At 67.7% G+C, this 53453-nt stretch carries 62 protein-coding genes (1 of these 62 only partly in view); 26 read left to right on the top strand and 36 right to left on the bottom strand.

Annotation, left to right across the window (positions count from 1 at the left end; translation table 11 throughout):
- From RT456_RS11250 to RT456_RS11240, 3 genes are all read left to right on the top strand, one after another.
- Positions 1-44: the 3' end of a YbjQ family protein gene (locus RT456_RS11250; protein ID WP_313346487.1), read on the top strand. The gene continues 337 nt to the left of window position 1, outside the view; the window shows 44 of its 381 coding nt (coding positions 338-381); its start codon lies off the left edge, out of view; the stop codon is at positions 42-44.
- Positions 45-133: 89 nt separating this feature from the next.
- The gene (locus RT456_RS11245) at positions 134-1015 is read left to right on the top strand and encodes an SDR family NAD(P)-dependent oxidoreductase (protein ID WP_313346485.1); all 882 of its coding nucleotides are present in this window, start codon (positions 134-136) and stop codon (positions 1013-1015) included.
- 47 nt (positions 1016-1062) lie between these two features.
- Positions 1063-1944 (top strand): LysR family transcriptional regulator, encoded by an 882-nt coding sequence (locus tag RT456_RS11240; RefSeq protein WP_313346483.1) that lies wholly within the window; start codon positions 1063-1065, stop codon positions 1942-1944.
- Here RT456_RS11240 and RT456_RS11235 read toward each other — a convergent pair whose 3' ends face one another.
- The 3 genes from RT456_RS11235 to RT456_RS11225 are packed head-to-tail and all read right to left on the bottom strand — an operon-like array spanning position 1945 to position 5404.
- The gene (locus tag RT456_RS11235; RefSeq protein ID WP_313346481.1) at positions 1945-2127 is read right to left on the bottom strand and encodes a hypothetical protein; all 183 of its coding nucleotides are present in this window, start codon (positions 2125-2127) and stop codon (positions 1945-1947) included.
- Complete coding sequence (locus RT456_RS11230) at positions 2124-3260, bottom strand: PepSY-associated TM helix domain-containing protein (protein ID WP_313346479.1); 1137 nt, start codon at positions 3258-3260, stop codon at positions 2124-2126. Before RT456_RS11230 ends, RT456_RS11235 begins: the two co-directional genes overlap by 4 nt.
- A gap of 53 nt (positions 3261-3313) precedes the next feature.
- Positions 3314-5404, bottom strand: a complete 2091-nt coding sequence (locus RT456_RS11225; RefSeq protein ID WP_313346476.1) for a TonB-dependent siderophore receptor — start codon at positions 5402-5404, stop codon at positions 3314-3316.
- 178 nt (positions 5405-5582) lie between these two features.
- Here RT456_RS11225 and RT456_RS11220 point away from each other — a divergent pair, with 178 nt between their 5' ends.
- The 3 genes from RT456_RS11220 (at position 5583) to RT456_RS11210 (ending at position 8857) form a co-directional block, all read left to right on the top strand.
- Positions 5583-5801, top strand: coding sequence for a hypothetical protein (locus RT456_RS11220; RefSeq protein WP_313346473.1), 219 nt, complete (start codon positions 5583-5585; stop codon positions 5799-5801).
- Positions 5802-5951: 150 nt separating this feature from the next.
- A complete protein-coding gene (locus tag RT456_RS11215; RefSeq protein ID WP_313346563.1) occupies positions 5952-6929 on the top strand; it encodes a DUF4105 domain-containing protein in 978 nt (325 codons plus the stop codon).
- Entirely contained in the window at positions 6926-8857 is a 1932-nt protein-coding gene (locus tag RT456_RS11210; protein ID WP_313346470.1) for an alpha/beta fold hydrolase, read from the top strand. Before RT456_RS11215 ends, RT456_RS11210 begins: the two co-directional genes overlap by 4 nt.
- Positions 8858-9060: 203 nt before the next feature.
- Here the strand turns inward: RT456_RS11210 and RT456_RS11205 are convergent, their stop codons facing one another.
- On the bottom strand, positions 9061-10434 hold the full coding sequence (locus RT456_RS11205; RefSeq protein ID WP_313346467.1) for an MFS transporter: 1374 nt from the start codon (positions 10432-10434) through the stop codon (positions 9061-9063).
- An 89-nt stretch (positions 10435-10523) separates the two neighbouring features.
- Here RT456_RS11205 and soxR point away from each other — a divergent pair, with 89 nt between their 5' ends.
- Positions 10524-10958, top strand: coding sequence for a redox-sensitive transcriptional activator SoxR (gene soxR, locus RT456_RS11200; RefSeq protein WP_313346464.1), 435 nt, complete (start codon positions 10524-10526; stop codon positions 10956-10958).
- Between the two features lie 60 nt (positions 10959-11018).
- Here soxR and proC read toward each other — a convergent pair whose 3' ends face one another.
- Together proC and RT456_RS11190 are read right to left on the bottom strand one after the other, a co-directional pair.
- Positions 11019-11840, bottom strand: coding sequence for a pyrroline-5-carboxylate reductase (proC, locus tag RT456_RS11195; protein WP_313346461.1), 822 nt, complete (start codon positions 11838-11840; stop codon positions 11019-11021).
- Between the two features lie 87 nt (positions 11841-11927).
- Complete coding sequence (locus tag RT456_RS11190) at positions 11928-12599, bottom strand: YggS family pyridoxal phosphate-dependent enzyme (RefSeq protein WP_313346458.1); 672 nt, start codon at positions 12597-12599, stop codon at positions 11928-11930.
- 102 nt (positions 12600-12701) lie between these two features.
- Here RT456_RS11190 and RT456_RS11185 point away from each other — a divergent pair, with 102 nt between their 5' ends.
- From RT456_RS11185 to RT456_RS11160, 6 genes are all read left to right on the top strand, one after another.
- Positions 12702-13739 carry a type IV pilus twitching motility protein PilT gene (locus RT456_RS11185; RefSeq protein WP_070208322.1) on the top strand — a complete coding sequence of 346 codons (1038 nt, stop codon included), beginning with the start codon at positions 12702-12704 and terminating at the stop codon, positions 13737-13739.
- 73 nt (positions 13740-13812) lie between these two features.
- Positions 13813-14955: a PilT/PilU family type 4a pilus ATPase gene (locus RT456_RS11180; RefSeq protein WP_313346455.1), complete on the top strand. Its 1143-nt coding sequence runs from the start codon at positions 13813-13815 to the stop codon at positions 14953-14955.
- Positions 14956-15070: 115 nt separating this feature from the next.
- Positions 15071-15730 carry an RDD family protein gene (locus RT456_RS11175; RefSeq protein ID WP_313346452.1) on the top strand — a complete coding sequence of 220 codons (660 nt, stop codon included), beginning with the start codon at positions 15071-15073 and terminating at the stop codon, positions 15728-15730.
- A 199-nt stretch (positions 15731-15929) separates the two neighbouring features.
- Entirely contained in the window at positions 15930-16913 is a 984-nt protein-coding gene (locus RT456_RS11170) for an aldo/keto reductase (protein ID WP_313346449.1), read from the top strand.
- 129 nt (positions 16914-17042) lie between these two features.
- Positions 17043-17258: a DUF4287 domain-containing protein gene (locus RT456_RS11165; protein WP_313346446.1), complete on the top strand. Its 216-nt coding sequence runs from the start codon at positions 17043-17045 to the stop codon at positions 17256-17258.
- A gap of 143 nt (positions 17259-17401) precedes the next feature.
- Positions 17402-18109 carry a YitT family protein gene (locus RT456_RS11160; RefSeq protein WP_313346443.1) on the top strand — a complete coding sequence of 236 codons (708 nt, stop codon included), beginning with the start codon at positions 17402-17404 and terminating at the stop codon, positions 18107-18109.
- A 123-nt stretch (positions 18110-18232) separates the two neighbouring features.
- On the opposite strand, the gene RT456_RS11155 is transcribed toward RT456_RS11160, so the two are convergent.
- Positions 18233-18769 carry a DNA-3-methyladenine glycosylase I gene (locus RT456_RS11155; RefSeq protein WP_313346440.1) on the bottom strand — a complete coding sequence of 179 codons (537 nt, stop codon included), beginning with the start codon at positions 18767-18769 and terminating at the stop codon, positions 18233-18235.
- The gene (locus tag RT456_RS11150; RefSeq protein WP_313346437.1) at positions 18766-20565 is read right to left on the bottom strand and encodes a DUF4153 domain-containing protein; all 1800 of its coding nucleotides are present in this window, start codon (positions 20563-20565) and stop codon (positions 18766-18768) included. The genes RT456_RS11155 and RT456_RS11150 overlap by 4 nt, the downstream gene beginning before the upstream one ends.
- Before the next feature lie 80 nt (positions 20566-20645).
- On the opposite strand from RT456_RS11150, the gene RT456_RS11145 reads away from it, so the two are divergent.
- From RT456_RS11145 to RT456_RS11135, 3 genes are read left to right on the top strand one after another with little or no spacing between them, the layout of a single operon-like run.
- Positions 20646-21212 carry a YqgE/AlgH family protein gene (locus RT456_RS11145; RefSeq protein WP_313346434.1) on the top strand — a complete coding sequence of 189 codons (567 nt, stop codon included), beginning with the start codon at positions 20646-20648 and terminating at the stop codon, positions 21210-21212.
- Entirely contained in the window at positions 21205-21672 is a 468-nt protein-coding gene (ruvX, locus tag RT456_RS11140) for a Holliday junction resolvase RuvX (protein WP_068849771.1), read from the top strand. Before RT456_RS11145 ends, ruvX begins: the two co-directional genes overlap by 8 nt.
- A 15-nt stretch (positions 21673-21687) precedes the next feature.
- The gene (locus RT456_RS11135) at positions 21688-22638 is read left to right on the top strand and encodes an aspartate carbamoyltransferase catalytic subunit (protein WP_313346431.1); all 951 of its coding nucleotides are present in this window, start codon (positions 21688-21690) and stop codon (positions 22636-22638) included.
- 181 nt (positions 22639-22819) lie between these two features.
- Here RT456_RS11135 and RT456_RS11130 read toward each other — a convergent pair whose 3' ends face one another.
- The 17 genes from RT456_RS11130 to RT456_RS11050 all read right to left on the bottom strand — a co-directional run bounded on the left by RT456_RS11130 (position 22820) and on the right by RT456_RS11050 (position 36411).
- Positions 22820-23239, bottom strand: a complete 420-nt coding sequence (locus RT456_RS11130; protein ID WP_313346429.1) for a transposase — start codon at positions 23237-23239, stop codon at positions 22820-22822.
- Between the two features lie 359 nt (positions 23240-23598).
- Positions 23599-24402, bottom strand: a complete 804-nt coding sequence (locus tag RT456_RS11125; RefSeq protein WP_313346426.1) for a prolyl oligopeptidase family serine peptidase — start codon at positions 24400-24402, stop codon at positions 23599-23601.
- A 67-nt stretch (positions 24403-24469) separates the two neighbouring features.
- Positions 24470-24736, bottom strand: coding sequence for a hypothetical protein (locus tag RT456_RS11120; protein WP_313346425.1), 267 nt, complete (start codon positions 24734-24736; stop codon positions 24470-24472).
- A gap of 15 nt (positions 24737-24751) precedes the next feature.
- Positions 24752-26113 carry a magnesium transporter gene (gene mgtE / locus RT456_RS11115; RefSeq protein ID WP_313346422.1) on the bottom strand — a complete coding sequence of 454 codons (1362 nt, stop codon included), beginning with the start codon at positions 26111-26113 and terminating at the stop codon, positions 24752-24754.
- A gap of 167 nt (positions 26114-26280) precedes the next feature.
- Positions 26281-28050, bottom strand: a complete 1770-nt coding sequence (ptsP, locus tag RT456_RS11110; protein WP_313346419.1) for a phosphoenolpyruvate--protein phosphotransferase — start codon at positions 28048-28050, stop codon at positions 26281-26283.
- A 2-nt stretch (positions 28051-28052) separates the two neighbouring features.
- A complete protein-coding gene (locus RT456_RS11105) occupies positions 28053-28322 on the bottom strand; it encodes an HPr family phosphocarrier protein (RefSeq protein WP_313346416.1) in 270 nt (89 codons plus the stop codon).
- Positions 28315-28707: a PTS fructose IIA subunit family protein gene (locus RT456_RS11100; RefSeq protein ID WP_313346413.1), complete on the bottom strand. Its 393-nt coding sequence runs from the start codon at positions 28705-28707 to the stop codon at positions 28315-28317. The genes RT456_RS11105 and RT456_RS11100 overlap by 8 nt, the downstream gene beginning before the upstream one ends.
- 33 nt (positions 28708-28740) lie before the next feature.
- The gene (rapZ, locus tag RT456_RS11095) at positions 28741-29631 is read right to left on the bottom strand and encodes an RNase adapter RapZ (protein WP_313346410.1); all 891 of its coding nucleotides are present in this window, start codon (positions 29629-29631) and stop codon (positions 28741-28743) included.
- A complete protein-coding gene (hprK, locus tag RT456_RS11090; protein WP_313346407.1) occupies positions 29628-30578 on the bottom strand; it encodes an HPr(Ser) kinase/phosphatase in 951 nt (316 codons plus the stop codon). The genes rapZ and hprK overlap by 4 nt, the downstream gene beginning before the upstream one ends.
- On the bottom strand, positions 30575-31027 hold the full coding sequence (locus RT456_RS11085; protein ID WP_313346404.1) for a PTS sugar transporter subunit IIA: 453 nt from the start codon (positions 31025-31027) through the stop codon (positions 30575-30577). The genes hprK and RT456_RS11085 overlap by 4 nt, the downstream gene beginning before the upstream one ends.
- Positions 31028-31048: 21 nt before the next feature.
- Positions 31049-31372, bottom strand: coding sequence for a ribosome-associated translation inhibitor RaiA (raiA, locus tag RT456_RS11080; protein WP_313346401.1), 324 nt, complete (start codon positions 31370-31372; stop codon positions 31049-31051).
- Between the two features lie 57 nt (positions 31373-31429).
- Entirely contained in the window at positions 31430-32872 is a 1443-nt protein-coding gene (locus RT456_RS11075; RefSeq protein ID WP_313346399.1) for an RNA polymerase factor sigma-54, read from the bottom strand.
- A 41-nt stretch (positions 32873-32913) separates the two neighbouring features.
- On the bottom strand, positions 32914-33633 hold the full coding sequence (gene lptB / locus RT456_RS11070; RefSeq protein WP_313346396.1) for an LPS export ABC transporter ATP-binding protein: 720 nt from the start codon (positions 33631-33633) through the stop codon (positions 32914-32916).
- Positions 33633-34196, bottom strand: a complete 564-nt coding sequence (lptA, locus tag RT456_RS11065) for a lipopolysaccharide transport periplasmic protein LptA (RefSeq protein ID WP_313346393.1) — start codon at positions 34194-34196, stop codon at positions 33633-33635. Before lptA ends, lptB begins: the two co-directional genes overlap by 1 nt.
- A gap of 65 nt (positions 34197-34261) precedes the next feature.
- Positions 34262-34822: an LPS export ABC transporter periplasmic protein LptC gene (gene lptC, locus RT456_RS11060; protein WP_313346390.1), complete on the bottom strand. Its 561-nt coding sequence runs from the start codon at positions 34820-34822 to the stop codon at positions 34262-34264.
- Positions 34819-35367 (bottom strand): HAD hydrolase family protein, encoded by a 549-nt coding sequence (locus tag RT456_RS11055; protein WP_313346388.1) that lies wholly within the window; start codon positions 35365-35367, stop codon positions 34819-34821. Before RT456_RS11055 ends, lptC begins: the two co-directional genes overlap by 4 nt.
- A gap of 42 nt (positions 35368-35409) precedes the next feature.
- Positions 35410-36411, bottom strand: a complete 1002-nt coding sequence (locus RT456_RS11050; protein WP_313346385.1) for a KpsF/GutQ family sugar-phosphate isomerase — start codon at positions 36409-36411, stop codon at positions 35410-35412.
- Between the two features lie 53 nt (positions 36412-36464).
- Here RT456_RS11050 and RT456_RS11045 point away from each other — a divergent pair, with 53 nt between their 5' ends.
- Genes RT456_RS11045 through RT456_RS11035 form a run of 3 tightly spaced genes read left to right on the top strand, consistent with a single transcriptional unit; the run spans position 36465 to position 38309 of the window.
- On the top strand, positions 36465-36695 hold the full coding sequence (locus RT456_RS11045) for a BolA family protein (RefSeq protein WP_313246431.1): 231 nt from the start codon (positions 36465-36467) through the stop codon (positions 36693-36695).
- A 34-nt stretch (positions 36696-36729) separates the two neighbouring features.
- Positions 36730-38001: a UDP-N-acetylglucosamine 1-carboxyvinyltransferase gene (gene murA / locus RT456_RS11040; RefSeq protein ID WP_313346382.1), complete on the top strand. Its 1272-nt coding sequence runs from the start codon at positions 36730-36732 to the stop codon at positions 37999-38001.
- The gene (locus RT456_RS11035) at positions 37998-38309 is read left to right on the top strand and encodes an EF-hand domain-containing protein (RefSeq protein WP_313346381.1); all 312 of its coding nucleotides are present in this window, start codon (positions 37998-38000) and stop codon (positions 38307-38309) included. The genes murA and RT456_RS11035 overlap by 4 nt, the downstream gene beginning before the upstream one ends.
- 116 nt (positions 38310-38425) lie before the next feature.
- Here the strand turns inward: RT456_RS11035 and RT456_RS11030 are convergent, their stop codons facing one another.
- The 7 genes from RT456_RS11030 to purM form a co-directional block, all read right to left on the bottom strand.
- Positions 38426-39109 (bottom strand): DUF3108 domain-containing protein, encoded by a 684-nt coding sequence (locus RT456_RS11030; protein ID WP_313346378.1) that lies wholly within the window; start codon positions 39107-39109, stop codon positions 38426-38428.
- 2 nt (positions 39110-39111) lie between these two features.
- Positions 39112-39888, bottom strand: a complete 777-nt coding sequence (locus RT456_RS11025; RefSeq protein ID WP_313346375.1) for a DUF3108 domain-containing protein — start codon at positions 39886-39888, stop codon at positions 39112-39114.
- Between the two features lie 67 nt (positions 39889-39955).
- Positions 39956-40615: a phosphoribosylglycinamide formyltransferase gene (gene purN / locus RT456_RS11020; RefSeq protein WP_313346373.1), complete on the bottom strand. Its 660-nt coding sequence runs from the start codon at positions 40613-40615 to the stop codon at positions 39956-39958.
- Positions 40612-41238 carry a DUF2238 domain-containing protein gene (locus RT456_RS11015; protein ID WP_313346370.1) on the bottom strand — a complete coding sequence of 209 codons (627 nt, stop codon included), beginning with the start codon at positions 41236-41238 and terminating at the stop codon, positions 40612-40614. Before RT456_RS11015 ends, purN begins: the two co-directional genes overlap by 4 nt.
- A complete protein-coding gene (locus tag RT456_RS11010; protein ID WP_313346367.1) occupies positions 41235-41672 on the bottom strand; it encodes a hypothetical protein in 438 nt (145 codons plus the stop codon). Before RT456_RS11010 ends, RT456_RS11015 begins: the two co-directional genes overlap by 4 nt.
- Positions 41673-41679: 7 nt before the next feature.
- Entirely contained in the window at positions 41680-42138 is a 459-nt protein-coding gene (locus RT456_RS11005) for a hypothetical protein (protein WP_313346365.1), read from the bottom strand.
- 17 nt (positions 42139-42155) lie between these two features.
- Complete coding sequence (gene purM, locus RT456_RS11000) at positions 42156-43181, bottom strand: phosphoribosylformylglycinamidine cyclo-ligase (protein WP_313346561.1); 1026 nt, start codon at positions 43179-43181, stop codon at positions 42156-42158.
- A gap of 138 nt (positions 43182-43319) precedes the next feature.
- Between purM and RT456_RS10995 the strand changes: the two genes are divergently transcribed.
- The 3 genes from RT456_RS10995 to hda are packed head-to-tail and all read left to right on the top strand — an operon-like array spanning position 43320 to position 46317.
- Complete coding sequence (locus RT456_RS10995; RefSeq protein WP_313346363.1) at positions 43320-44444, top strand: DUF2066 domain-containing protein; 1125 nt, start codon at positions 43320-43322, stop codon at positions 44442-44444.
- Complete coding sequence (locus RT456_RS10990; RefSeq protein ID WP_313346360.1) at positions 44441-45610, top strand: AI-2E family transporter; 1170 nt, start codon at positions 44441-44443, stop codon at positions 45608-45610. The genes RT456_RS10995 and RT456_RS10990 overlap by 4 nt, the downstream gene beginning before the upstream one ends.
- Positions 45607-46317, top strand: coding sequence for a DnaA regulatory inactivator Hda (gene hda / locus RT456_RS10985; RefSeq protein WP_313346358.1), 711 nt, complete (start codon positions 45607-45609; stop codon positions 46315-46317). The genes RT456_RS10990 and hda overlap by 4 nt, the downstream gene beginning before the upstream one ends.
- A 19-nt stretch (positions 46318-46336) precedes the next feature.
- Here the strand turns inward: hda and murU are convergent, their stop codons facing one another.
- The 4 genes from murU to RT456_RS10965 form a co-directional block, all read right to left on the bottom strand.
- The gene (gene murU / locus RT456_RS10980; RefSeq protein ID WP_313346355.1) at positions 46337-47038 is read right to left on the bottom strand and encodes an N-acetylmuramate alpha-1-phosphate uridylyltransferase MurU; all 702 of its coding nucleotides are present in this window, start codon (positions 47036-47038) and stop codon (positions 46337-46339) included.
- Positions 47035-48060, bottom strand: a complete 1026-nt coding sequence (locus RT456_RS10975) for a phosphotransferase (RefSeq protein WP_313346353.1) — start codon at positions 48058-48060, stop codon at positions 47035-47037. The genes murU and RT456_RS10975 overlap by 4 nt, the downstream gene beginning before the upstream one ends.
- Positions 48061-48121: 61 nt before the next feature.
- Entirely contained in the window at positions 48122-48391 is a 270-nt protein-coding gene (locus RT456_RS10970; protein WP_313346351.1) for a GlsB/YeaQ/YmgE family stress response membrane protein, read from the bottom strand.
- A 92-nt stretch (positions 48392-48483) separates the two neighbouring features.
- Positions 48484-49977: a M20 family metallopeptidase gene (locus tag RT456_RS10965; RefSeq protein WP_313346349.1), complete on the bottom strand. Its 1494-nt coding sequence runs from the start codon at positions 49975-49977 to the stop codon at positions 48484-48486.
- Positions 49978-50215: 238 nt separating this feature from the next.
- Here RT456_RS10965 and RT456_RS10960 point away from each other — a divergent pair, with 238 nt between their 5' ends.
- From RT456_RS10960 to RT456_RS10945, 4 genes are all read left to right on the top strand, one after another.
- Positions 50216-50506 (top strand): helix-hairpin-helix domain-containing protein, encoded by a 291-nt coding sequence (locus RT456_RS10960; RefSeq protein WP_313346559.1) that lies wholly within the window; start codon positions 50216-50218, stop codon positions 50504-50506.
- Between the two features lie 499 nt (positions 50507-51005).
- Entirely contained in the window at positions 51006-51983 is a 978-nt protein-coding gene (locus RT456_RS10955; protein WP_313346557.1) for a L,D-transpeptidase, read from the top strand.
- A 19-nt stretch (positions 51984-52002) separates the two neighbouring features.
- Positions 52003-52728, top strand: coding sequence for a murein L,D-transpeptidase catalytic domain family protein (locus tag RT456_RS10950; protein WP_313346347.1), 726 nt, complete (start codon positions 52003-52005; stop codon positions 52726-52728).
- Positions 52729-52753: 25 nt separating this feature from the next.
- The gene (locus RT456_RS10945; RefSeq protein ID WP_313346346.1) at positions 52754-53362 is read left to right on the top strand and encodes a HutD family protein; all 609 of its coding nucleotides are present in this window, start codon (positions 52754-52756) and stop codon (positions 53360-53362) included.
- The last annotated feature ends 91 nt before the right edge of the window (positions 53363-53453 follow it).

The raw sequence follows: 53453 nt of genomic DNA, 5'->3' as shown, positions 1-53453 counted from the left end.
TGCTGTGCTACGGCACGGCGGTGGTGGTGGAGCCGGTGCGCTGACGCGGGCGGGGGCGTGATACGTACGGCGTATCGCAGCCCCCTGTAGTCGGTATTGGCATTGCGTGCGCGTTCGCCCTGATCCTGTGCGGATGCAGACGCACCGCGATATCTCATTCGAAGGGCAGGTTGGGCTTGTCACCGGCGCGGCCAGTGGTTTGGGCCTGGCCTACAGCCGGCTGCTGGCAGCGCGTGGCGCCCGGGTGGTCATGCATGACGTCGGGGCCGGGCTGGATGGCAACGGGCAGGACCCGCGCCGGATCGATGCGAAGGTCGCGCTGCTGCGCGGCACCGGCCTGGATGTGCAGGCCGCGCACGCGGCGATCGACCAGCGCGACGGCTGCCGGGCGCTGGTTGCCGGCACCTTGGAACAGCACGGCCGAATCGACTTCATCATCCACAACGCCGGTTGGGTGGAGTACCAGCAGATCGATGTGCTGGAGGAAGACAGGTTCGACAGCATGATGAGCATCGCCGCCAAAGCGCCCCTGTGGCTGGCCGAGGCGGCGTGGCCGTCCATGCGGTCGCGCCATCACGGACGCATCGTGCTCACCACCTCCGACCGCGCGTTGTACCCGCAGTATGTGCAGAAGGGGCTGGCTGCCTATGCCGCGGCGAAGATGGCGGCGGTGGGCATCGTCAACGTGCTGGCGGCCGAGGGCGCCCCACACGGCATCCTGGTCAATGCCATCTCGCCGGTGGCCAAGACGCGCATGTGGGGCGTGGAGGGCGAGCCGGATGAACTGCATCCGGATGCGGTCGCGCCCGGCGTAGCGTTCCTCGCCTCGGCAGCATGTACTGAAGCTGGCTGGATCCTGCGTGCCAGCAATGGCCAGTTCCATGCCACGCGGAGCGTGGAGGCTGAAGAGGTCGCTTACCCTCGCGACCTGCGTGCCACCGCGGCCGGGAGCATCGAGGACATCGCCATGCAGTGGTCGCGCATCGCGCAGCCCACGGTGGAGCCGCGCCGCTAGGGCAGGTCATACTGGCCCGGTTGCCCCCATCCGCGCACGCACCACACATGGTCGATCTTCGCCTGCTCCGCCAGTTCGTCGCCGTTGCCGAGGAGCTGCACTTCCATCGTGCCGCCGACCGGCTGCACATGTCGCAGCCCCCGCTGACTGCGGCGATCCGCAAGCTGGAAGACGAGATCGGCAGCGCACTGATCGAGCGCGGAAACCGCACGCTGGGGCTTACGGCGGCCGGCACGGTACTGCTGGCCGAAGCGCGGCTGCTGCTGCTGCAGGCCGACCATGCGCTGATGGCGACCCGCGACGCCGCCGCGGGCCGCACCGGCACCGTGCGCCTGGGTTACGTGGGGAGCGCGCTGTATGGACGGCTGCCAGGGGTGATCCGCGCCTTCCGGCAGGCCAGCCCGGACGTGCGCCTGGAGTTGATCGAAGCGACCTCCGCGCGCCAGGTGCAGATGCTGCGGGAGCAACGCCTGGACATTGGGGTGGTGATTCCGCCGGTACACGAGGCCGAGGGGATGAAACTGAAGGCCTTCGACGGCGACTGCCTTGCGATTGCACTGCCGCGTGCGCACCCGTTGGCGCGATCGAGCGACATCACCGTGGCGGCACTGGCCGACGCATCCTTTGTATTGTGGCCCTCCCGGGAGGGCAAGGGCTTCCACGCGCAGGTGGTGCAGCTGTGCGCCGCTGCGGGATTCACCCCACGCGTGGTGCAGGAAGCGCACGGCATGCACGCGGTGCTGTCGCTGGTGGCGGTGGAGGCGGGCGTGTCGATCGTGCCCGCCAGCATGAGTGGGTTCCGCAGCGGGGAGATCGTCTATCGAAATCTGGAGGGCGTGGAGGCGGCGTTCGATCTTCAACTATGTGCGCGCGGCGGCGTCGTGCCGCCGGCGGTGGCCGCCTTCCTCGAGCAGGCCGTAGCAGACTGATCAACGCGTCCGCTTCAGCCACGCCCTGACGACCAAGCCAATCAGGGCAGCGAACACCACCCACGACACCACGTCGAACAGGCCATCGCCGATCAGGGCGCTGACCAGTCCCAGCACGCTGGCCGCGGCGATCCACGCAGGCGCGGTGAAGGGGCTGCCATTCGGAGCAGTCGGACGGCTCATGCGGCGCCCCCCGTCTTTTCGGCACGCTCGATCTCGGTCACGCGCGCTTCGGTGCTGCCGCGTTTGAACCAGAGGTACAGGCCGCTGATGAGGACCAGAATGGTGAGCAGGTCCAGCACCGCCCACAGGATCTTGAGCGGCAGGTTGCCGTAGTTGCCGAAATGCAGCGGCTGGCTGAGCAGCAGCACGGTCATGTAGGTGGGCAGCTGTGGCTGGGCGGTGAGCTTGCCGGTGACCGCGTCGATCAGCACCGGGCGGTACATGCGCTCGGTGATGGGGGTATTGCCCTGCATGAACACCCCGTAGTGGTGGTCGCCGCTGTAGCCGGTGCCGGGGAAGCTGACGAACGCCGGGCGCATATCGGGTTCGGCGGCGCGCGCGGTGTCCACCGCCGCCTGCAGCGAGGCCAGCGTGGTGGGGCGCGGCTGGCCGGCGTAGCGGGCAGCGAATTCGCCGAGCTGCTCGCTCTGCCATGCCGTTTCAAGCGGCTTGGCCACGGTGTTGATGACGCCGGTGATGCCCACCACCAGCGCCCAGCCCAGGGTGACCACGCCAACGACGTTGTGCAGGTCCAGCCACGCCAGCCGACGGCTGCGACCGGTACGCAGCGTGCCGAAGCGCTGGCGGCGCATGAAGGGGCCGTACAGCACGAGGCCGGAGATGATGGCCGCCGCGAACAGCAGGCCCATGGCGCCCATGAACAGCAGGCCGGGCAGGCCGAGGAACAGGTCGGTATGCAGGCGAAGCAGGAAGTACATCACCCCTTCGTTGAACTGCGCGGCAGGCACCACTTCGCCGCTGCTGGTGTGCAGCAGCGCCGTTTTCATCTGCGGCGGCGGGGTGTCGACGCGCGCACCGGTGTTCACGTACACGGTGTGTCCTTCCCAGTCCCAGCCGACGAACAGCGGCACGTTGCCAGGGTACTGCGCCAGCGCGGTACGGACCTGGTCGTCCAGGTTGCGGTGCGGGGCGTTGTCCTGCGGATGCTCCACATGCGGTTCGCCGAGGTGGTCGATTTCCTCGGCGAAGATCAGCGGCAGGCCGGTGAGGCACAACAGCAGCAGGAACAGGGTGCAGATGAGGCTGGTCCACTTGTGGACCAGGAACCAGGCTTTGATGGTGGTGCGTTGCATTGGGTTCTCTGGCGGCGGCTGGAGATAGGCTGGCGGGCGTGGCCCGTCACTGCTTAGAAGCGGTACGAAATCGTGCCGGTCACGGTGCGCGGGTTGCCGGTGAAGCAGTCGCCGAAGTTGCGGCACGGGGCGAAGTACTTCTTGTCGCTCAGGTTGGTGATGTTCAGGGCCATCGTCCAATCCACGACCTGCACTTCAAACAGCGCGTCCACCAGCGCGTAGCTCGGCGTGCGGATGAAGCCGCCGTAGCCCAGCGACTGGGTGTTGCCCACGTAGCGCCCGCCCAGGCCCACCCGCAGGCGCGCGTCGGCATCCAGCTGCACGCCCTTGCCCAGCCACAGCGACGCCAGCTCCTGCGGGGTGTCGTTGAGGCGCTGGTTCACTTCCATGGCGAAGTTGCTTCGGGTCACCTCGGCCTTGTTGCGCGAATACGCCGCCGTCAGCGTAACGTCGTGCGCGAACTGGAACTGGCCCTCCAGCTCCACGCCCTTGGATTGGATCTCGCCGGTCTGGATGACGTTGAGTACGTTGTCCGGATCATTGGTCTGGCGGTTGGTCTCGGTGATGCGGTAGGCCGCCAAGGTCACCAGCATGTTCGATGCCGGCTGCCACTTGATGCCGCCCTCCCACTGGTCGCCCTGCATCGGCTTGAACGCGCGGCCGTAAAGATCCTGGCCGGTAACCGGCAGGAACGACTCGCTGTAGCTGAGGTACGGCGAAACGCCGCCGCCCACCTCGCCAATCAGGCCTGCACGCCAGGTGGTGGCGTTGTCGGTCTGGCTGGGCAGGCCTTCGGTCTTGCTGCGCGCGTGGTCGCGGCGTGCGCCCAGCACCAGCGACACGCGGTCGGCCCAGCGGATCTGGTCCTGCAGGTACACGCCCAGCTGGGTGGTCTGCTGGTCGGGCAGGCGGTCCCAGCCATTGATGGTCACGCCGGTGGACACCGGGGTGTAGATGTCGATCGGGGTGGGCGTGGCGTCCAGGGTGTAGGACGTCTCGCGGTAATCGCTGTAGTCCACGCCGGCCAGCAGCAGGTGCTGGAAGGCCCCGGTGGCGAAGTCGAACTGCACCGTCGTGTCGCTGGTCAGCGAACGCACGTCCGGGCGCACGCCGTAGGCGTTGCGGTTGAGCACGCGGCGGTCGGCGTCGATGAACGGGTCGGTCGGGTTGCTGTAGGTGTCCGGGTACAGTTCGCGGAATTCGGTCTTGCCGTCGAGGTAGCGCACCGACGAGCGCAGGCTGACGGTGTCGCTGAAGCGGTGGTCGAACAGCGCGGTAACGCTGTACACACGCGAATCGAGCATGTCGAAGTCGCGGTCGCCGAGGAACGTCGACGGGTCCAGGCGCGGCGTGCCCGGTGGGGCGTGCAGGGTGGCCACCACCGGCAGGAACTGCTGGCTGGAGGCGGTCTTGTCGTGCTGGTAGCTGGTCAGCACGGTCAGGGTGCTGCGCTCGCCGCGCCAGCTGATCGACGGTGCCAGGTAGAGGCGGTCGTCGCTGATGTAGTCGGTCTGCATGCCCGCATCGCGCACCAGGCCGACGACGCGGCCGGCCAGGGTGCCATCGTTGTTGAGCGCGCCGCCCACATCGGCCTGGAACTGCTTGCGGTCGAAGGTGCCCAGCTGCACGCCCACCTCACCGCTCAGGTCGGTGAAGGTCGGGCGCTTGGTCATGGCATTGATGATGCCGCCGGTTGCGCCAGCGCCGTACAGCACAGAGGACGGGCCGCGCAGCACTTCCACTCGCTCCAGGCCGTACACCTCGGTGCGCGCCAGCGGGTTGAAGCCATAGCTGCGGCGCAGGCCGTCCAGGTACTGCACCGGGTCCAGGCCACGCACCGTGCTGCCGTCGCTGCGGGTATCCAGGCCGTAGGCATCGGCGGTGACGCCGGCGCTGTAGCGCAGGGTCTCCTGCAGGTTCTGCGCGCCGCGGTCGGTGAACAGGCCGTTGGTCACCACGCTGATCGCCTGCGGGGTCTGGGTCAGCGGGGTGTCCGTCTTGGTCGCGGTGCTGGCGCGGTCGGCCACCACGGTCACCGCGTCCAGGGTGCGGGCGCTGGTGTCGTCCTGGGCATGGGCGATGGCGGCGGCCAGCAGGGTGGGGGCCAGCAGGAGCAGGGCAGAGCGGCGCGACATGGCGGGCATGACGGGAATCCCGGGGATTGAGGGCCGGAATTATCGGGAGGTGAGGATGCGAACGCAAATGAATCTCAGCTGCGTGGCCGCAGGGGCGGTTTCATCTTCCTGCCACATCGCCTGCACGGCACCTACGCGGAACCGGCCCTAACGTAGACCGTCCCCGCGCCGGATCTGGAGACACCCCATGAATACCCTGCAGACAGCCGCCCGCGCGATGCGCAACGGGCTGGAGGAAGTGGCGGCCCTGCTGGTTGGCGAGCGTGCCGAGGCACTGCGCCGGGATGACACCGCGGCCCCCGGTGTGGGCATCCCCATGCCGCGCCGTGCGCCGCTGAAACGCCCGCTGCTGCATGGCCGAAAGGGCATGGCGCCTTGGCAGAAGGTCGCTGGCGGACGCCGCTGAAGCGACCCTCCAGGCGGTCGGTTTCGCCGGTCCCGGCCCAAGCTGAACAGGCAGACATGCTGCACACGCGTGGTTGTGGCTAACTAGCGCCCCGACCAACCGACGGAACGATGCGTGAAGACTGCAGGACGATGGGGACTGGCACTGCTGATGCTGGTGGCGGCACTGTGGGTCGCGGGAATGCTGGCCTACCAGCTGCCCGGGCCGGGCTGGCTGCGTGGGGTGATGATGGCCCTGTGGGGCGGCTTTGCGCTGATGACAGCGGTGGCAGTGGGTCGGGCGCGCGTCGGGCGCTGGCCGGGTCTGCTGTTCCTGGCCGCGCTGGTGGTCACAGGGGTCTGGTGGCTGCTGCTTACGCCGCGCCAGGACCGGGTATGGGCAGACGATGTGGCACAACGCCTGAAGGTGGTGAGCTTCGATGGCCGGCATGTGGTGCTCGACAACGTGCGCAACTTCGCCTGGCGAACCGATGACGACCACGACGTGCGCTGGGAGCGCCGCGAATACGACCTGGACCAGCTGCGCTCGGCCGACCTGATCCTGTCGTACTGGATGGGGCCCACCATCGCCCACACCCTGGTGTCGTTCGGCTTTGCCGACGGCCGCCAGCTGGTGTTCTCGCTGGAGATCCGCAAGGAGCGCGGCGAATCGTTCTCGGCGCTGGGCGGCTTCTTCCGCAAGTTCGAGATGACCCTGGTGGCGGCCGAGGAGACCGACATCGTGCGCGTGCGCAGCAACGTGCGCGGCGAAGACGTCTATCTTTACCGGCTGCAGGGCATGACCCGTGAGCAGCTCAAGGGCCTGTTCGTGTCCTACCTGGGTGAGGCACGCAAACTGGATGCCGCCCCCGCGTTCTACAACACGCTGACCAGCAACTGCACCACGATCGTGTATGAGCTGGCCAAGCAGATCGCGCCCGGGCTGCCCCTGGACTACCGGCTGCTGGCGTCCGGCTATTTCGCCGAATACGCACGCGACCTGGGCGTGCTGGCGCCGGGCGTGGACTTCGCCACCCTCAAGGCACGCGGGCGCATCACCGATCGTGCGCGCGCCGCCGGCAACGACCCGCACTTCTCGCAGCGCATCCGCCAGGGCGTACCCGGCGTGGACGCGGAGGCGCAGCCATGAGCCTGTTCCTGCGCCGTGGACTACCGCTGCTGGCGGTGCTGGTGTCGCTGCTGCTCTCCAGCGGTTGCGCGATGGTCACCATGAAGCAGGTGTCGCCCACCGACTACCTGGCCAACAAGCGCGGTGACGTGCTGACCTCCGGCAGGTTCAGCATGGCCTCGCAGGAGACGCTGAGCGTGATCGGGCTGGATGTGGCGCTGTGCGAAAAGGATATTGCCGCCTGCGAAAAGACCCTGAAGGACACCCGCGACCTGCCGGAGGAGCAGCGCCTTTCGGCGCTGTCCGAGTTGTGGGTGAAGAACGCGCTGGCACTCACGCCCAAGCCCAAGGACCGCGAGAAGACGCCGATGTCCGACGCGGCGCTGGATGCCTGGCTGGAGGCGGCGCGGTATGCCTATGCCTACCTGTTCTTCAGCGGGCGCACGCCGTCGGACCGGGCCTTCGAGGACCGCCAGACCCAGGTGCGGGATTACTACAACTACGCCGCCGAGCAGACGGCGACGGTGGTGTTCAAGCGCAGCCGCGAAAGCGCGCTGGAAGGCGAGGATTACAACGCCGCCGTCGCCGGTGAGCGCTGGACGCTGACCTCGGATTTCGACGAGCTGCGCATGACCAGCATTCCCAGCACCATGGTCTCGGCCTCGTCGGTGAGCTTTGCCGGGCTGCGCAGCACCTACCGCCGCGATGGTTTCGGCGCCGAGCTGGTGGTGGTGATGGACCCGCCCAAGCTGATCGCACCGGTGGATGGCGAGAAGACCGAGATTCCACAGTACAGCGAGATGTCGGCGATCAACGCCACCGCGTTGCTGCGATTCAAGGGCGACAGCCTGCAGCAGGTGCTGGATACCACCCAGGTGCTGTTCGATGTGTATTCGCCCGAGTCCACCGAAAGCGTGAACCTGCACGGCGAGAAAGTGCCGCTGGCCGGCAACTTCACCGCGGCCTACGGCATGTGGCTGGCGCAGTCCGGCTTCGCCACGCAGTCGCTGCGCACGCTTTTCGGGCTGAGCCAGGGCATTGCCGAACCGCACATGTATTTGATGCAGCCGTGGGACCCGAACCGCCGCATCATCTTCATGCTGCACGGCCTGGGCAGCAGCCCGGAGGCGTGGGTGAACGTGGCCAACGAGATCCTGGGCGACCCCGAGCTGCGCAGGCACTTCCAGGTGTGGCAGGTGTACTACCCGACCAATGCTCCGATTGCGCTGAACCGCTTCGAGATCGACCAGGCGTTCGACAACACGCTGCGGCATTTCGATCCGAAGGGCACCTCGGCGGCGTCCAAGGACATGGTGTTCATCGGCCACAGCATGGGCGGGGTGCTGGCACGCCTGCTGGTCACCAGTTCCGGCGACACGCTGTGGAACCAGCTGCTGGCCAACTACGACCTCAAGGGCGAGCGCCTGAAGCGGGTGGAAGCCAAACTGGGGCCGTTGCTGCACTTCGACGCGGAGCCGAACGTGGAGCGGGCGATCTTCATCGCCGCGCCGCACAAGGGCACCGATATCGCCGGCAACCGGGTCGGGCGGTTCATCGGTCGCCTGGTGCGCCTGCCGATCACCATCCTGGGCAAGTTCGAGGACGTGTTCCAGACCCTGCAGCAGTCCGAAGTGCAGTCGGCGCAGGCCACGAAGCTGCAGATTCCCAACAGCATCGACAACCTCAAGGCCAGCGATCCGTTCGTGAAGGCGTCCAGCGCGCTGCCGATCATGCCGGGCCTGAAGTACCACTCCATCATTGCCCAGCGCAAACCAGGTGTCCCGCTGGAGCAGTCCGACGATGGGCTGGTGCCGTATTGGAGTGCGCACCTGGAGGGTGCGGTGTCGGAGAAGGTGATCATCTCCGGCCACAGCGTGCAGGAAACCCCGCAGGCGGTGCTGGAGATCCGGCGGATCCTCAGGGAGGACCTGGAACAAGTGACGCCTTGATCAACGCGCGTAGCCGGCATCCCGCAGCCACGCAGGGCGTGGCGCTACGTGGTGTCGCCGTATGCGTGTAGAGCCACGCCCTGCGTGGCTGCGCGGTGCCGGACGGAGCCCCGCCACGCAGGGCGTGGCGCTACGTGGTGTCGCCGTTTGCGTGTAGAGCCACGCCCTGCGTGGCTGCGCGGTGCAGGTTCCGCATCGCGCCATCAAACCCGCCGCGCCACCACCACGCTGGCCGCGGCCAGCAGCAGCATGATCGCGAAGATCAGCAGGTAGCCCAGCATCACATCGGCCGTGAGCAGCAGCGCGAACAGCGAACCGGACACCGCCAGCGTGGTGGCCACGGCCAGTGCTTCGCTGAGCTGCAGCGCCGAGGTATTCGCGCCCTGCTGGGCCGGCGGAGAGAGTGACAGCGTCAGCAGTGACAGGCTGGGGTAGATCAGCCCCATGCCCAGCCCGGTCAGCGTCCAGCCGGCCAAGGCACACCACAGCGGTACCCCGGGCTGGAGCGCCAGCGATGTGGCGATGATGCCGCCGCACATCAGCAACGCGCCCACATGCAGCAGCTGGCGCCGCTCCCAGCCATGGCGCTGGTGGCCCTGGAACCACGAACCGCCGAACCAGCCCAACGCCCCCAGGCTCAGCGCCACGCCGGCCAGCAATGGCGTGAGCCCGCGTTCGCGTTGCAGCAGCAGGGGCAGGAATGCCTCGCAGCCGAAGAACGCCGAGGCGGCGATGCCGCGCAGCGCGATCACGCTGGGCAGCCCGTGGCGCAGGCGCAGGGTGCCGGCCGGCAGCAGCCGCCAACTGCATACCGCCAACAGCAGCACCGCCGGCACCAGAAGCGCGGCGGCCTGCCAGCCCACCTGTTGGCCGCCCACGTACAGCAGCAGGGCGCCGAATGAAGCGCCCACCGCCCAGCGCACCACCTGCGTTGTCGGCGCCGGCGCGGTGTCCAGTGCGCGCACATGGCGCAGCGCAGGGCGCAGCAGCAGCGCCGCGGGAATGGCCAGCACCGGCACCGCCAGGAACACCCAGCGCCAGCCGACGTGCTGCACGATCAGGCCACTGATGGCCGGGCCGATCAGCGACGGCACCACCCACCCGGCGGAGAACGCCGCGAACACGCGCGGCCGCATCGCCTCGGGGTAGGTACGCCCCACCAGCACATACAGCGCCACCGAAATCGCCCCCGCGCCCAGGCCCTGCAACAGGCGGCCCAGCACCAGCACCGGCATGTGCTGGGCCAGGCCGGCCAGCAGCAGGCCGGCGATGAAGCAGGCCAGGCCCAGCCACAGCGGCCGCGCCGGACCCTGCTGGTCGCTCCAGCGCCCGGCCAGGGTCATGCCGATCACGCTGGTGGCCAGGGTGCCGCCGAAGGCCAGCGCGTACAGGCGCAGGCCGTCGAGGTCATGGGCGACAGTGGGCATCGCGGCAGCCACGGCCAATGCTTCGAAGGCGTGCAGCGAGACCAGCGCCACCATGCCCACCGTCGTGGCGCGGTAGGCCGGCGACAGGATCGACGGTGGGGTCTCGGTGGCAGCCGTGGGGGCGGCGGGGGCGGCAACATCGGAGGACATGCGGATTCCAGGCAACGAAGGGCGCGCGGCGCTTGCAGCACGCGGCGCGGTCCCGCACGATGGGACCTTAACCATGGTTGAGGTCAAGCGTGATCGCGCAGGAGCTGAGTGTAGGCGAGGTGTCCCGCCGCAGTGGGGTGGCGGTATCGGCGTTGCATTTCTACGAGCGCAAAGGGCTGATCCGCAGCCTGCGCACGGCAGGCAACCAGCGCCGATTCAACCGCGAGGTGCTGCGCCGGCTGGCGGTGATACGCGTCGCCCAGCGCGTGGGCATGCCGCTGGACGCCGTGGCGCATGCGTTTGCGGCGCTGCCCCAGGACAAGACCCCGACCCGCGCCGAGTGGGCGAAGATGTCCGCGCTGTGGCGTACCGAACTGGACGAGCGCATCGAGCAGCTGTTGCTGCTGCGCGACCAGCTGACCGACTGCATCGGCTGCGGTTGCCTGTCGTTGAAACGCTGCCGCCTGGCCAACCCCGGCGACACGCTGGGCGAGCAGGGGGAAGGCGCGCAGCGCTGGGGGTGAGCCAGCACCCGCACGGCAGTCCCGGCATGCGTGGCTGCCCGGTGGGCAAGGCCGCAGGAACTATTCGTTCGCGGCCGACAACGCCTGCCCACGTCGCGTCGCCGCATCGATCGCACGCCCTACGATCGCTTCGAAATCCTCGCTCTGGAAGCTCTCGATCGCCGCCTGCGTGGTGCCATTGGGCGAGGTGACGCGGCGGCGCAGTTCAGCGGGCGCCTCGCCCGATTCGTCCAGCATGCGGCTGGCACCCAACAGGGTCTGTACCACCAGCGTGCGTGCGGCATCGGCGGGCAGGCCTTGTGCAATGGCGGCGGCTTCCATGGCCTCGGCCAGCAGGAACACATAGGCCGGGCCACTGCCGGAGACCGCGGTCACCGCATCCATGCGCGCTTCGTCATCGATCCAGACCGTGCGTCCGGCGCTGGCAAGCACCTGATCGGCCTGCGCGCGCTGGGCATCGCTCACCCCGGCGGTGGCGAACAGGCCGGTCACCCCCGCACCGAGCAGGGCCGGGGTATTGGGCATCGCACGCACCACCGCCGTGCTGCCGCCCAGCCAGCGCTGCAGCTGCGCACTGGTGATGCCGGCGGCGATGGACACCACCAACGGCTGTTTGCCATGCGCGATGTCGGCCAGCGAGGCGCACACATCGCGCAACACCTGCGGCTTCACCGCCAGTACCCATGCGCTGCCCTGCGCAGCGGCTTCGGTCGCGCTGGCGTAGGTCTTCACCCCGAACTCGGCGGTGAGCTGCGTGCGCAGTGCGGTGACCGGCTCGGCCACGTGGAGGTGGCCGGGGGCGATGCCCTGGCGGACCAGGCCGGCGATCAGGCTGCGGGCCATGTTGCCGCCGCCGATGAAAGTGATGGAAGGAGCGTTCATGGGAATTCCTCGATCAGTGTCGTAGCGCCGGGCGATGCCCGGCTGCCGGGTATGAGCGGGGCAAGGGGCAGCGGTGCGCACCGCCGTTCAATGACGCGCACCGAACAATGCCGTGCCGATGCGCACCATGCTTGCGCCGTGGGCGATGGCCTCGGCGTAGTCGCCGCTCATGCCCATCGACAGCGTGTCCACCTGCGGATGGGCGGCGGCGAGCGCCACGAACAGCGCGTGCATGCGCTCGAACGCCTGCTGGCGTCGCTCGACCTGCGGCCACGGCGCGGGAATCGCCATCAGGCCACGCAGGCAGAGCCGCGGTTCGGCGGCGATGGCGGTGGCCAGCGCGGGCAGCCCGTCCGGGCTGCAGCCGTGTTTGCTGTCTTCATCGTCGATGTTGACCTGGATCAGCACGTTAAGCGGGGCCAGGCGGGCCGGCCGGTGCGCGGCCAGCGCGGCCACCAGCTTGGGCCGGTCCACGCTCTGCACCCAGTCGAAGCGTTGCGCGGCCAGGTCGGCCTTGTTGGACTGCAGGTGGCCGATCAGGTGCCATTCCAGCCCCAGCGCTGCCAGCGCGTCGATCTTGGCCACGGCTTCCTGTACGTAGTTTTCGCCGAACGCACGCTGGCCCTGCGCCGCCAGTGCCGCCACCGCCTCGGCCGGCTGGGTCTTGGAGACCGCCAGCAGGCGGGGATCTGGCCGTCCGGCCGCAGCGGCCGCGTTGTGCAGGTTCAGCAGGATCGCAGTCAGGGGAAGGTTGGGCACGAGCAGGCACTCAAGGGAGATATCCCGGTGGATCAGGAAGGCTATACTGCCGCCCGGGGAAAGATCCTTCCAGTCGCAGCAGTCTATGGGGAGTAGCAGCGTATGGATATCGCCGAGCTGTTGGCGTTTTCCGTGAAGAACAAAGCGTCGGACCTTCATCTGTCGGCAGGCCTGCCGCCGATGATCCGCGTGGACGGCGATGTCCGTCGCATCAATATTCCGGCCTTGGATCACAAGCAGGTGCATGCGCTTGTCTACGACATCATGTCGGACAAGCAGCGCCGCGATTACGAGGAATTCCTCGAAGTCGACTTCTCGTTCGAGATTCCGAGCCTGGCGCGGTTCCGCGTCAACGCGTTCAACCAGAACCGGGGCGCGGGTGCGGTGTTCCGTACCATTCCGTCCGAGGTGCTGACCCTGGAAGACCTGGCGGTGCCGCCGATCTTCCGCGAGCTGATCGACCAGCCGCAAGGGCTGATCCTGGTGACCGGCCCGACCGGTTCGGGCAAGTCGACCACGCTGGCGGCGATGATCGACCACATCAACAAGAACGAATACGGCCACATCCTCACCGTCGAGGATCCGATCGAATTCGTGCACACCTCGCAGAAGTGCCTGATCAACCAGCGCGAAGTGCACCGCGATACGCATGGCTTCAATGAAGCGCTGCGCTCGGCACTGCGTGAAGATCCGGACATCATCCTGGTGGGCGAACTTCGCGACCTGGAAACCATCCGCCTGGCGCTGACCGCCGCGGAAACCGGCCACCTGGTGTTCGGCACCCTGCATACCAGCTCGGCGGCCAAGACCATCGACCGCATCATCGACGTGTTCCCCGCCGGCGAGAAGCCGATGGTGCGCTCGATGCTGTCCGAATCGCTGCGTGCGGTCATTTCGCAGGCATTGCTGAAGAAGGTCGGTGGCGGGCGTACCGCTGCGTGGGAAATCATGGTGGGCACCCCGGCCATCCGCAACCTGATCCGCGAGGACAAGGTGGCGCAGATGTACTCGGCGATCCAGACCGGCCAGCAGATGGGCATGATGACGCTCGACCAGCACCTGCAGGACCTGGTCAAGCGCAGCCTGATCACGCGCAACCAGGCCAAGGAATACGCCAAGGACAAGCGCATCTTCGAATGATGGGCCCCGGCCCACGCGCAATCGGTAGTGCCGGCCGCTGGCCGGCTCCAGGCAATCTTCGGAGCACACCGCGATGAACACCACCAGCACCACCATTGACTTCACCTCGTTCCTCAAGCTGATGGCGCACCAGAAAGCGTCGGACCTGTTCATCACCGCGGGCATGCCGCCGGCGATCAAGGTCAACGGCAAGATCTCGCCGATCACCCAGACCCCGCTCACGCCGCAGCAGAGCCGCGACATGGTGCTGAACGTGATGACGCCGGCCCAGCGCGAGGAATTCGAGAAGACCCACGAGTGCAACTTCGCCATCGGCCTGTCGGGCGTGGGGCGGTTCCGCGTGAGCTGCTTCTACCAGCGCAACCAGGTGGGCATGGTGCTGCGCCGGATCGAGACGCGCATTCCCACCGTCGAAGAGCTCAACCTGCCGCCGATCATCAAGACGCTGGCGATGACCAAGCGCGGCATCATCCTGTTCGTGGGCGCGACCGGTACCGGTAAATCGACCTCGCTGGCGGCGATGATCGGCTACCGCAACCTGAATTCGACCGGCCACATCATCACCATCGAAGATCCGATCGAATTCGTGCACAAGCACGAGGGCTGCATCATCACGCAGCGTGAAGTCGGCATCGACACCGACAGCTGGGACGCGGCGCTGAAGAACACCCTGCGCCAGGCGCCGGACGTGATCATGATCGGCGAGGTGCGTACCCGCGAAGGCATGGACCACGCCATTGCGTTCGCCGAAACCGGTCACCTGGTGCTGTGTACCCTGCACGCCAACAACGCCAACCAGGCGATGGACCGCATCATCAACTTCTTCCCGGAAGACCGCCGCAACCAGCTGCTGATGGATCTGTCGCTGAACCTCAAGGGCGTGGTCGCGCAGCAGCTGGTGCCCTCGCCGGACGGCAAGTCGCGCAAGGTCGCGATGGAGATCATGCTGGGCACGCCGCTGGTGCAGGATTACATCCGCGACGGTGAGATCCACAAGCTCAAGGAAGTCATGAAGGAGTCGGTGCAGCTGGGCATGCGCACCTTCGACCAGAGCCTGTTCGAGCTGTACCAGGCCGGCGAGATCAGCTACGAAGACGCGCTGCGCTACGCCGACTCGCAGAACGAAGTGCGCCTGCGCATCAAGCTGTCGCAGGGCGGTGACGCACGCACGCTGTCGCAGGGCCTGGATGGGGTGGAGATTTCCGAAGTCCGCTGAAACGGCGGGGACGGACATGGGGCGCGTTCGGTGCAATGCCGGCGCGCCTTTGTTGTACGTGGTGCTTCAAGGGGCCGGCACCGTGCCGGTAGCACTGCCACTGAAGAGAATGCATATGGAACTGCATGATCCGTACCGCGCGCCTGCGCGGGCTGTCGCGTCAAAGGGTCCGGTCACACCGGTGGATATGTCGGGTATCGCGTTCGGCAGCGACGACACGGTCTCCAGCGCGGCCACCATCGCGGCGGGCTACACATCGTCGATCATCGCCGCGCGGTGGCTGGCCACCATCATCGATTCCGTCGTACTGCTGATGATCTTCGTGGTGCCGATCCTGGTGCTGGACAGGGCCATGGCGGAAAAGGTCATCTGGCTGTCGGTGGCGTTGCTGGTGGCGTATTTTCCCGTAATGGAAACCCGGTTCGGCGGGTCACTGGGCAAGTTGGCGACCGGTACCCGCGTGGTGAACATCCGTGGCGAACGGCCCAGCGGGTGGCAGTCGATCGTGCGTACCCTGCTGCGCCTGATCGAGGTGAATCCGTTCCTGATGGGCGCGATTCCGGCGGGCCTGATTGTGCTGTGCTCATCGAACCGCCAGCGCCTGGGCGACATGCTGGCCCGGACCTACGTGCTGCGCCGCGCGGATATCGGCCGGATCCGCAGGACGGGCATGGCGCGGGTTGCCGAGCCGGTGTGGTCGCAGGCCAGCGTGCCGGTACCGCCGCCGCTGCCGCCGGTGCCCGCAGCAGGGGACGAGCGCTGGGCCAGGCCCTGATCGGCGCGTTCGTCGAAGGCAGATGTCGGGACGTCAGCTGCTGCAGCGTTGGTTTCATTGATGAAATCGGCTCATGACCAACAGCGCGTGGAGCTGTGCAATCGCGGCTGGCACGCGGCGTATGGTGACGGGGTCGCATCGGGCAATCGCCCGGTGCCGCCCCCATCCACCACCCGGCGTTCGCCGGAAGGAGCACTTCATGCAGACACGAATCCTTGGCAACAGCGGCCTGCGCGTTTCCGCGCTTGGGTTGGGCTGCATGGGACTGAGCCACGCCTACGGCACGGCACCAGACGTGAGCGACGGCGTCGCTCTGCTGCACGCGGCGGTGGAGCGGGGGGTCACCTTCTTCGATACGGCCGAGGTGTATGGCCCGTTCCGCAATGAGGCGCTGCTCGGGCAGGCGCTTGCCCCGTACCGCGACCAGCTGGTGATTGCCACCAAGTTCGGCTTCAAGGGCGGCAACGCCGATGCCGGACTCGACAGCCGCCCGGAGAACATCCGCGCGGTCTGCGAGGCCAGCCTGCAGCGCCTGAAGACCGACCGCATCGACCTGTTCTACCAGCACCGTGTCGATCCGAACGTGCCGATGGAGGACGTTGCCGGAGCAGTGAAGGACCTGATCGCCGAAGGCAAGGTCAAGCACTTCGGCCTGTCCGAAGCCGGCGAAGACAGCATCCGCCGCGCGCACGCGGTGCAGCCGGTGGCGGCCCTGCAGAGCGAGTATTCGCTGTGGTGGCGCGAGCCGGAGCAGAGCGTGTTGCCGGTGCTGGAAGAACTGGGCATCGGCTTCGTGCCGTTCAGTCCGCTGGGCCGGGGCTTCTTGACCGGTGCGATCACCGCCGACACCGAGTTTGCGGCCACCGACTTCCGCGCTTCGCTGCCACGCTTCGCGGTGGAGGCGCGCCGTGCCAATCAGGTGCTGGTGGACGCCATTGGCGCGATCGCCACCGCCCGCCAGGCCACGCCGGCCCAGGTGGCGCTGGCTTGGTTGTTGTCGCGCAAGCCGTGGATCGTGCCGATTCCCGGGACCACCAAGCTGCATCGCCTGGAGGAAAACCTGGGGGCGGTGGAGCTGGTGCTGGGCGCGGCCGACCTGCAGCAGATCGCGGTGGCGCTGGACAGCATCGCCATCGTGGGCGATCGCTACAACGCCGAGCGGCAGAAGCAGGTCACGCGGTGAGAGCGAGCGCACGACCCACGGTCGTGCGCTGCCGGATGGGGCGGCAGGGGCCACCGTGGGTGGCTACGGCTGTCGATTCCATGCCCGGTCCAACGTCGTAGTGAATGAACCTCTCAAAAGGAACAGGTCATGAGCGACACCGCCCCGGTCAAAGGCCCCGCCTCGTACTTCCCCTCCATCGAAAAGACCTATGGCCAGCCGGTCGCGCACTGGTTGGCCCTATTGGCCACACAGGGCGGTCTCACCCACATGTCGCTGGTGACCTTCCTCAAGCAACAGCACGGCCTGGGGCATGGGCACGCCAATGCACTGGTGGCCCACCACCTCAAGACGGGGCCGAGGTAGCCACCCACCCGCGCCGGTACGCCTCCTCGCGGGGGAGCGAAGTGGCTGAAAACGGCATTCGTTGCGGTATGAATCGATTTCACCTGCAACTGTCACGCTGATCGTGTCTAATACCGCTCCCCACGTGTCTGGCCCCACCCCCCATGTCCTTTGAATCCCATGGCCCCGCGCCGTGCGACGACGCCGACGGCCATCTGGTCACCGCCGGTCCGCTGACCCCGCCGCCGGACAGCGCCGGAACCGTGGCCGACGAGAAGGCCCTGCGCCATTCCGTCGCCGAGGACGTGCAGGGCATGATCCTGGCCACGCTGGTGGCCTCGCTGGGCCTGGCCATCTTCGCCAAGGGCGGGCTGATGATCGGCGGCATGGCCGGTCTGGCCTTCCTGGCCCATTACGCCTTCGGCTGGAATTTCGGCCTGGTCTTCGTGCTGGTCAACCTGCCGTTCTACTGGGTCGCCGTGCGGCGCATGGGCTGGGAGTTCACGCTGAAGACCTTCGCCGCCGTCACTACCTGCGGCGTGCTGACCGACCTGCTGCCGCGCTGGGCCGACTTCGCGCACATGAGCTCGCTGTATTCGGCGCTGGTCGGCGGTGCACTGGCCGGCCTGGGCATCCTGTTCTACATCCGCCACCGCGCCAGCTTGGGCGGCATCGGCATCCTGGCGGTGTACCTGCAGCGCACCCGCGGCTGGAGCGCCGGCAAGGTGCAGATGTCGTTCGACACCCTGCTGATGGGCGTGGCCTTCTTCGTGCTCTCGCCCGACAAGGTGATGTACTCGGCGATCGGCGCGGTGGTGCTCAGCTTGGTGCTGATGTTCAACCACCGGCCCGGGCGGTATATGGGGGTGTGAAGCGGCCCCCGCGGCGGTAGTGCCGGCCGCTGGCCGGCCCCTCGCGCTGCAGCCCGCGTAGTGCCGGCCGCTGGCCGGCTCCTCGCACATCCGGGTCCGTGCGGGGCCGGCCAGCGGCCGGCACTACCGTTCGGCCCACGGCGGGGGAATCTTTGCCAACCGTTTGTAGACCGGGCAATCCGGGCTGTGTGCGCCCGGTAGATACCCCAGGCTCATCAGGAACTCACCGGTGATCTCACCGCCGGTGAAGCGGAACGTCTTCTTGAACAGCTTCACCCACTCGGCCTTGTCGCGCGGGTGGTGTGCATCGAGCCAGCCGGCAAAGCTGCCGTGGCTGGCCCGCAACTGCTGGATCACCTGCGCATTGTGGATGGCCGCATGCACCTTCAGCCGGTTGCGGATGATGCCCGCATCGTTGAGCAGGCGTTCCACGTCGCGTTCGCCGTAGGCAGCCACGGTGTCCACGTCGAACTGGTCGTAGGCCGCGCGGAAACCCTCGCGCTTCTTTAGGATGGTTTCCCAGCTCAGCCCGGCCTGGTTGATTTCCAGCAGCAGCCGCTCGAACAGTTCGCGTTCGTCGCGCTGCGGGAAGCCGTATTCGTGGTCATGGTAGTGACCGTGCACCGGGTGACCGGGGGCGATGAGGCAGTAGCCGCTCATGGGTGCTGCTCCTTGGGGGCAGGTTCGTCGACATTCTGCGCGCTGCCACCGGGAACCGTGATGCGGGGCCAGCGGGAGCGGGACAGTTCGATCTGGCCGGCGAGCAGGGACTCCCTGCTGGCCTCTGCGTCATCCCCGGCGCGGCTGCCGTAGAACATCAGCGACCCTGCATCCCGCCAGGTGCCGTTGTCGCGGGTATGCAGGCTGCAGCCTGGCGCCAGATGCTCGGGCACCCTGCACAGCAGCACGTCGTCCACACCGTCTCCATCCAGGTCGCGCCGCAGGGCGACGCACGTCGCGCCCAGCTCAAGGCACTCCGCGGCATTCAGTTTGCGGTCCAGCAGCGCGTGCCACCAGTCCGTATCGGGTGCCGGCAGGCTGCCGGGCACGGTGACCTGGCGCTGCAGGACGCCCAGGTCGCGAACGCCGTCGTCGATGTCATCCATCTGGCTGCCGCTCCAGTGCGATTCCTGCGCCAGCGCCGCGCTGATCACCCTCGCCGCACGCGCATCGCCGCTGAAGCGTGGGTCGCGCTGCAGATCGCGCAGCGCTTCCACGCCACGCCGCCCCAGCTCGAAGCGCAGGGCGACCACGTCCCGGGTATCGACGGCGGGTGCGGCCGCCTGCATTCGTGCCAGCTGGCTCGCCACGCTGATGCGCACGCCATCGAGTACCGGCGAGTTGGCCAGCAGGGCCGCGCCGAGTACCGTCCAGCACATCCAGCGGTTGACCGTTTCGATCGGCTGCAGCCAACGCCCGCGCCGGCGCAGCACCGACTGCGCATAGCCCAGCGCATAGCCACAGACCAGCAGCACCACCAGCACCCCCCAGAAGCGTTCGAGCGTCCAGCCGTACTGCGCGATGCGCAGGCCGACGGCATACAGCGCAAGCCCGGCATAGAGCGGCAAGGTCAGCAGGCTGGCATCCACCAGGCGGCGCAGCCACAGCGGGTAGGCCGCGCGGTCGTTGTCATGCTGGTACACCGCATTGACGAATGCCACCAGCAGCAGCGATACGGTCAGCAACAGGGTCGTGGCGGAACGCGTCCGCCACAGCGCGTCCAGCCCGGTAAAGGGCAGGCTGAGCACGAACAGCACGGCAATGAAGGACAGCAGCGGCAGCAGGCCGCGGCAGATGGCAAACAGCACTTGGCGCGTGACCTGGATGGCCCGGTGCTGGGTGCGGCCGATGAGCACGCCGAAGCCGAACAGCGAGCCGGTGGCCAGTGCGATGAAGGCCTCCTCGCGGAACAGGTCGCGGAAGAAGCGCACGTCGACCAGCTGGAACAGCGCCGACCACAGCCACAGCAGCAGCCAGGTCAGGCCGGTGAAGGCCACGGCGAGCGCCAGGGTCAGCCCGTTCTGCCAGGCGCGTTCGAACAGCGCATCGTAGCTGGCGCGCCAATGGCCGTGCTGCAGGCGGAACTGCCACCACGGCAGGGTGACGAATACGGCAACGGCCATGCTGATCGAGAAGGGCCACAGCAGTGCGCCATCGCTCAGCCCGGTAGCACCGCCGCCCAGGTTCCAGCCAATCCAGCTGGCAAGGGCCAGCACCACCGCCGACCCCACCACGGCGTGCAGCCACAGCCGGCGGTCGCGCAGCTCCACCAGGGTGAGCGCCAGCGCGGTGGGAATGGTCAATACCCAGCTGTACCAGCAGTAGCGCCCGCTGATGTGATTGAACGGCCAGCTGTCTGCGACTTCCTGCGCGGCGTACAGCATCAGGCCCTGCAGCAGCGCGATCAGCACGATGGTGCTGCGCGAGGCCAGCGGGAGGGGCGGGTGGTGATTCATGATGCGCATCCTTGCTTGAGTGGTGGCATCGTAGCCGAGGGCTCACGCCCGTGCCGATGCCCAGCGGTTAGAATGGGCCCATGTCCGAGCTGTCCATTTCCCTTGCCCATCACCTCCTGGTCGCGCTGCCGTCGCTGACCGATCCCACGTTCGCACGGAGCGTGGCGCTCGTCTGTCAGCACGACGCCAGCGGTGCCATGGGCGTGCTGGTCAACCAGCCGTCGGAATACACCTTGGGTGATGTGCTGGCGCAGATGGACATCCAGACCGACGATCATGACCTGCGTGGCCAGGTGGTGCTCAATGGCGGCCCGGTGCACCCGGAGCGGGGCTTTGTGATCCATGACGACGCGCGCAGCTGGGAGTCCAGCCTGGAGGTCGGCGAGGGCGTGTTTCTCACCACCTCGCGCGACATCCTGGAAGCCATGGCGCGTGGCGAGGGCCCGTCCCACGCGCTGGTCACGCTGGGCTGCGCCGGCTGGAGCGAAGGCCAGCTGGAAAGCGAGATCGCCGAGAACAGCTGGCTGACCGTCCCCGCCGATGCGGAACTTCTGTTCGCCACGCCGCTGGAACAACGCTGGCAGGGAGCTGCCTCGCGCATCGGGGTGGACCTGTTCCGGCTCACCGATTACAGCGGCCATGTCTGAGCCGGCCACCATCCGCCGCGACGGCACCGTGCTGGGCTTCGATGTGGGCTCGCGCCGGATCGGCGTGGCGATCGGCAGCTCGTTCGGCACCCATGCCCGCGCCATCGCGGTGGTGGACGTGCACGGCAATGGCCCGGACTGGACGGCCGTTGAACGCCTCATCAAGGAATGGCGTCCGGACGGACTGGTGGTGGGCGACCCGCTCACCCTGGACGGCCAGGACCAGCCCAACCGCAAGCGCGCGCAGGGCTTCGCCCGCCAGCTGCGGGAACGTTTCAAGCTGCCGGTGGTGCTGATCGACGAGCGTTCCAGCTCCGTCGAGGCGGCACGCCGGTTCGCGGTCGAACGCGCCGAAGGCCGCAAGCGTCGTCGCGACGCGGCGACGCTGGACGCGGTGGCCGCTGCGGTGATCATCGAGCGCTGGTTGTCCTCGCCCGACGATGCCACTCCCGTTTCCTGACGCACAGACCCTGCCATGACCGCCTCGCAACTCGATTCCGACGGACGCCTGCGCCACCTGTTGACCCTGGAGGGTCTGCCCCGCGAAACCCTGTTGGCGCTGCTCGACCGCGCCGGCCAGATCCGCGATGCGGCGGTCGGCCGGGTGGGCAACAAGCGCCATGTGCTGGGCGGGTCGGCGGTGTGCACGCTGTTCTTCGAGCCGTCCACCCGCACCCGCAGTTCATTCCAGCTGGCCGCCCAGCGGCTGGGCGCGGACGTGTTGAATTTCGACGCCTCCACCTCGTCCACGCGCAAGGGCGAGACGGCCTGCGACACGCTGAAGAACCTGGAAGCGATGGGCGTGCGCGGCTTTGTGGTGCGTCACCCCGACGACGGCGCGGTGGCCGACCTGGCGGCCGCGGCGGGTGAGGGCACCGCACTGATCAATGCCGGCGACGGCCGCAGCGCGCACCCGACCCAGGGCCTGCTCGACATGCTGACGCTGCGCCAGGCCAAGGGCAGTGACTTCTCGAAGATGAAGGTGGTGATTGTCGGCGACGTGAAGCATTCGCGCGTGGCCCGCACCGACCTGCATGCGCTGCGTACGCTGGGCGTGGGCGAGATCCGCGTGTGTGGCCCGCAGTCGCTGCTGCCGGACGATGAGACGCTGAAGGGCTGCATCGTCGGGCAGGATTTCGACCAGATGCTGGAAGGCGCCGACGCGCTGATGATGCTGCGCCTGCAGCGCGAGCGGATGGAAGAGGGTCTGGTGCCGTCGATCGAGCAGTATCACGCCCAGTACGGGCTCAACGCCGAGCGCCTGAAGCGCGCCGGCCAGGACGCCGCGGTGCTGCACCCGGGCCCGATCAACCGCGGCGTGGAGGTCACCGACGAGGTGGCCGACGGCCCGCAATCGTGGGTGTTGCGCCAGGTCGCCAACGGCGTGGCCGTGCGCATGGCGGTGCTGGAGACGTTGTTGGGGTGAAACACGCCCGTAGTGCCGGCCGCTGGCCGGCTCCAAGGATTGCATCAGGATGCCCGTAGTGCCGGCCGCTGGCCGGCTCCAAGGGTTGCATCAGGATGCGCGTAGTGCCGGCCGCTGGCCGGCTCCACATGAACCCATCATCGCGAGGAGCCGGCCAGCGGCCGGCACTACGGGCGACGGTTCATGGGGTGATTGGCCAGATGCACCATGCATAGGGGTAGTCACCCAACTGTTCTGTCATGTGGGCGCGGATGGGATTGGCCATGATGTACATGGCATGTTCGCGAAGTGAACGGTCAGAACGAACCGCATGGTCATGATATCCAGGCTGCCATAGCGTGCCGCCACGCGAATGCAGTCGGTTCAGTCCCAGCGCACTCGACGATTTGAAACGCCTTGCCACGTCTGCCAATGGCGTTTCACCCAGTTCCAGCATCCAATGGACGTGGTCGGGCATCACCACCCAAGCGAGCGATCGCGCATGGCCACCGTGGTCAATGTCGCGGAGACGGTCCATCACGATTTCGGCTGCCGCAGGGTCATCGAACCATCGCCGCCGGTAGTGGCAGACCGTCGTCAGGATGTAAGTGTGGCCGACCATCGAGCATCGACCTCGGCGTAGTTTTGACGAGCTCATGCCGCATATTGGATTGCATCGGAGAAGCGCCCTAGTCGGTAAGCGCCGCAGCGTTGAGTCACCAAAGCACCCATGGACCCGTAGTGCCGGCCGCTGGCCGGCTCCTCAAGGGGGTGTCCGGGCGTGCGTGGAGTCGGCCGCTGGCCGGCTCCTCAGGGGGGTGTCCGGACGTGCGTGGAGTCGGCCGCTGGCCGGCTCCTCAGGGGGTGTCCGGACGTGCGTGGAGCCGGCCGCTGGCCGGCTCCTCAGGGGGTGTCCGGATGTGCGTGGAGCCGGCCAGCGGCCGGCACTACGGTGTGCCTGGAGCCGGCCAGCGGCCGGCACTACCGGCGTGCCTGCGCGAACACCCATTCCCACATCGCGGCATCCGCATACGTTGCGTCCCACGCGTTGTGGTTGCCCTGCGGGTATTCGGTGTATCGCACGTCTGCCGCGCCGGCACGGTCGAACGCGGCCTTCAGCCTGCGGTCGTCGTCGGGCAGCACCACGTCGTCCTGCGCGCCATGGAACATCCAGATCGGCGTGGACTTCAGGCGGTCGGCGATCGCTGCGTACGGATCTGCCTCGTCCGCCACCGACTCGACGAACAACGACGCGCGCACCGCATGCGGTGCCAGCACCGCGCCGCAGACCGGTACGATCGCGGCGAAACGGGTCGGCTGCTCCAGCGCGATATTCCAGCTGCCGTAACCGCCCATCGACATGCCGGTCAGGTACTGGCGCGCGGGATCAGCACCGAATTCGGCCATCGTGGCATCCAGCGCGGCCAGCGCGATGCGGTTGTTGAGGCCGGACCACTCTCCGTCATCCGGCACCTGCGGCAACACCACCAGGGCCGGGAACGTCCGCGCCTGCGTACGCAGGTACGGCCCCAGGCCGGCCTGGGTCTGGCGGCGGCCGTCACTGCCACGTTCACCGGAGCCATGCAGGAACAGCACCACCGGCAGCGTGCCGCGCTGCGCCTGTGCGTCGCGTGGCACGAACACCTGGTAGCGCGACGCATGGCCGTCCACGGTCACGGTGCGCTCCACGAAGTGACCCTTGTCGGGTGCACGGGTCGAGGCACATCCGCTCAAGGCGAGCATCGCAACCACCCACACCCACCATCCCGCGCGCTGTCGTGCCATTGCCTGTCCTCGACTGAAAGCGTTTTCAGTCTAGAGCCCGACGGGCACCCAGGCATCTTGCAGTGCATCAGTCCGGTCGCGGTGCTGCGGCCAGGATGTCCAGGTGTTCAATCGCCTCGGGGTGGCCGTCGGCGGCAGCGGCCTGCACCTGGGCCAGGCTTGGGTGGACCACCAGCAGGATCGGGTTCTCGCACTGCGGGCAGTCGAACTCGGCCTCGTCGTCGTGCAGCTCCATGCTCATCTGGCGCGAGGTGCCCTGCCATTCGCAGGCGGGGCAGGTATGGGTCTGCTCGCGCCAGCCGGCGGCGAAGTAGTTGTCGAGGGTCAGGGCCATGTCGTGGTTACCAGGTCAGTGCAGCAGGATCAGGGTGGCCAGGCCGAGGAAGCTGAAGAAGCCCATGACGTCGGTGACCGCGGTGACCACCACGGTGCCGGCCACGGCCGGATCCACGTTCATGCGCTTGAGGAGCAGCGGCAGCAGCACGCCCGCGAGCGCCGCAGCGCAGAAGTTGATGATCAAGGCCATCGTGATCACCAGCGACAGCAGGAAACTATGGAACCAGATGTAGGCGATCACGCCCACCACGGTGCCGATCAGCGTGCCGTTGATGAGCGCGACCCGCGATTCCTTCCACAGCAGGATGCGCGCGTTGCTCTGCCCCACCTGGCCCAGCGCGATGCCGCGCACCATCAGGGTCAGCACCTGCACCGCCGCGTTGCCGCCGACGCCGGCGACGATCGGCATCAGCACCGCCAGCGCCACCACCTTCTGCAGGGTCAGCTCGAACTGGCCGATCACGGTGGCCGCCAGGAAGGCGGTGCACAGGTTGATGCCCAGCCAGACCACGCGGCCGCGCACGGCGCGCTTGATGGGCGAGAACAGATCCTCTTCCTCGTCCAGACCGGCGGCGCCCAGCGCCTGGTGCTCGGCCTGCGAACGGATGATGTCGACCACGTCATCGATGGTGATGCGGCCGAGGAGGATGTTGTTGTCGTCCACCACGGGCGCCGACACCCAGTCATGGTCGGAGAACTGGCGGGCGACCTCGTCGGCGCTCTCGCCCACGTCGATGGCCGGCTGTTCGTCGTCGATCAGCCGGTTGATCGGAGTGTTGTCCTCGTGGGTCACCAGCGCGGCCAGCGACAGCCGGCCCAGGTACTGGTGGCGGCGGCTGACCACGAACAGGTGGTCGGTGTGGTCGGGCAGTTCGCCGCGCAGGCGCAGGTAACGCAGCACCACGTCCACGTTGACGTCGGCGCGCACGGTCACCACGTCCGGGTTCATCAGGCGGCCGGCGCTGTCTTCCGGGTAGGACAGGACCTGCTCGAGCCGTTCGCGGTTCTCGCGGTCCATCGACTTGAGCACTTCATCGATGACCGTATCGGGCAGGTCTTCGACGAGGTCGGCAAGGTCATCGATGTCCAGGTCTTCGACCGCGGCGATGATTTCGTCCGGGTCCATGTCGGCCAGCAGGCTTTCGCGCACCTCTTCGCCGACGTGGACCAGCACCTCACCGTCGTCTTCCGGATCGACCAGCCCCCACACCACCTCGCGCTTGCCCGGCGGCAGCGACTCGAGCAGGTTGCCGATCTCGGCCGGCGCCAGCGTATTGACCAGCCGGCGCACCGGACCCAGTCGCCCGCTGTCCAGTGCATCGGACAACAGTCGCAACTGGCGCGCCGTCTTGTCGTGGCGTACGGCTTCGGCCATGCACAGCTCCCGCGGGGAAAGAAAAAGGCCGCTATCCCGTACAGGATGCGGCAGAGGGGGTGGTCACCGCGTCATTATCGCTTGGATGCATGACAAACAGGTAGGTCAGCACTGTTGGTGCGGACGCGCAGCGGGTCACGACCAACGGTCGTGACCTACCGGGGTGTTCATTGGTGGGTCTCGATCCAGCGTTCGATACCACGGCGGTCGCGCGCGGCCAGCAGCTTCGGCGCGGCGGCCTGCAACGCGCCCAGGTCGCTCTCGCGCACGGCGCGGCGCACTTCCAGCAGCGTGCCCGGGTGCAGGCTGAACTCGGTCAAGCCCAGGGCCAGCAGCAGCCGGGTCATGCGCGGGTCGCCGGCGATTTCGCCGCAGACCGCCACCGGCTTGCCGTGCTCGCGGCCGGTGCGCAGGATGTGCGACAGCAACCGCAGCACGGCTGGATGCAGCGGCGAGTACAGCTCGCCCACTGCTTCGTTGTTGCGGTCGGCGGCCAGCAGATACTGCACCAGGTCATTGGTGCCGATCGACAGGAAGTCGACCAGGTCGATGAAGCTTTCCAGCGCGATCGCCGCGGCCGGCACCTCGATCATCGCGCCGAACGGAATGCGTTCGGCGACCTCGAGGCCTTCGGCGCGCAGCAGCTCGGCCTGCCTGCTCAAGCGCCGGCGTACCGCCAGCACTTCCTCGCGGGTGCTGACCATCGGAATCAGGATGCGCACCTTGCCGTACGCCGAGGCGCGCAGGATCGCACGCAGCTGGGTGTCGGCCACCTTCGGCCGGGCCAGCGACAGGCGCACGCCGCGCAGGCCCAGGGCGGGGTTTTCCTCGTTGCTCAGGGTCAGGCCGGTGCGGTCGGCCTTGTCCGCGCCCAGGTCGAGGGTGCGGATGGTCACGGGACGGCCGTTCATGCCCAGCGCGGCGTCGCGATAGGTCTCGAACTGTTCCTGTTCGTCGGGCAGTTCGTCGCGCTGCAGGAACAGGAATTCGGTGCGGTACAGGCCCAGGCCGTGCGCGCCGAGCGCATGCGCCTCGGTGACGTCGTCACCCGATTCGGCATTGGCCAGCAGGGCGATGTCGACGTTGTCGCGGGTGCGGCTGGGCTTGCTGCGCAGCCGGCCCAGTTCGCGCTGTTCACGGGCCTGGTCGCGCAGCCGCGCGCGGTAGTCGCGCAGGTCCGGCGGCAGCGGGTTGACGGTGATGCCGCCGGTGCTGCCGTCGATGCCCAGTACGTCGCCATCGGCGATCCGCTGCAGCACGCCGGGCACGTTGACGATCAACGGCAGGTGCAGGCTGCGGGCGAGGATGGCGCTGTGCGACAGCGCGCTGCCGCCGGCGGTGACGATGCCCACCACGCCGTGGGCCTGCAGCTGCGCCACTTCGGACGGGGCGATGTTGTCGCAGACCAGGATTTCCCCGGCCAGGCCCTTCACGTCCGGCGGCCGTTTCTGCAGGAAGGCATGGATGCGCCCGATCACATGGTCCAGATCGTCCATGCGACTCTTCAGGTAGGCATCGTCCATGCCGTCGAAGACCTTGGCCAGGCGGTCGCGCTGCACGCGCAGCGCATAGCCGGCGCTGTACGGGCCGCTGCGGATCAGCTCATCCAGGCCGAACAGCAGCTCCGGGTCGTCCAGCAGCAAGGCGTGCAGGTCGAGGAATTCGCCGACTTCCTGGTTCAGGGCGCCATGCAGGCGCAGGCGCAGGTCGTGCATTTCCGCACGGGCCGCGTCCACGGCCTGGTGCAGCCGCTGCAGCTCCGCCTCGACCTTGGCCGGGGCGATACGCTGTTCGGCCACGTCCAGCGCGTGCGGCAGGCGAACCCGGGCGCGGCCGAGGGCGTTGCCGCGCGAGGCGCCGTGGCCGGACAGCAGCAGGGCGCCGGACGCGGTCCGTGCCGGTGCGCTGGAACCCGATCGCGACGGCGGCCCCGGCATGCTCAGTTGTCCTCGTCGAAGCGTCGCTCGAACAGGGCCACTACGGCGTCCATGGCGGCCGCTTCATCTTCGCCATCGATGCGCACGGTAACGGGGGTGCCCTGGCCGGCGGCCAGCAGCATCACGCCCATGATGCTCTTGGCGTTGATCTGGCGGCCGCGTGCGGTCATGGTCACGTTGCTGCGGAAGGGCGCAAGCTCCTGCACCAGCTTTGCAGTGGCGCGGGCATGCAGGCCCAGGCGGTTGGATACGGTGAGTTCACGTTCAAGCATCGTCGACAATCGCTCCATTGCGAGTGCCCGCCGCGGCAGTGGCGGGCAGTTGATCCAGTCCCTGTTCCGGATAATTCATCACCCGCAACAACATCGGCAGGCTCAGCGCCGAAACCCGGCGAGCCGGGGTGCCCAGACGGGCCAGTTGCCCGGCCAGATTGCTGGGGCTGGCGCCGTACAGGTCGGTCAGGATCAGCACGCCCTGTCCGCTGTCCACCCGGCGCAAGGCGGCCGAGGCGAGCGGGAGCAGGACGTCCATATCTGCGTCGAACGGTACTTCGAAAGCTTCGGTCTTCAGCGGCAGGTGCCGCAGCAGCCGGGTAGCCACGTCCAGCAGCGACGTGCCAACGCCGGGATGAGTTACGAGGAGAATGCCACAGGTCATTGTCGAACGTTAACATCCCAAGATGAATTGGGGCTATTCCTGTTCGCGATGGAATGTGGCCACTTCCGGCCAGCCCTGGTCACGCGCATGCCGTGCCAGCCGTTCGGCCAGGTACACGGAACGGTGCTTGCCGCCGGTGCAGCCAAACGCCACGGTCACATAGCTGCGGGTGTCGTTGCCCAGCCGAGGCAGCCAGGTGTCCAGGAAATCGATCAGCTGGGCCACGTACTTCTGCACGTCCGGCTGCGCTTCCAGGTAATCACGCACGCCGGCGTCGCGCCCGGACAAGGAACGCAGCTCCGGGTCCCAGTGCGGGTTGGGCAGCACGCGGGCATCGAAGACGAAGTCGGCTTCGGCCGGCACGCCGCGCTTGTAGGCGAACGATTCGAACAGCAGCGAGAGCTTGTTGCCGTGGCTCAGCGCGAACTCGGTCACCACCTTGCGGCGCAGCTGGTGCACGTTGAGCGTGGTGGTGTCGATCACCGCGTCGGCGGCGCGGCGCAGCGGCGCGGTCAGCTCGCGCTCGCGCGCGATGGCCTCGGGCAGCGACAGCCCCAGCTGGCTCAGCGGATGGCGGCGACGGGTGTCGGCGTAGCGCTTGAGCAGGGTTTCATCGGTGGCATCGAAGAACAGCAGCTGCGCGTCCAGCCCGGCGGCCTTGGCGTCTTCGCGCCAGTGCGAAAGCTGGCTGAGGTCGCTCTGGCCGCGCACGTCGATGCCCACGGCAAGACGCCGCGGTGCATCGGCATCATGCCCGGCCAGCAGGCTGCGCACGAAGTCGGGCAGCAGGTTGATCGGCAGGTTGTCCGAGCAGTAGTAGTCCAGGTCCTCGAAGGTCTTCAACGCGACCGTCTTGCCGGAGCCGGACAGGCCGCTGACGATGATCAGCGTGGCGGCGGTCACTTCGGGGGCGGGGGTGTTCATGGGGTGCGGCGCTCGAGCAGGTTGCTGTGGCGGGCAATGAACATGGCCGCCGGGTCGATGCCCTTGGTGCGCAGGATGTGCAGCCGGGTGGCCGCCTCGGTCAGCACCGACAGGTTGCGGCCGGGCATGACCGGCAGGGTGATCAGCGGCACGTCCAGGTCCAGTACGTGGCGGGTGCCGGAGTCGCCGGTGAGACGCTCGTAACCATGCGGGGTGGGTTCGGTCATGGGCTTGGTCAGGTGCACGATCAGCCGAAGGTACTTGTTCTTCTTTACGGCGGTATCACCGAACATCTCGCGCACGTTGAGCACGCCCAGCCCGCGCACTTCCAGCAGGTCCTGCAGCAGTTCGGGGCAGGTGCCATCCAGCACGTCCGGGGCGATCTGGGTGAATTCGGGCGCATCGTCGGCCACCAGGCGGTGGCCGCGGCTGAGCAGCTCCAGGGCCAGCTCGCTCTTGCCCGAGCCCGCCTCGCCGGTGATCAGCACGCCGATGGAGTAGATCTCCATGAATACGCCATGCAGGATCACCCGGGGCGCGAGTGTGCGGGCCAGGTGGTAGGACAGGTGGTTGAGCAGTTCGTGGCCGCGCTTGGGTGAAATCCACAGCGGGGTCTGCGATTCGTCGGCCGCCGCGCGCAGGTCTTCGGGGCAGGGCTGGTTGCGGGTGATGACCAGCGCCAGCGGGTGCGACTGCATGATCCGCTCGATGGTCTCCCAGCGCTGGCGCGAATCCAGCGAGTCCAGCCAGGACAGCTCTTCGGTACCGAGGATCTGCACCTTGTTGGGGTAGATCGCGTTCAGGTACCCAGCCAGCGAGGGGCGGCGCGAGACGGTATTGCCGGCTTCCAGTTCGCGGCGCTCGCCTTTCTGGCCGGCCACCCAGCGCAGGGCAAGGCGGTCGCGTTGCTGCTCGAACAACTCACGCGCGGTGATGCTGGTGTTCATGCGGCACTCGCCGGCGGGGGGAATTCGATGACCTGGCGCAGTGCCTGCCCGTCGCGCGCGTCGCGCAGCGCCTGGCGGATGGCCGGCTCGGAGAACAGCTCGGCCAGCTCGGACAACAGCATCAGGTGTTGATGGGTGTAGTGGGCGGGAACGGCAATGGCGAACACCAGGTCCACGGGCTCGTCGCCACCGAATTCCACCGGCTGCTCCAGCCGAAGCAGGGCGCCCCGGGGGCGTTCCAGAAGCGGTGCACGGCCATGCGGGATGGCGATGCCGTGGCCGATCGCGGTGCTGCCCAATTGTTCGCGCTGGCACAGGTTCTGGTAGATCAGCTCGGCGTTGGCTTCGCGGCAGGCCAGAAGTCTGGCGGCGGCCTTCAGCACGCTGTCGCGATCGGCGGCCGGCAGCACCTGGGTGCGCACGGCCGCCAGTAGATCAGTCAAGGGCATATCGGGGTGGGAACGAGGGCGTCAGCCGACATTGTCGCCCAAGGGAGCGGGAACCGGGGCGTGCAGGTGCTTTTTCTCCTTGTACTTGATCACCGCCTGGTCGAGCTTGTCGGCCAGGATGTCGATGGCGGCATACATGGTCTGGCCATCGGCCTTGACGTGGAGGGCCTTTCCGGCGAGGGTCACGTCGGCGTCCACGTGATGCTGGGTCTTGTCCAGCTTGAGTGTCACCCGGATCTGGCAGTGCTGGTCGAAGTGCTTTCCGACCCGGCCCACCTTTTCCTGCACGTAGCTCTGCAGGGCGGGGGTAACTTCCACGTTGCTGCCATACGTCTGGATTTCCATCGGTTCTTCTCCTCTTCGGATGTGCCAATGAACCTTCCCGCCCGGCGCGGTGGAGCGTCAGGCGATGCGTACTCTTTCGTGCGAGGCGGAAATGTTCATGGCCTCACGATACTTCGCAACAGTGCGCCGCGCCACCGGTATTCCCGATGTTTTGAGCAGGTCAGCCAGCTTGGCGTCAGAAAGCGGCTTGCGCGGATTCTCGTCGTCGATCAGGCGCCGGATCATGGCCTGGATGGCGGTGCTGGAGGCCTCGCCGCCGCTGTCGGTGTCGATGCCTGACGCGAAGAACGCGCGCAGGGGCAGGGTGCCGCGTGGGGTGCGCACGTATTTGCGGGCGATGGCCCGGGAAATGGTCGATTCGTGCAGGCCCAGCTCGGCCGCCACCTCGCGCAGGGTCAGCGGACGCAGCGCCTGCCCGCCGAACTCCAGGAAGGCGGCCTGCTGCTGGAGCAGGCAGCGCATGACCCGCAGCAGCGTCTCGCCGCGGGCTTCCAACCCCTTGAGCAGCCAGCGGGCCTCCTGCAGGTGGGTGCGCAGGTAGCCGGCGTCGCTTTCGCCACAGCGGCGGATCATCTGCTCATAGCCGCGGTGAATGATGACCTTGGGACCGGCGTGGCCGGCCAGGGCGGCGCGCCAGGTGCCGTTCTGGCGCCAGACCACGCAGTCGGGCACCACGTAGCTGTCGTGGGTCAGTTCGCCGATCTGGGTGCCCGGGCGGGGATCCAGCGAGCGCAGCAGCTGCACGGCCGTTTCCACCGCCTCCACCGGCTCGCGGAGTTCATGGGCGATGCCGTTCACGCCGCTGCGCGGCAGGCGCTCCAGCGGGCCGTCGGCGATACGGCGGGCGAGGGCCAGGCCGGGCGTCTGCGGGTCCAGCACGTCCAGCTGCAGCAGCAGGCATTCGCCCAGGCTGCGCGCGCCGACGCCGATCGGGTCGAAGCGCTGGATCTGGTGCAGCACGGTGACGATTTCGGCCTCGTTGGCGTGAATGGCCGGCAGCAGGGTCTCGGCGATGGCCGACAGCGGCTCGCGCAGGTAGCCGTCTTCTTCGAAGGCGTCGATCAGGGCCGCGCCGATGCTGCGGTCGCGGCTGGACAGATGCGACAGGTGCAGCTGCCACAGCAGGTGGTCGGCCAGGGTTTCGGTCTCGGCCACGCGTTCGGCGGCGCTGCCGTTGTCGTCATCGTCGAACGATCCGCCGCTGCTGCCGCTGCTCCAGTCGCCTTCGCCCGGGGCCCAGTCATCGGCGCCGGAGGGCGCCTGTTCACCGTGGTCGTCGCTGCCTTCGGCGCTTGCCGGGGGGCGTTCGTCGTCGCCCGACGGTATCTCCAGTGTCGGCTCGGCGTTCTCGGCCCAGTCCAGCAGCGGATTGGTTTCCACCGCTTCGGCGATCTCCAGCTCCAGTTCGGCGCTGGACATCTGCAACAGCTTGATGGCCTGACGCAGCTGTGGCGTCATGACCAGTTGTTGTCCCAGCGATGTCTGCAGCCGTGCTTTCATGCCTGTGCCGAACGGAGGGAAGGCGACGCAGCGGCCGGGCATCAGAGCTTGAAGGTGTCTCCAAGGTAGACGCGACGGACGTCGGCGTTGTCCAGGATCGCGTCCGGTGCCCCCTGCGCCAGTACGCTGCCTTCGTTGAGGATATACGCGCGGTCGCAGATTCCCAAGGTTTCGCGGACATTGTGGTCCGTGATCAGCACGCCGATGCCGCGCTGCTTGAGGTGAGTGACGATGCGCTGGATCTCGCCGACCGAAATCGGGTCGACGCCGGCGAACGGCTCATCCAGCAGGATCAGGCGCGGTCGCGCGGCCAGGGCGCGGGCGATTTCGCAGCGACGGCGCTCGCCGCCGGACAGGCTGGCGCCCATCTGGTCGGCCACGTGGTTGATCTGCAGTTCGTCCAGCAGCGAGTTCAGTTCCTTCTCGCGGCCGGCCTTGTCCAGGTCCTCGCGCAGCTCCAGCACCAGCCGGATGTTGTCGGCCACGCTCAGCTTGCGGAACACCGACGGTTCCTGCGGCAGGTAGCCCACGCCCTGCTTGGCGCGGGTGTACATCGGGTCGGCGGTGATGTCCTTGCCGTCGAGCACGATGCTGCCGGCGTCGGCCTCGACCAGGCCGACGATCATGTAGAAGCAGGTGGTCTTGCCGGCCCCGTTGGGGCCGAGCAGGCCCACCACTTCACCGGCGTCCAGGGTCAGGCCGAAATCCTTGACCACTTCGCGCTGCTTGTAGCGCTTGCGCAGGCCTTTGGCGACGAGCATTACTTCTTGCTCCCGGCAGTGGGGACGGTGGCCTTGGCCGGGGTGGCCGGCTTGGCGGCCGGGGCGGCACCCTTGTTCTTGGGCGGGATGACCGTGCGCACACGGCCCGCTTCGCCACCACCCCCGCTGTTCATCTCGCCGGTGCGGGTGTTGTAGACCATGCGCTGGCCGCTGTTGGTGCCCTGGGCGCTGACCACTTCGTAGTTGCCGGTCAGGGTGATGATCTCGCCCTTGATGTCGTAGTCGATCTTGTCGGCGCGGGCGTTCATGGCGCTGCCGTCATCCAGCTGCTGCTTCATGGTGGCCTGCTTGCCGGTGAAAATCGCCCGGACGGCTTCGCCATCCTTCATGTGGACGTCGGCCTGGGCGGCGCGGATATCCAGCGTGCCCTGGGTGATGACCACGTTGCGCGACAGGGTGATGACACCGTCGCCGAGGAACGACCCGGACTGCGCATCGGATTCGATGGTCATTTCCTGGTTGCGGTCGGTGCTCTTGGCCTGCACGGCGACGGCGGGAACCATCAGGATGAGGGCGAATGCAGCGGCGTGGAGGATCTTCATGACGTGGGGCTTTCCTGCCAGATTCGGGGAAACGGCCAAGGCCGTTGCTGGAGTATCGGGGCGCTTCATTGACGGGGCGTGTAACGGGTCTTGACCTGGCTCAGGAACTGGTAGGTCTTGTCGCTGGAGTTCAGCGCGAACCCGACCCCGGACTGGGTCATGCCTGGCCGGGTGAGGGTCACCAGTCCGTCGGAGGTGCCCCGGTTTTCCTTCGGGAACACGTCCATCTGCTCGGTGCGGAAGGTGGTGGGCGGTACGCTGGGCACGCGCGGGCTGTCGCCGCTGACGTTGCCGGTCAGGCGCAGCGTGTCGCCGGTGGCGCTGACCCAGCCGGTGTCGCTGCGCAGTTCCCAGTGGTTGCCGTCCCGGTCGGGCAGCAGGAACAGCGGCGTCTTGATGGTCATGGTCTCGTCGCTGCGGGTGCGTTCCAGCAGCGGCGCGCGCAGCGTCGTCGATTCGCGGCCCTGCTCGTCCAGCGCGATGATCTGGAAGTCGTGCAGCACGTAGTCCTTGCTGCCATCGTCGCCGGCGGCGACCGGCGCTTTGTCGCGATTGCGCAGCAGCGACCAGCCGCTGAGCAATGCGGCCACCAGCAGCAGTCCGCCGAGTGCGTTGCGCCAGTTCATGCGCCGAACCTCTTCAACACCGCGTCCACATGGCCCTGCGCGGCCAGCAGCACGTCGCACAGCTCGCGTGCGGCACCGCGGCCGCCATCGGCGCGGGTCTGCCAATGCACGCGCTCGGCGATCCACGGATGCGCGTTGGCCGGCGCCACCGCCAACCCGACCGCGCACAGCGGTGCCAGGTCGGGCAGGTCGTCGCCCATGAACGCCACCTGGTCCAGGCCGATGCCGTGCTGTTCGCACAACACCTGCACGCTGGCCAGCTTGTCGCCGACCGCGATCTGGGTGTCGATGCCGAGGTCGGCGCCACGCTTGAGCGCCGACAGGCTGTTGCGCGCGGTGATCAGCACCGGGTGGATGCCGTGTTGCTGCAGCAGTTTCAGGCCGAGTCCGTCCTGCACGTAATACGCCTTGCTCTCGTTGCCGTCCCGGTCGTAGTAGAGCCGACCGTCGGTGAGCGTGCCGTCCACGTCGAAACAGGCCAGCCGGATGCGGCCAGCGACGGCATGCAGGTGGGACGGGAAACCGGGCAACGGGGAGTAGGGCATCTAGGCGCGCAGGTCAGCTGAATGGAGGAGGGTCACTGTGGTTTAAACCACTCTGGCCCGCAACAGGTCATGAATGTTGAGGGCGCCCACCGCGCGTCCCTCGCCATCGACCACGATCAGGCCATTGATTTTCTGGGTTTCCATGACCCGTGCGGCCTCCACGGCCAGCTGGTCGGCCCCGATGGTGCGGGGCTGGCGGGTCATCACATCGACGATGCGCGCGCTGCGTACGTCCAGGTCACTGTCCAGGGCGCGGCGCAGGTCGCCGTCGGTGAACAGCCCGATCAGGCGCTGGTCGGCATCCACCACGGCGGTCATGCCCAGTCGCTTGCGGCTCATCTCGACCAGGGCCTCGCTGAGGCTGGCGGATTCGCCCACCCACGGCAGCTCGTCGCCGCTGTGCATGACGTCGGTGATGTGCAGCAGCAGGCGGCGGCCGAGGCTGCCGGCCGGGTGCGAACGGGCGAAGTCGTCGGCGGTGAAGCCCCGCGCGTCCAGCAGGGCCACCGCCAGCGCGTCGCCCATCGCCAGCGAGGCGGTGGTGCTGGAGGTGGGGGCCAGCGCCAGCGGGCAGGCCTCGGCCGGCACGCTCACGTCCAGGTGCACGTCGGCGGCCAGGGCCAGCGAGGAGCCGGGCCGGCCGGTCATCGCGATCAGGCGGTTGCCCTGGCGCTTGAGCACCGGCAGCAGCATCAGCACTTCGTCCGATTCGCCCGAGTAGGACAGCGCCAGCACCACGTCGGCGTCGGTGATCATGCCCAGGTCGCCGTGGCCGGCCTCGCCCGGGTGTACGTAGAACGCCGGGGTGCCGGTGGAGGCCAGCGTGGCGGCGATCTTGCGTGCCACGTGGCCGGACTTGCCCATGCCGGTGGCGACCACCCGGCCGCGGCTTTCCAGCACCAGCTGGCAGGCCCGGCTGAAGTCGTCGCCCAGGCGTTCGGCGACCGCCACCAGGGCGTCGCGCTCGATCTCGAACACGCGGCGACCGCTGGCGACCAGCGCTGCGGGGTCGGCGGGTTGGGGGGGCAGGGGCGATACAGCCATGCGGGCGCCACGCGGAAGAGTAGAATGAGCGCTCATTTTATTAGGAAAGCCCGTTGGACGCCGAGACCATCCGCAATCTGATCGAAACCGGCCTGCCGGGCGCCCGCGCGGACGTGCAGGGTGACGATGGCGTGCATTTCGAGGCCACCGTGGTCTGCGATGCCTTCGCCGGCAAGCTGCCCTTGGCGCGCCACCGCATGGTCTATGCCACCTTGGGCGACCTGATGGGCGGGGCGATCCATGCGCTGGCGCTCAAGACTGTTACGCCGGCCGAGGCTGGTTGAGCTTTACCCTTTTCTCCTTATTTTCCCGGACTCCATGGCCAAGATCGTAGTGACCGGCGGCAAGCCGCTGCACGGTGAAGTGAACATTTCCGGCGCCAAGAACGCCGTCCTCCCCATCCTGTGCGCGACACTGCTGGCCGATGCGCCGGTGGAGATCACCAATGTGCCGCACCTGCACGATGTGGTCACCACGGTGAAGCTGCTCAGCGAGCTGGGTGCGAAGGTCACCATCGACCAGGGCACGCTGTCGCGTGGCAGCGCGATCGTGGTCGACCCGCGTCCGGTGAACCAGCACGTGGCGCCGTATGAGCTGGTGCGCACCATGCGCGCCTCGATCCTGGTGCTGGGCCCGCTGCTCGCCCGCTTCGGTGCGGCCGAAGTGTCGCTGCCCGGCGGCTGCGCCATCGGCTCGCGCCCGGTTGACCAGCACATCAAGGGCCTGCAGGCGCTGGGTGCGGACATCACCGTCGAGAACGGCTTCATCAAAGCGCAGGCCAAGCGCCTCAAGGGCGCGCACTTCACCTTCGACATGGTCAGCGTGACCGGCACCGAGAACGTGCTGATGGCGGCCGTGCTCGCCGAAGGCACCACCGTGCTGGACAACGCGGCGATGGAGCCGGAAGTCACCGACCTGGCGCACTGCCTGATCGCACTCGGCGCGAAGATCGAAGGCCTGGGCACCGCCCGCCTGGTGATCGAAGGCGTGGAGAAGCTGTCCGGCGGCCGTCATGAAGTGCTGCCCGACCGCATCGAAACCGGCACCTTCCTGGTGGCCGCGGCGATGACCGGTGGCAAGGTCACGGTCAACCGCGCGCGTCCCAATACCATGGACGCGGTGCTGTCCAAGTTGGTGGAAGCCGGTGCGAAGATCGAGACCACCGAAGACAGCATCACGCTGGACATGGAAGGCAAGCGCCCGCGCGCGGTCAACCTGACCACCGCGCCGTACCCGGCCTTCCCGACCGACATGCAGGCCCAGTTCATGGCGCTCAACTGCGTGGCCGACGGCGTGGGCGTGATCAATGAAACGATCTTCGAAAACCGCTTCATGCACGTCAACGAACTGCTGCGCCTGGGCGCGGACATCCAGGTGGAAGGGCATACCGCGATTGTTCGTGGTGCCGACCAGCTCAGCGGTGCGCCGGTAATGGCAACCGACCTGCGTGCGTCGGCGTCGCTGATCCTGGCCGGGTTGATGGCCGACGGTGACACCACCATCGACCGCATCTACCACCTCGACCGCGGCTACGAGAACATCGAAGAGAAGCTCTCGTCGCTCGGCGCGACCATCCGGCGCGTCGCATGATCCTGCGCGGCCAGTTCACCCGCCGCCGCAAGGCACTGCTGGTCCTGATACTGGTGGTGCTGGGCTGGCTGGGCTACGCCTGGTACGCCGATATCGCCATCACCCAGGGCCTGGAACAGCAGGACATGGACTGGAATGGCGATGGCACGGTCAGCCGCACCGAGGTGCTGCAGTCGTTCTACGCCGTTGGCGTGACCAAGACCGAGGAAGGCAACCGCCATTGCAGCGCGTTCTACTGGCGCAAGACCGGCGGGCAGATCCGCGTGGACTGCAAGACGGTATTCCAGGCCGACGCCCCCGCGAAGTAAAAAAGGGGACGTACCCTGTCAATCGAGCGATCAACAGGGTACGTCCCCGTTTCGAAATAGAAAAACGCCCGCGATGCGGGCGTTTTCAGTACCGACCGATGGTCGGTACCGGTGCATCATTTGAACGATTTGATGGTCAGGTCCAACGCATCCTTGCCGCCCTCGCGCTGCAGCAGGCGCACCGGCACCGGGAATTCGGGCACGATCCACACGATCTGCTGCTTGTTGCCGTCCACCCGCGAGACCTTGGTGGCGTCATAGGACTTGCCCGCGATGGTCACCTTTTCCTTGCCTTCGGACGTGTAGCCCAGCTGCTTGATGCGGCCTTCGTCCACCATCCGGTACTTGAGCGGCTTGCCGGCGGCGAGGTCGCGCGCGATCGCCAGGTTGATCAGCAGGGCGTCCATGTCACCGGGCTTCAGTGCGACCGGGCCGGCGCGGTCCGGCTTGATGTCGCCGGTCCAGGTGGCCTGGTTCTTCGCCCAGTCGTAGTTGGCCTGCACGTTGCGCTTCTTCACCAGCAGCACCGAGCTGTCCTTGCTGCTGAGCGGGCGCAGGCGGCCGCTGGCTTCCTCGAACACCGTGTTCTGGCTCAGCGTGGCCATCGGGCTGCGCACGTCCAGGCTGTATTTCCAGGTGTTGCCGTCAGCCTTGGCCAGGGTCATGGTGCCCGGGGCCTGCACGCCCATGTAGTTGGCCTGGTACTGCGCGGAAAACGGCTCCAACGCCAGTGCGGGCAGACTGGTCAGGGCCAGTGCGCCAACGGCGATCCAGGACAGCGGGCGGGTGAGGGTGGTCATGCTCAGACTCCTTGGTATTCGATCAGGCGCAGGTCGATCCGATCTTCGCCGTCTTCACGTTGCAGGATGCGCACCGGGGTAGGAACCCCGTTGGCGATCCAGAGGATGGTTTCGTCATTGCCGCCGTTGGTCCGATGGACCCGCAGCGCGTTGTAGGACAGCTCGCCGACCTGGACGTTCTCGGTATCCGGTGCGGCCTGGTAGTCGTGCTGGCGGACGCGGCCGACGTCGACATAGCGGTAATGCATCTGCCCGCCCGGCCGCGCGTCGCGCATGATCGCCAGGTTGATCAGCAGCGCGCTCTGGTCGCCGGGCTGCAGCGGAATGGGTTGGGTGCGTTCCTTCTTGAGGTCGCCCAGCCACTGTGCCGTGCCCGCCTGCCAGTTGTAGGTGCCCGAGACCTTCTTGCCCAGGAACAGGCCCTTGCGCACGGTGGCCTGGCTGATCGGTACGTAAGTGGTGCCGTGCTTCTCGAACACGGTGCTCTGTTCCAGGTTCAAGCCGAGCACGCTGGCGAAGCCTTTCCGGCCGATGACCTGCATGTCCACCCGCCACTGGTCACCCCCGGTGTGGGTCACGCGCATGGTCGCATCGCCCGCTTCCTTGCCCTTGTACAGGGCCTGGTAGGTGGCGGTGAACGGTTCCAGCGGCGGCGCCTCCCACGACACCGGGGGCAGCGCCGGTAGTTCGGGCGGCGGCGGCTCCTGCGCCTGGGCAATGGCCACGGTGCACAGCAGGGATGCAAACAGCAGCACTGGCTTGGACAGGGTCGTTTTCATGCGCGCGCAGCAACGGGGGAGGAAGGAGGATGCCAGCGTCCGGGTCAGCGGCGCGTGTGCGCCCTGGCTATCGATTCAGCTGGCCAGCGCAATCTAGGCGCAGCGGACTGAACAGGGGGTGGCCGTCAGCGTGGAGTTGGCCGTCGCGTTCAGCCACGCGGCCGGCCACCAGCCAGTGCAGGCTGGCGATCAGCAGCGGGTGTTCCACCGCCAGGACGCGCTGGGCCAGCCGTTCGGCGCTGTCGCCGGGCAGGACCGGCACCCTGGCCTGGGCCAGCACGGTGCCGGCATCCAGTTCGGGCACGACGAAGTGCACGCTGGCGCCGGCCTCGGCATCGCCGGCGGCCAGGGCGCGGGCATGGGTGTGCAGGCCCTTGTACAGCGGCAGCAGCGAGGGGTGGATGTTGACCAGCCGGCCGCTGAAACGCTGCACGAACGCTTCGCCCAGGATGCGCATGTAGCCGGCGCAGACCACCCAGTCCGGTGCGAAGCCTTCCAGTGCATCGCCGAGCGCGGCATCGAACGCGGTGCGGTCGGCGAAGTCCTTCGGCAAGCGGGCCCAGCGCCGCTCCGGGGCCACCTTGAGCAGGGCGGAGGCGTCGGGCTTGTCCGACAGTACGGCCACCACCTCGGCATCCAGCTGCCCGGCGGCAATCGCGTCCACGATCGCCTGCAGGTTGCTGCCGCGGCCCGAGGCCAGTACGGCAATGCGGCTGGGTGAACTCATTTCAGTGCCTTCCGCGTGAGCAGTGGCCAGGTCAGCAGCGCGCCCACGGTAGCCAGCAGCATGTCGGCATGCGCATCCCACAGGTCGCCCTGCTGGCCGTTGTATGACTCGGCGGCTTCCGGCGACAGCAGCAGGGCAATGCCCCACTCGAACCATTCGTACACGAGGCTGGACGACATGATGGTCATCACCGCCAGCGCGAACGCCTGCCCGATGCGCAGGCGCGGCCAGGCGTGCCGCGTCAGTTGCACCAGGGCCGGGGTGAAGCAGGCGCCGTAGAGGAAATGGATGAGACGGTCGAAATGGTTGCGCTGCCAGCCGAAGGTGGCGTTCGGCGACCAGTGCACGGCGGCCTGCAGCCAGGCGTCATACGGGACGTTGGAATACAGCCAGCGCGCAGCGATGCAATGGATGGCGATGAAGCCGCAGATGGCCGCGAACGCGCCGCTGCCGAGGGGCCAGCGCCGGTCCACCCACCACAGCGCGGCCAGCCCGACGACAGTGAGCGTGCTATGCAGCGTCTGTTCGAGCGGCCACAGCGGGTGGATCCAGGTGGCGACGAAGACCGCCAGCACGCCCGCGAAGGCGGCCTTCTTGGCAAGCGCTGCGTGGGCGCTGGTCATGCAATGACCGTGCTTTCCGGTGGCAGGAAGCTGGCCTGTACTTCCGGCCGTAGCAGCGCCCACAGCGCGTAGGCGCCCAGTGCGATGCCCAGTGCGCCGGCCAGGCAGGCCAGGCCGGCGGCGATCATGCACAACCGGTGCTGCCGGCGGGCGGCCAGCCGTCGCGCGGCGATGATGCTCAGCGTGCCCAGCGCGGCGTAGACCACCGCGCCCACGCCCAGCAGCACCAGCAACAGCAATGGCGCGGCATCCGGGTCGGTGCTCTTGCCTTCGCTGATGTAGCCGGCCACGGCGACAAGCAGCAACAGCGGGGCGATGAGCAGCTCTACGGCGCCCAGTACATAGAACATGATCTTGAGCGAATGCAGGTGCGAGGCGACCTGGATATGCGTCCAGCGACCCCGGACGGGCAGCGGTGGGGGCGTGGAAGACATCGGAACCTCAGGGGTGGGTAAGGGAAGGCGCGTCGAATGCGGCCTTGACCGCCGGGCGCAGCAGCACGATCAGGGTGAACACGCCCAGTACCGTGCCCAGCGGCATCAGCATGCACGACAGCGCGGCCACCACCAGGCACAGCGTGTGGCGGCGACGGCGCGCCAGGCAGCGCCCGGCATAGGCCATGAACCCGGCCAACGTCAGTCCGCACAGGATCAGGACCGAGCCGATCACGATGAAGATCCAGCCGAACAGCCGGGTCTCGGCGAGCGACGCCGGGCCGCCATTGCTCTCGATCGGCATGCCGCCGCTCAGGGCGGCGATGCCGATCCCCACGTGGATCAGCGGGAACAGCGAGAACAGCGCGGTCAGGCCGGCCACCACGTAATGGAAGATCGACAGCAGCCGCAGCTGCGAGGCGTCTTCGAGCGACAGCGTCGGTGTGGAAAGAGGCGGTGCGTCCATGCAGGTCTCCTCGTGGGTCAGCCGATCCGCACGCGTTCGGTGCCTTCGGCCGTGGTGACCGTGCCGATGGTCCACTGCGCCAGGCCCTGGGCCTCGACGGCGGCGGACACCGACGGGACCTGGTCCGGGCTCACGATCAGCACGAAACCGATGCCGCAGTTGAAGGTGCGCCACATTTCGCTGTCGGCGACCGCGCCCTCCTGCTTCAGCCACTGGAACACGGGCGGCAGGGTCCACGACGAGGCGTCGATGTCCAGGCCCAGGCCGTCGGGCACCACGCGGATGATGTTCTCGGTCAGGCCGCCACCGGTGATGTGCGCCATGCCGTGGATCGCCGCGCCGTGGGTCTTGAGCAGCGCCAGGATGGGCTTGACGTACAGGCGGGTGGGGGCCATCAGCGCGTCGACCAGCTTGACCCCGCCGTCCAGCTCCAGCTCGGCCGGGCGGCCGGCGCGGTCGTAGATGCGGCGGATCAGCGAGTAGCCGTTGGAGTGCGGGCCCGAGGAGGCGATGCCGATCAGCACGTCGCCGGCAGCCACGCTGGCGCCGTCCTTGAGTTCGCTCTTCTCCACGCCGGCCACGGTGAAGCCGGCCAGGTCGTATTCGCCCGGCGGGTACATGTCCGGCATTTCGGCGGTCTCGCCGCCGATCAGCGCGCAACCGGCCTCGGTGCAGCCGTTGGCGATGCCGCCCACGACCGCCGCAGCGGTGTCGATGTCCAGCTTGCCGGTGGCGAAATAGTCCAGGAAGAACAGCGGCTCGGCGCCCTGCACCAGCACGTCGTTCACGCACATGGCCACCAGATCGATGCCGATGGTGTCATGCCGACCCAGCTGTTGTGCGAGCTTCAGCTTGGTGCCCACGCCGTCCGTGCCCGACACCAGCACCGGCTCGCGGTACTTGTTGGAGAGGTCGAACAGGGCGCCGAAACCGCCCAGGCCACCCATCACCTCGGGCCGGAAGCTGCGCTTCACCAGCGGCTTGATGCGCTCGACCAGTTCGTTGCCCGCGTCGATGTCGACGCCGGCGTCGCGGTAGGTCAGGGGGGAGGGGTTGGACGGGGAATTGGTCACGGGCGTCGGCGCTGCGCTGGGGTGAAAGCGGGATTTTAACAGGCCACGTTGGCGCGCAGGCCCTATTCGGGCAACAATTCCCCCCGGATACGCTCAATGGAAGTCCTGATGCGCCGCAGCCTCATTTTGATTATGTTCCTCGCGCTGTGCCTGCCGGTGGCCACGATGGCCCAGAGCGGCATGCGCACCGAGGGTGACGTGGCTACGGCCAGCGGCGCCTACGAGGCCGAAGTGCCGGTCAACAGCCAGGCCGATGCCGACCGCAACGGGGCCCTGTCCCGCGCGCTGGGCAATGTGCTGGCCAAGTTGTCGGGCGACCGCAGTGTCATGACCCGCCCGGGCGTGATGCAGGCCCTGCGCGATGCCAAGAACTACGTGGCCAGCTATGACTACCGGCAGGACCAGAGCACCTCGGCCAGCGGGGCGCCCAGCTACCGCACCATGCTGGTGGCCCGGTTCCGCCAGGACGACGTGGACGGGCTGATCTCGGCCCTGGGCCTGCCGTTGTGGCCGCAGCCCCGGCCCAAGCCGGTGATCTGGCTGGCCATCGACGATGGCTCCGGCCCGCGCCTGGTGACCGTGCAGCAGGCCAATGCGGCCCGCCCGTTGCTGAACCGCGCCATCGAGCGCGGCTACAAGCTGGGGCTGCCCACCGGCAGCGCCGCCGAGCAGGCCCTGGTCGGGGCGATCTGGCGCCAGGACACCGCTGCGGTGGCTCGGGCCTCGTCCCGCTATGCCCCGCCGATGCAGCTGGTCGGCAAGCTGTACCGCGACAAGAGCGGCGGCTGGGTCGCCGACTGGGTGTTCGTCGACGGTGGCAAGGAACTGAACAAGTGGACCACCAAGGACAGCGATGCCCGCCGCGCCATGGCCGGGGGCGCCGACGGCACCGCCGATGCGCTGGTGCGCCGTTACGCCAAGGCCGGTGCGGCCACCGGTGCCGCCGGGACCTACACCATCGCGGTGACCGGCCTGGACAGCGCCGAGGACTACATGCGGCTGGCGGCTGGGCTGCGTGAGAACCCGGTGGTGCGCAACATCACCCCGCTGCGCGCGTCGGGCAACCGCCTGGAGCTGGCGCTGGAGATGACCACCGGCCTGGCCGGGCTGAACCGCATGCTGGGCGACAACGGCGTGATTGCGCCGCTGGCCCCGCTGCCGGTGCCGATCGACGAAGACGCGGCGCCCGGCACCCCGCCGCCGCCGGCCAGCAACGAGTACCGCCTGCGATGATCCTCACCCCCGAAGCCGAAATCGCGCAGTTCCTGCGCCGCGTCAAATACATCCTGCTGGCGTTGGCAATCGGTTGGGTGGTGTGGCTGCTGGCCCCGATCCTGACCCCGTTCGTGCTGGCGCTGGCCCTGGCCTGGCTGGGCGACCCGCTGGTGGACCGGATCGAGGCCACCGGCCGTTCGCGCAATACCGGCGTGGTGCTGGTGTTCGTGGCGATGGTGCTGACCATCACCGCCGCGCTGCTGATCCTGGTGCCGATGATCGAACGCCAGATCGCCACGTTGATCGCGGCCATTCCGCAGGCCCAGCAGTGGCTGATGCAGACCGGCATTCCGTGGTTCGAGCAGAAGACCGGCATGGAAATCATGCCGTGGCTGGAGCCGGACCGCCTGATCGACTGGGTGCGCAGCCATTGGGAACAGGCCGGCGGTTTCGCCAAGACCTTCTTCGGGTACGTGTCGCGTTCCGGCTTTGCGATGGTGACCTGGGTGGTCAACATCCTGCTGCTGCCGATCCTGGCGTTCTACTTCCTGCGCGACTGGGACAAGCTGGTGGAGCGGGTGGCTTCGACCATCCCGCGCAACCATGTGGGCACCATCACCAAGCTGGCGCGTGAGTCCAACGAGGTGCTGGGTGCGTTCATCCGCGGCCAGTTCCTGGTGATGGTGGCGCTCGGCCTGATCTACGCCATCGGCCTGTCGCTGGTGGGCCTGAAGCTGGGTCTGTTGATCGGCCTGATCGCCGGCCTGATCAGCTTCATCCCGTACCTGGGCGCCACCACCGGCATCGTGATGGCCGTACTGGCCGCGCTGGTGCAGGCACAGGGCTTCGACGTGAAGCTGCTGATCCTGGTGGGCGTGGTGTTCACCGTGGGCCAGCTGCTGGAAAGCTATGTGCTGACCCCGCGCATCGTGGGCGACAAGATCGGCCTGCATCCGGTGGCGGTGATCTTCGCGGTGATGGCCGGTGGCCAGCTGTTCGGCTTCCTGGGCATGCTGCTGGCGCTGCCGGTGGCGGCGGTGAGCAACGTGCTGCTGCGCTATGCGCACCTTCGCTACCGCGAGAGCGAGCTGTATGCCGGCGAGAAGACCGCGATCGTGCTCGATTCCTACATCGACAAGCCGACCCTGGTCGTCGAAACGCCCAAGGGCCCGGACCTGAAGTGAGCGTGGTTCCGCAGCTGCCGCTTGCCCTGCGCTACCCGCAGGACGAGCGATTGGAGACCTTCATCGGCGCACCGGACGGTGCGCTGGCGCAGCTGCGCGCCATCGCCGTGGGCGAGGATCAGCACTGGGTCTACCTGGAAGGGGCGGCCGGCACCGGCAAGACCCACCAGGCACTGGCGATGTGTTCGCTGGCCGAACAGGCCGGGCGGCAGCCTACCTACCTGCCGTTGAAGGCGGTGGTGGGGCGCACCCGCGCGGCGCTGGAATCGCTGGAAGGCCGCGACCTGGTGGCGCTGGATGGGCTGGATGCGGTGGCCGGACATCGCGATGACGAAGTGGCGCTGTTCGATTTCCACAACCGCGCGCGCAGTACCGGCATTACGTTGATGTACACCGCGCAGCACGCACCGGACCAGCTCGGCCTGGTGCTGCCGGACCTGCGTTCGCGCCTGCAGCAGTGCGTGCGCGTGGTGTTGCAGCCACTGGACGACGAAGGCCGCGCGGCGGTGCTGCGTGAGCGCGCGGCGCGGCGCGGGTTGTCGATTGATGAGGCCGCTATTGAGTGGCTGCTGACCCGCACCGGGCGGGAGCTGGGCAGCCTGGTGAGCCTGCTGGACTGGCTGGATCGCGAGTCGCTGGCCGCGCAGCGGCGCATTACCGTGCCGTTTTTGCGGCAGGTGGTGGAAGAAGGTTCGCACCGGTTGTAAAGCCACGCAGGGCGTGGCTCTACGCCAGGGTTGCGTCCAACGCTGCCAGGCGTTCTGGCGTACCTACGTCGGTCCATTGTCCGCGATGATGCTGCCCGGTTACCCGGCGGTCTGCCATCGCGTGGCGCATCAGCGGGGCCAGGCCGAACTGCGGCGGGTTCGCTGAGGCGCCCTCCGTCGCGCCGATGACCTCGCGCCATCCGTCGAGAATCGAGGGGCGGTACACGCCAACGCCGGCGTACGTCAGCCGCGGTGCATCGCCGTCATCACTGACCGTGCCATCCGCGCGCAGGATGAAATCCCCGCGCGGGTGCTGCACCGGGTTGTCGACCAGCACCAGGTGCGCATCGCCCTGCGGCTGCCAAGGCAACGTGCTGAAATCCACATCGGTCCAGACATCGCCGTTGACCACCAGGAACGGTGCGTCACCCAGCAGCGGCAGCGCATTGAGGATGCCGCCGCCGGTTTCCAGCGGCACCCCGCCTTCGTCGAGGAAGTGCAGGCGCAGGCCCCAGCGTCCGCCATCGCCCAGCGCGGGTTCGAACTGGTCGCCCAGCCACGAGGTGTTGATCACCACCTCGGTGAAACCCGCCGCCGCCAGCCGCTCCAGGTGCCACGCGATCAGCGGCCTGCCGCCGGCCACCAGCAGTGGCTTGGGGGTGTGCAGGGTCAGCGGACGCATGCGTTCGCCCTTGCCGGCGCTGAAGATCATCGCCTTCATGCGCGACTGGACACCGGCAGCGCCAGCGCGGCCATGGCCGGCTTGATCCGGTCCTGCAACAGGGTATTCAAGCCCGCCAGTTCCGGGTGGCGCGGCAGCACTTCGTCCAGGTAACGGATGAAGCGCGGCGCGTCATCGAAGTAATGTCCCTTGCCGTCGCGGTCGCGCAGGCGCACGAACAGGCCAAGGATCTTCAGGTGGCGCTGCACGCCCATCCAGTCGGCATCGCGCAGGAACTGCGGCCACGGCCGCACCGGCAGGCCTGCGGCCTGTGCCTGTGCGTGGTAGCGCGCCAACCAGGCGTCCACGCGTTCCAGCGGCCAGCTCAGGAACGCATCCTTGAACAGGCTCACTGGATCGTAGGCAATCGGCCCGCGCACCAGGTCCTGGAAATCCAGCACGGCCGGGCCGCCGTCGATCGGCATCAGGTTGCGCGGCATGAAATCGCGGTGGGTGAGCACCTGCGGCTGCTGCAGGGCGTTGTCCATCAGGCGGCGGTGCGCCAGCTGCAGTGTTTCAAGCTCGCCGCAGTCCAGCGCCAGGCCGAGGTGGCGTTGCAGGAACCATTCGTCGAACAGGCCCGCGTCGCGCTGCAGCAGCGCCTCGCCGAACGAGCCCATGCCCTCGGGCACCGGGATCGACTGCAGGCGGATGAGCTGCGCGAAGGCCGCATCCATCCATGCATCGGCGTTGTCGTCGTCGATGTGGCGTGCCAGTGTCGGGCCGCCCAGGTCCTCCAGCAGCAGGAAGCCCTGCGCCTCGTCACGGGCGAGCACGCGCGGCACGCGTACGCCGTTGGGTTCCAGCAGGTCGTGCATGCGCAGCCACGGGCGCACATCCTCCAGGCCTGGCGGCGAGTCCATCACGATGTGGCTGCCGCGCGTGCTGGTGGCACGCCAGTAGCTGCGGAAACCGGCATCGACCGACGCGCGGTCCAGGTGCAGGTCGGGGTCGCCCAGCGCGGCGACGGTCCATTGTCGGCGGTGGTCGGCGCGCAGCGGATCGGAAGCAGGATCGTTCATGGACAGGTGCGTCGAAGCGGCGCCGGGTGGCGCGCGTGGAAGGGAAGGAGGGGAATGTTGTTCAGCGTTTGCTGCTGAAGAGCCGCAGCACGGCGAGCACCGCGATCGCACCGAGGATGGCGCCGATGAAGCCGGCCGGTTCACCGCGCGAATACCACCCCATGTACTGACCGAACCAGCCCGCGACAACGGCACCGACGATGCCGAGCACGATGGTCAGCAGGCAGCCCATGCGGTTGTTGCCGGGCATGAAGAAACGCCCGAACAGGCCGACGATGAAGCCGACCAGGATGATGTAGAGCCAGCTGGAGCTGCCGAACAGACCGTCCATCGCATGATTCCTGCAGGAGATGGACGCAGCCTATCAAAAGGCTGCGTCCCTCCGCGTGCACCGTGCCGCCGGGCTCTGCCCGGCAACGGGGTTCAGCAGCAGCCGTGGCCGCCGTGGCGGGTGCCGCTGTCGGCAGCAACCGGCGAACCGCTGGTCTCGCCGCGCAGGCTGGCGGCGTAGTGCTCGCTGATCACCTTGGATACGCATGCGGTAACCCGCTTGCCCATCGGGATGTGCAGGAACTCGTTCGGGCCGTGCGCGTTGGAGTGCGGGCCGAGCACGCCGGTGATCATGAACTGTGCGCCGGGGAACTTCTCGCCCAGCATGCCCATGAACGGGATCGAGCCGCCTTCGCCCATGTACATCGCCGGCTTGCCGAAGAAGGTCTGGCTGGCCGCATCGATGGCGTCGGTCAGCCACGGCGCCATGGCCGGTGCGTTCCAGCCCGAGGAGGCTTTTTCCAGGTCCAGCTTCACTTCCGCGCCATTCGGCGGGTCGCGCAGCAGCGCTTCCTTCAGCAGTTCGCCGCAGGCCTTGCCGTCGGCGGTCGGCGGCAGGCGCAGCGACAGCTTCACCGCCGTATGCGGGCGCAGCACGTTGCCGGCCGAGGCCAGCGGCGGCATGCCGTCCACGCCGGTCACCGACAGCGCCGGGCGCCAGGTGCGGTTGAGCACCAGTTCGGTCAGGTCATCGTTCATCGGCGTGAGGCCGTCGACCATCGGGAATTTCTCGAAGATCTCGGTATCCACCACCTCGGCGGCACGCTTGGCCTGGGCCTGGCGCTCTTCCGGAATCTCCACGTGCATGCCGTCGATCAGGATGCGGCCGGTGTTCTCGTCCTCGATGCGCGACAACAGCTGGCGCAGCAGGCGGAAGCTGGACGGCACCACGCCGGACGCGTCGCCGGAGTGCACGCCTTCATTGAGCACCTTCACCGAGAAGTTGCCGCCGGTCAGGCCGCGCAGCGAGGTGGTGCACCACAGCTGGTCGTAGTTGGCGCAGCCCGAGTCCAGGCACACCACCAGCGACGGCTTGCCGATGCGGTCGGCCAGGTGGTCCACGTAGGCCGGCAGGTCGTAGCTGCCCGACTCCTCGCAGGCCTCGATCAGCACCACGCAGCGCGCGTGCGGCAGGTTCTGTTCCTGCAGCGCCAGCACCGCGGCCAGCGAGCCGAAGATCGCGTAGCCGTCGTCGGCGCCGCCGCGGCCATACAGCTTGTCGTCACGCAGCACCGGCACCCATGGGCCCAGGTCGGCGTCCCAGCCGGTCATTTCCGGCTGCTTGTCCAGGTGCCCGTACAGCAGCACGGTGTCGTCGCCGGTCTCGGTGCCGGTGGCGGGGATTTCCAGCAGGAGCAGTGGCGTGCGGCCTTCCAGGCGCACCACCTCGACCTTCAGGCCCGGCAGGTTCTGGGCCTTGGCCCAGTTCTCCATCAGGGTGACGGCCTGTTCCATGTAGCCGTTGGCGACCCAATCTGCGTCGAACATCGGCGATTTGTTGGGAATACGGATGTATTCGACCAGCTGCGGGACGATTTCGTTGTCCCACTTTTCATTGACGAATTGGCCGAGTTTGGCGCTGTCCATCTGCAACTCCGAATGCATTGATCTGATCCCGACATTCTACGCCTGAGCGCGGGGTAGGGATTTTCCTACATCACGTCAGGTATTTGGCTGGCTGTGTGAAGGTGATGTGGACGATAGGCTGTGTGTATGTGGCGAGGGACACTGACTGCACCGACGGGATGCCGGCAGCAGTCGGTTCCGGGTCACAGGGAGCTACACGGTGGGGCCTTGGATTTCGTGGAAGGCGCTTGCGCTGGGACTGCTGTTGACCGGAGCCGCTCTTGCGGCCGACCGCATCAACATCAATACGGCAGATGCGTCGACGCTGCAGCAGGGATTGACGAACGTAGGGCCCCACAAGGCCCAGGCGATCGTTGCGTACCGGCGACAACACGGACCTTTCCTCCGGGTCGAGGACCTGGCACGGGTGAAGGGGATAGGGACAGCAACAGTCGAACGGAATCGACGACGGATGACGGTGGGGGCCATGACGGCGCCCACGGCGGCACCGCCCAGGAGGGCAGTGTCGGCACCCGTACCAAGGCGCTGATCAACAGGATGGGTCGCGACTGGCATGACGCCGGTCACGGTGGCCAGGCAGGATGCCCGGCCACCACGACAGCCGCACGGAGGCGGCACGCAGGGATGCGGCGCGGAAGGACTGGCGCGGATCCACCAGGACGGTGGCATCCGGAAAAACATACGGCCGAGTGCAGGGAGCATGGCCGGCACCCGGACTGGGCAGGATGCACAGGGGGAAGGCGGGAAGCCGACAGGGATGTGACGATTGCCCGGTTCGCACAGGGATGTGCAGCCGGGCAATTTCTTTTGTGGGGGTTGTTTGGCACCTGCAATAGAATCATGTTCCCGATGAGGCGGATGTTCCCGGGCGCGTGGCGACGCGTTCATCGGAATGGCGCACGGATGTCATCATGCGCGGCATCATGCGTAGCGACACGCCATGCGTGTCCTCGACCCACCCGAAGGAAGGCCACATGCTTACACGTCGCACGCTGCTGACGTACATCGCCGGTTCGCTTATCGCCGCCATGGCACTCCCTGCCTGGTCCGCGCCCGAACCCGCCGGCCCCACCGACCTCAAGCCCGGCCAGTTCCTCTGGCATCCGGAGATCTCTCCGGCCGGGCCGATCGTGCTGGTGGTCAGCCTCGACGAGCAGCGCGCCTACGTGTACCGCAACGGCATCGCCATCGGCCTGAGCACCATCAGCTCGGGCAAGGCCGGTCATGAAACCCCGACCGGCGTGTTCACCATCCTGCAGAAGGACAAGGACCACAAGTCGAACCTCTACAACAGCGCGCCGATGCCCTACATGCAGCGCCTGACCTGGGACGGCATCGCGCTGCACGGCGGCAATCTGCCCGGGCACCCGGCCTCGCACGGCTGCGTGCGGCTGCCGCAGGCGTTCGCGCAGAAGCTGTTCGGCGAAACCAAACGCGGTGACACCGTGGTGGTGGCCGATGCCAAGTCCGCGCCGATGACGCTGGCCTACCCGGCAGTGCTGGCCCCGGTGAACAGTACGGGCAAGGCGCTGGTGGAAACCACCGCTGCCCCGGACCACTACTGGAACGATGCCGCCGCGCCGTCGGGCCAGGTCGGCATCCTGGTCAGCCTGCACGACCAGCGCCTGTACGTGCTGCGCGACGGCGTGCTGATCGGCGAATCGCGCCTGGAAGCCAAGGCGCTGCCGGCGTTCGAGGGCACCACGCTGTTTGTGATGCAGCAGGGCTATTCCGAGACGGCCAGCCCGCTGGATGCCACCCGGAAACTGCACAAGTGGACCGCCTATCCGCTGCTCGGCCAGAGCGCGGACAACGCCAGCCCGGACCTGCTGGCCACGCCCAGCCTGCCGTTGGCGCTGCCGCCGAGCTTCGCCACGCAGCTGTACAAGGCGCTGGTACCGGGGACCACGCTGCTGGTGACCAGCCTGCCGGCGGTGCGGCCGGTGGCGGATGAACAGAACCTGCAGCCGGTGTTGGAATCCGACGCCGGCGGGTCCACCTTGTAAGGATGCCCACGCCGGTACCGTGTTGATGCGCTTGCTCCCCCTTGCCTCCGTTGTGCTGTGCGGCCTGGCGCTGACGGCGCCGGCCGCCGGCGCACGCGCAGCCGCCGCGCCCGCACCGCGCGCGCTGCCTCCGGCGCAGCTGGCCGACATGCTTGCGCGCGCCGCCCCCAATGCGGACCGCAAGGTGCTGCAGCTGGCGGCGCGGGCGATGACCTGTGCCCTGCGGCGGCCGGAGCTGGGGGTCGATCCGGCGCGGTTGAGCGTGATCGATTATTCGCGCCCGTCCACCGAGCAACGCATGTGGGTGTTCGACCTGGCCCGGCAGAAGCTGCTGTTCGAGGAGTGGGTGGCGCATGGCCGCAACAGCGGCGGCAACCAGACCGAGCGTTTTTCCAATCGCGATGGCAGCTTCATGTCCAGCCTCGGCGCGTTCACCGCCAAGGAGACCTACATGGGCGGCAACGGCTATTCGCTGCGCCTGGAAGGCCTGGAGCCCGGCTTCAATGACAAGGCGCGCGACCGCGCCATCGTGATCCATGGTGCGCCGTACGTGAACCCGTCCGTCGCGCGCCTGCAGGGTCGGCTGGGTCGCAGTCTCGGCTGCCCGGCGGTACGCCTCAGCGTGGCGCGGCCGTTGATCGACAGCCTGCAGGGCGGTGCGCTGGTGTTCGCCTATTACCCGGACAAGGAATGGCTGCAACGTTCGCGGCTGCTCGGCCCGGACTGTGGCGGCGGCACCGGCTGAGCGTGCGCTGGGGCACAATGGCGGCATGTCCGAGACCACTGCCCTGGGCGCTGCCACGCGCGTCATTCCCAGTTTCGACTACCGGCGCGAGCGCTGGCGCAACGGCCTGGGCTGGACGCGCGAAATCCTGCGCGTGCCCGACACCGATGCGTGGCAGGTCCGCCTGTCCATCGCCGAGATAGAACAGGACGCGGCGTTCTCCTCGTTCCCCGGCATCGAACGCGAGCTGGTGCTGCTGCGCGGCGAAGGGCTGCGCCTGTGCTTCGCCGATGGCGCGGTGCACACGCTGTTGCCGCCACATGACCGCCTGCGGTTTGCCGGCGAAGCGCAGGTGAGCGGGGAGCTGGTGGATGGGGTGACCCACGATTTCAACCTGATGTGGCGGCGCGACGCGATCGAGGCGGAGCTGCTGCACCGGCCGCTGGTGGGGAGCATGTTCTTTTTCACCGAACCGGGCACGGCGTGGGCGATCCACCTGCTGGCAGGGCAGGCGGCGTTCGACGCGGATGCCGATCTGCCGCCGTTGCAGCAGGGCGATACCGCGTGGCTGGCCGCCGGTGAGCGCCGCCGGTATGCGCTGCATGGCGGCGGCGAACTGCTCGCGATCCGGCTGGCGGTGAAGCCGGCGGTGTAGAGCGGACTGTTAGTCCGCTGCTGTTGAGCCGACCGGGTAGAGCGGACTGTTAGTCCGCTGCTGTTGAGCCGACCGGGTAGAGCGGACTGTT

The organism is Stenotrophomonas sp. (assembly GCF_032099025.1).
Taxonomy (GTDB): Bacteria; Pseudomonadota; Gammaproteobacteria; order Xanthomonadales; family Xanthomonadaceae; genus Stenotrophomonas.
Note: the sequence above shows the minus strand (reverse complement) of the source record. Positions and strands in the feature narration are given on the sequence as shown.

Excerpts from the sequence above, each read along its gene's own strand:
- RT456_RS11125 (WP_313346426.1), bottom strand. The coding sequence starts at position 24,402 with ATGGCACGACAGCGCGCGGGATGGTGGGTGTGGGTGGTTGCGATGCTC.
- RT456_RS11205 (WP_313346467.1), bottom strand. The coding sequence starts at position 10,434 with ATGTCCTCCGATGTTGCCGCCCCCGCCGCCCCCACGGCTGCCACCGAG.
- RT456_RS10995 (WP_313346363.1), top strand. The coding sequence starts at position 43,320 with ATGCGCCGCAGCCTCATTTTGATTATGTTCCTCGCGCTGTGCCTGCCG.
- raiA (WP_313346401.1), bottom strand. The coding sequence starts at position 31,372 with ATGGAAATCCAGACGTATGGCAGCAACGTGGAAGTTACCCCCGCCCTG.
- hprK (WP_313346407.1), bottom strand. The coding sequence starts at position 30,578 with ATGAACACCAGCATCACCGCGCGTGAGTTGTTCGAGCAGCAACGCGAC.
- ruvX (WP_068849771.1), top strand. The coding sequence starts at position 21,205 with ATGTCTGAGCCGGCCACCATCCGCCGCGACGGCACCGTGCTGGGCTTC.
- RT456_RS11005 (WP_313346365.1), bottom strand. The coding sequence starts at position 42,138 with ATGGACGCACCGCCTCTTTCCACACCGACGCTGTCGCTCGAAGACGCC.
- RT456_RS11215 (WP_313346563.1), top strand. The coding sequence starts at position 5,952 with ATGCTGGTGGCGGCACTGTGGGTCGCGGGAATGCTGGCCTACCAGCTG.
- RT456_RS10955 (WP_313346557.1), top strand. The coding sequence starts at position 51,006 with ATGGCACTCCCTGCCTGGTCCGCGCCCGAACCCGCCGGCCCCACCGAC.
- RT456_RS11185 (WP_070208322.1), top strand. The coding sequence starts at position 12,702 with ATGGATATCGCCGAGCTGTTGGCGTTTTCCGTGAAGAACAAAGCGTCG.
- ptsP (WP_313346419.1), bottom strand. The coding sequence starts at position 28,050 with ATGCCGGGGCCGCCGTCGCGATCGGGTTCCAGCGCACCGGCACGGACC.
- RT456_RS11055 (WP_313346388.1), bottom strand. The coding sequence starts at position 35,367 with ATGCCCTACTCCCCGTTGCCCGGTTTCCCGTCCCACCTGCATGCCGTC.
- lptA (WP_313346393.1), bottom strand. The coding sequence starts at position 34,196 with ATGAAGATCCTCCACGCCGCTGCATTCGCCCTCATCCTGATGGTTCCC.
- RT456_RS11050 (WP_313346385.1), bottom strand. The coding sequence starts at position 36,411 with ATGGCTGTATCGCCCCTGCCCCCCCAACCCGCCGACCCCGCAGCGCTG.
- RT456_RS11120 (WP_313346425.1), bottom strand. The coding sequence starts at position 24,736 with ATGGCCCTGACCCTCGACAACTACTTCGCCGCCGGCTGGCGCGAGCAG.
- RT456_RS11085 (WP_313346404.1), bottom strand. The coding sequence starts at position 31,027 with ATGCCCTTGACTGATCTACTGGCGGCCGTGCGCACCCAGGTGCTGCCG.
- RT456_RS11150 (WP_313346437.1), bottom strand. The coding sequence starts at position 20,565 with ATGAATCACCACCCGCCCCTCCCGCTGGCCTCGCGCAGCACCATCGTG.
- RT456_RS11175 (WP_313346452.1), top strand. The coding sequence starts at position 15,071 with ATGGAACTGCATGATCCGTACCGCGCGCCTGCGCGGGCTGTCGCGTCA.
- RT456_RS11210 (WP_313346470.1), top strand. The coding sequence starts at position 6,926 with ATGAGCCTGTTCCTGCGCCGTGGACTACCGCTGCTGGCGGTGCTGGTG.
- RT456_RS11100 (WP_313346413.1), bottom strand. The coding sequence starts at position 28,707 with ATGACCTGTGGCATTCTCCTCGTAACTCATCCCGGCGTTGGCACGTCG.
- RT456_RS11035 (WP_313346381.1), top strand. The coding sequence starts at position 37,998 with ATGATCCTGCGCGGCCAGTTCACCCGCCGCCGCAAGGCACTGCTGGTC.
- RT456_RS11225 (WP_313346476.1), bottom strand. The coding sequence starts at position 5,404 with ATGCCCGCCATGTCGCGCCGCTCTGCCCTGCTCCTGCTGGCCCCCACC.
- RT456_RS11075 (WP_313346399.1), bottom strand. The coding sequence starts at position 32,872 with ATGAAAGCACGGCTGCAGACATCGCTGGGACAACAACTGGTCATGACG.
- lptB (WP_313346396.1), bottom strand. The coding sequence starts at position 33,633 with ATGCTCGTCGCCAAAGGCCTGCGCAAGCGCTACAAGCAGCGCGAAGTG.
- RT456_RS11220 (WP_313346473.1), top strand. The coding sequence starts at position 5,583 with ATGAATACCCTGCAGACAGCCGCCCGCGCGATGCGCAACGGGCTGGAG.
- RT456_RS11030 (WP_313346378.1), bottom strand. The coding sequence starts at position 39,109 with ATGACCACCCTCACCCGCCCGCTGTCCTGGATCGCCGTTGGCGCACTG.
- RT456_RS11165 (WP_313346446.1), top strand. The coding sequence starts at position 17,043 with ATGAGCGACACCGCCCCGGTCAAAGGCCCCGCCTCGTACTTCCCCTCC.
- RT456_RS10970 (WP_313346351.1), bottom strand. The coding sequence starts at position 48,391 with ATGGACGGTCTGTTCGGCAGCTCCAGCTGGCTCTACATCATCCTGGTC.
- RT456_RS11245 (WP_313346485.1), top strand. The coding sequence starts at position 134 with ATGCAGACGCACCGCGATATCTCATTCGAAGGGCAGGTTGGGCTTGTC.
- mgtE (WP_313346422.1), bottom strand. The coding sequence starts at position 26,113 with ATGGCCGAAGCCGTACGCCACGACAAGACGGCGCGCCAGTTGCGACTG.
- lptC (WP_313346390.1), bottom strand. The coding sequence starts at position 34,822 with ATGAACTGGCGCAACGCACTCGGCGGACTGCTGCTGGTGGCCGCATTG.
- purN (WP_313346373.1), bottom strand. The coding sequence starts at position 40,615 with ATGAGTTCACCCAGCCGCATTGCCGTACTGGCCTCGGGCCGCGGCAGC.
- RT456_RS10965 (WP_313346349.1), bottom strand. The coding sequence starts at position 49,977 with ATGGACAGCGCCAAACTCGGCCAATTCGTCAATGAAAAGTGGGACAAC.
- RT456_RS11160 (WP_313346443.1), top strand. The coding sequence starts at position 17,402 with ATGTCCTTTGAATCCCATGGCCCCGCGCCGTGCGACGACGCCGACGGC.
- RT456_RS11240 (WP_313346483.1), top strand. The coding sequence starts at position 1,063 with ATGGTCGATCTTCGCCTGCTCCGCCAGTTCGTCGCCGTTGCCGAGGAG.
- RT456_RS11230 (WP_313346479.1), bottom strand. The coding sequence starts at position 3,260 with ATGCAACGCACCACCATCAAAGCCTGGTTCCTGGTCCACAAGTGGACC.
- RT456_RS11180 (WP_313346455.1), top strand. The coding sequence starts at position 13,813 with ATGAACACCACCAGCACCACCATTGACTTCACCTCGTTCCTCAAGCTG.
- proC (WP_313346461.1), bottom strand. The coding sequence starts at position 11,840 with ATGAACGCTCCTTCCATCACTTTCATCGGCGGCGGCAACATGGCCCGC.
- murA (WP_313346382.1), top strand. The coding sequence starts at position 36,730 with ATGGCCAAGATCGTAGTGACCGGCGGCAAGCCGCTGCACGGTGAAGTG.
- RT456_RS11025 (WP_313346375.1), bottom strand. The coding sequence starts at position 39,888 with ATGAAAACGACCCTGTCCAAGCCAGTGCTGCTGTTTGCATCCCTGCTG.
- rapZ (WP_313346410.1), bottom strand. The coding sequence starts at position 29,631 with ATGAACACCCCCGCCCCCGAAGTGACCGCCGCCACGCTGATCATCGTC.
- RT456_RS11135 (WP_313346431.1), top strand. The coding sequence starts at position 21,688 with ATGACCGCCTCGCAACTCGATTCCGACGGACGCCTGCGCCACCTGTTG.
- RT456_RS11155 (WP_313346440.1), bottom strand. The coding sequence starts at position 18,769 with ATGAGCGGCTACTGCCTCATCGCCCCCGGTCACCCGGTGCACGGTCAC.
- RT456_RS11170 (WP_313346449.1), top strand. The coding sequence starts at position 15,930 with ATGCAGACACGAATCCTTGGCAACAGCGGCCTGCGCGTTTCCGCGCTT.
- RT456_RS11145 (WP_313346434.1), top strand. The coding sequence starts at position 20,646 with ATGTCCGAGCTGTCCATTTCCCTTGCCCATCACCTCCTGGTCGCGCTG.
- RT456_RS10975 (WP_313346353.1), bottom strand. The coding sequence starts at position 48,060 with ATGAACGATCCTGCTTCCGATCCGCTGCGCGCCGACCACCGCCGACAA.
- RT456_RS10945 (WP_313346346.1), top strand. The coding sequence starts at position 52,754 with ATGTCCGAGACCACTGCCCTGGGCGCTGCCACGCGCGTCATTCCCAGT.
- RT456_RS11105 (WP_313346416.1), bottom strand. The coding sequence starts at position 28,322 with ATGCTTGAACGTGAACTCACCGTATCCAACCGCCTGGGCCTGCATGCC.
- RT456_RS10990 (WP_313346360.1), top strand. The coding sequence starts at position 44,441 with ATGATCCTCACCCCCGAAGCCGAAATCGCGCAGTTCCTGCGCCGCGTC.
- RT456_RS11010 (WP_313346367.1), bottom strand. The coding sequence starts at position 41,672 with ATGTCTTCCACGCCCCCACCGCTGCCCGTCCGGGGTCGCTGGACGCAT.
- RT456_RS11235 (WP_313346481.1), bottom strand. The coding sequence starts at position 2,127 with ATGAGCCGTCCGACTGCTCCGAATGGCAGCCCCTTCACCGCGCCTGCG.
- RT456_RS11015 (WP_313346370.1), bottom strand. The coding sequence starts at position 41,238 with ATGACCAGCGCCCACGCAGCGCTTGCCAAGAAGGCCGCCTTCGCGGGC.
- RT456_RS11130 (WP_313346429.1), bottom strand. The coding sequence starts at position 23,239 with ATGGTCGGCCACACTTACATCCTGACGACGGTCTGCCACTACCGGCGG.
- murU (WP_313346355.1), bottom strand. The coding sequence starts at position 47,038 with ATGAAGGCGATGATCTTCAGCGCCGGCAAGGGCGAACGCATGCGTCCG.